The organism is Micromonospora fulviviridis (assembly GCF_014648395.1).
Lineage (GTDB): Bacteria > Actinomycetota > Actinomycetes > Mycobacteriales > Micromonosporaceae > Micromonospora > Micromonospora fulviviridis.
The window spans coordinates 1-55,918 of the sequence record NZ_BMRA01000006.1; the positions used below are offsets into that span (position 1 = coordinate 1).

At 70.1% G+C, this 55,918-nt stretch carries 53 protein-coding genes and 1 pseudogene (1 of these 54 cut by a window edge); 20 read left to right on the plus strand and 34 right to left on the minus strand.

The window, feature by feature from the left end:
* Positions 1-312, minus strand: a pseudogene (locus IEY96_RS16855) (transposase); the annotation flags it as partial.
* A gap of 56 nt (positions 313-368) precedes the next feature.
* Positions 369-707, minus strand: a complete 339-nt coding sequence (locus tag IEY96_RS16860; RefSeq protein ID WP_189195760.1) for a hypothetical protein — start codon at positions 705-707, stop codon at positions 369-371.
* A 573-nt stretch (positions 708-1,280) separates the two neighbouring features.
* Here IEY96_RS16860 and IEY96_RS16865 point away from each other — a divergent pair.
* The 3 genes from IEY96_RS16865 (at position 1,281) to IEY96_RS16875 (ending at position 3,740) form a co-directional block, all read left to right on the plus strand.
* Positions 1,281-2,762 (plus strand): ADP-ribosylglycohydrolase family protein, encoded by a 1,482-nt coding sequence (locus IEY96_RS16865; RefSeq protein ID WP_189195761.1) that lies wholly within the window; start codon positions 1,281-1,283, stop codon positions 2,760-2,762.
* 374 nt (positions 2,763-3,136) lie between these two features.
* A complete protein-coding gene (locus IEY96_RS16870; protein WP_189195762.1) occupies positions 3,137-3,400 on the plus strand; it encodes a hypothetical protein in 264 nt (87 codons plus the stop codon).
* 25 nt (positions 3,401-3,425) lie between these two features.
* Positions 3,426-3,740 (plus strand): hypothetical protein, encoded by a 315-nt coding sequence (locus IEY96_RS16875; RefSeq protein ID WP_189195763.1) that lies wholly within the window; start codon positions 3,426-3,428, stop codon positions 3,738-3,740.
* A gap of 170 nt (positions 3,741-3,910) precedes the next feature.
* Here IEY96_RS16875 and IEY96_RS16880 read toward each other — a convergent pair whose 3' ends face one another.
* Positions 3,911-5,650: a tetratricopeptide repeat protein gene (locus tag IEY96_RS16880; RefSeq protein WP_189195764.1), complete on the minus strand. Its 1,740-nt coding sequence runs from the start codon at positions 5,648-5,650 to the stop codon at positions 3,911-3,913.
* 820 nt (positions 5,651-6,470) lie between these two features.
* Here IEY96_RS16880 and IEY96_RS16885 point away from each other — a divergent pair.
* Positions 6,471-6,614: a hypothetical protein gene (locus IEY96_RS16885; protein WP_189196207.1), complete on the plus strand. Its 144-nt coding sequence runs from the start codon at positions 6,471-6,473 to the stop codon at positions 6,612-6,614.
* Between the two features lie 281 nt (positions 6,615-6,895).
* Here the strand turns inward: IEY96_RS16885 and IEY96_RS16890 are convergent, their stop codons facing one another.
* The 12 genes from IEY96_RS16890 to IEY96_RS16945 all read right to left on the minus strand — a co-directional run bounded on the left by IEY96_RS16890 (position 6,896) and on the right by IEY96_RS16945 (position 21,579).
* Positions 6,896-8,089 (minus strand): tetratricopeptide repeat protein, encoded by a 1,194-nt coding sequence (locus IEY96_RS16890; protein ID WP_189195765.1) that lies wholly within the window; start codon positions 8,087-8,089, stop codon positions 6,896-6,898.
* Positions 8,086-8,307, minus strand: coding sequence for a hypothetical protein (locus IEY96_RS16895; protein ID WP_189195766.1), 222 nt, complete (start codon positions 8,305-8,307; stop codon positions 8,086-8,088). Before IEY96_RS16895 ends, IEY96_RS16890 begins: the two co-directional genes overlap by 4 nt.
* Positions 8,304-10,121 (minus strand): tetratricopeptide repeat protein, encoded by a 1,818-nt coding sequence (locus tag IEY96_RS16900; protein ID WP_189195767.1) that lies wholly within the window; start codon positions 10,119-10,121, stop codon positions 8,304-8,306. The genes IEY96_RS16895 and IEY96_RS16900 overlap by 4 nt, the downstream gene beginning before the upstream one ends.
* Positions 10,094-11,482: a protein kinase family protein gene (locus IEY96_RS16905; protein ID WP_189195768.1), complete on the minus strand. Its 1,389-nt coding sequence runs from the start codon at positions 11,480-11,482 to the stop codon at positions 10,094-10,096. The genes IEY96_RS16900 and IEY96_RS16905 overlap by 28 nt, the downstream gene beginning before the upstream one ends.
* Positions 11,479-13,338, minus strand: a complete 1,860-nt coding sequence (locus tag IEY96_RS16910; protein WP_189195769.1) for an Hsp70 family protein — start codon at positions 13,336-13,338, stop codon at positions 11,479-11,481. The genes IEY96_RS16905 and IEY96_RS16910 overlap by 4 nt, the downstream gene beginning before the upstream one ends.
* The gene (locus IEY96_RS16915; protein WP_189195770.1) at positions 13,335-13,895 is read right to left on the minus strand and encodes a nucleotide exchange factor GrpE; all 561 of its coding nucleotides are present in this window, start codon (positions 13,893-13,895) and stop codon (positions 13,335-13,337) included. Before IEY96_RS16915 ends, IEY96_RS16910 begins: the two co-directional genes overlap by 4 nt.
* On the minus strand, positions 13,888-14,340 hold the full coding sequence (locus IEY96_RS16920; RefSeq protein ID WP_189195771.1) for a hypothetical protein: 453 nt from the start codon (positions 14,338-14,340) through the stop codon (positions 13,888-13,890). The genes IEY96_RS16915 and IEY96_RS16920 overlap by 8 nt, the downstream gene beginning before the upstream one ends.
* Positions 14,340-16,847, minus strand: a complete 2,508-nt coding sequence (locus IEY96_RS16925) for a hypothetical protein (RefSeq protein WP_189195772.1) — start codon at positions 16,845-16,847, stop codon at positions 14,340-14,342. Before IEY96_RS16925 ends, IEY96_RS16920 begins: the two co-directional genes overlap by 1 nt.
* On the minus strand, positions 16,844-18,607 hold the full coding sequence (locus IEY96_RS16930) for a toll/interleukin-1 receptor domain-containing protein (protein WP_189195773.1): 1,764 nt from the start codon (positions 18,605-18,607) through the stop codon (positions 16,844-16,846). Before IEY96_RS16930 ends, IEY96_RS16925 begins: the two co-directional genes overlap by 4 nt.
* Before the next feature lie 1,113 nt (positions 18,608-19,720).
* Complete coding sequence (locus tag IEY96_RS16935) at positions 19,721-20,590, minus strand: PhzF family phenazine biosynthesis protein (RefSeq protein ID WP_189195774.1); 870 nt, start codon at positions 20,588-20,590, stop codon at positions 19,721-19,723.
* Entirely contained in the window at positions 20,590-21,156 is a 567-nt protein-coding gene (locus IEY96_RS16940; RefSeq protein WP_229791629.1) for a carboxymuconolactone decarboxylase family protein, read from the minus strand. Before IEY96_RS16940 ends, IEY96_RS16935 begins: the two co-directional genes overlap by 1 nt.
* Positions 21,157-21,234: 78 nt before the next feature.
* Positions 21,235-21,579: a winged helix-turn-helix transcriptional regulator gene (locus IEY96_RS16945; protein WP_189195775.1), complete on the minus strand. Its 345-nt coding sequence runs from the start codon at positions 21,577-21,579 to the stop codon at positions 21,235-21,237.
* Positions 21,580-21,701: 122 nt separating this feature from the next.
* On the opposite strand from IEY96_RS16945, the gene IEY96_RS16950 reads away from it, so the two are divergent.
* Genes IEY96_RS16950 through IEY96_RS16960 form a run of 3 tightly spaced genes read left to right on the plus strand, consistent with a single transcriptional unit; the run spans position 21,702 to position 23,384 of the window.
* Positions 21,702-21,866, plus strand: a complete 165-nt coding sequence (locus IEY96_RS16950) for a hypothetical protein (RefSeq protein ID WP_189195776.1) — start codon at positions 21,702-21,704, stop codon at positions 21,864-21,866.
* Entirely contained in the window at positions 21,866-23,014 is a 1,149-nt protein-coding gene (locus IEY96_RS16955; RefSeq protein WP_229791705.1) for an HAD-IA family hydrolase, read from the plus strand. Before IEY96_RS16950 ends, IEY96_RS16955 begins: the two co-directional genes overlap by 1 nt.
* 58 nt (positions 23,015-23,072) lie before the next feature.
* Positions 23,073-23,384, plus strand: a complete 312-nt coding sequence (locus tag IEY96_RS16960) for an EthD family reductase (protein ID WP_189195778.1) — start codon at positions 23,073-23,075, stop codon at positions 23,382-23,384.
* Positions 23,385-23,618: 234 nt separating this feature from the next.
* Here IEY96_RS16960 and IEY96_RS16965 read toward each other — a convergent pair whose 3' ends face one another.
* On the minus strand, positions 23,619-23,804 hold the full coding sequence (locus tag IEY96_RS16965; protein ID WP_189195779.1) for a hypothetical protein: 186 nt from the start codon (positions 23,802-23,804) through the stop codon (positions 23,619-23,621).
* A 72-nt stretch (positions 23,805-23,876) separates the two neighbouring features.
* On the minus strand, positions 23,877-24,218 hold the full coding sequence (locus IEY96_RS16970) for a hypothetical protein (RefSeq protein ID WP_189195780.1): 342 nt from the start codon (positions 24,216-24,218) through the stop codon (positions 23,877-23,879).
* Between the two features lie 189 nt (positions 24,219-24,407).
* On the opposite strand from IEY96_RS16970, the gene IEY96_RS16975 reads away from it, so the two are divergent.
* Positions 24,408-24,746 carry a hypothetical protein gene (locus IEY96_RS16975; RefSeq protein ID WP_189195781.1) on the plus strand — a complete coding sequence of 113 codons (339 nt, stop codon included), beginning with the start codon at positions 24,408-24,410 and terminating at the stop codon, positions 24,744-24,746.
* 217 nt (positions 24,747-24,963) lie between these two features.
* The gene (locus IEY96_RS16980; RefSeq protein ID WP_189195782.1) at positions 24,964-25,272 is read left to right on the plus strand and encodes a hypothetical protein; all 309 of its coding nucleotides are present in this window, start codon (positions 24,964-24,966) and stop codon (positions 25,270-25,272) included.
* Between the two features lie 59 nt (positions 25,273-25,331).
* Here IEY96_RS16980 and IEY96_RS16985 read toward each other — a convergent pair whose 3' ends face one another.
* Positions 25,332-25,538 (minus strand): hypothetical protein, encoded by a 207-nt coding sequence (locus tag IEY96_RS16985; protein WP_229791630.1) that lies wholly within the window; start codon positions 25,536-25,538, stop codon positions 25,332-25,334.
* Positions 25,539-25,730: 192 nt separating this feature from the next.
* Positions 25,731-26,369, minus strand: coding sequence for a hypothetical protein (locus IEY96_RS16990; RefSeq protein WP_189195784.1), 639 nt, complete (start codon positions 26,367-26,369; stop codon positions 25,731-25,733).
* A gap of 229 nt (positions 26,370-26,598) precedes the next feature.
* Between IEY96_RS16990 and IEY96_RS16995 the strand changes: the two genes are divergently transcribed.
* Entirely contained in the window at positions 26,599-26,961 is a 363-nt protein-coding gene (locus IEY96_RS16995) for a YciI family protein (protein ID WP_189195785.1), read from the plus strand.
* Between the two features lie 299 nt (positions 26,962-27,260).
* On the opposite strand, the gene IEY96_RS33155 is transcribed toward IEY96_RS16995, so the two are convergent.
* A complete protein-coding gene (locus tag IEY96_RS33155; RefSeq protein ID WP_268247151.1) occupies positions 27,261-29,945 on the minus strand; it encodes a helix-turn-helix transcriptional regulator in 2,685 nt (894 codons plus the stop codon).
* A gap of 97 nt (positions 29,946-30,042) precedes the next feature.
* On the opposite strand from IEY96_RS33155, the gene IEY96_RS17005 reads away from it, so the two are divergent.
* A complete protein-coding gene (locus IEY96_RS17005) occupies positions 30,043-30,456 on the plus strand; it encodes a hypothetical protein (protein WP_189195787.1) in 414 nt (137 codons plus the stop codon).
* A 101-nt stretch (positions 30,457-30,557) separates the two neighbouring features.
* Entirely contained in the window at positions 30,558-31,256 is a 699-nt protein-coding gene (locus IEY96_RS17010) for a hypothetical protein (RefSeq protein ID WP_189195788.1), read from the plus strand.
* A gap of 186 nt (positions 31,257-31,442) precedes the next feature.
* On the opposite strand, the gene IEY96_RS17015 is transcribed toward IEY96_RS17010, so the two are convergent.
* The 3 genes from IEY96_RS17015 to IEY96_RS17025 form a co-directional block, all read right to left on the minus strand.
* Positions 31,443-33,878 (minus strand): low temperature requirement protein A, encoded by a 2,436-nt coding sequence (locus IEY96_RS17015; protein ID WP_189195789.1) that lies wholly within the window; start codon positions 33,876-33,878, stop codon positions 31,443-31,445.
* 136 nt (positions 33,879-34,014) lie between these two features.
* On the minus strand, positions 34,015-34,623 hold the full coding sequence (locus tag IEY96_RS17020) for a DJ-1/PfpI family protein (protein ID WP_189195790.1): 609 nt from the start codon (positions 34,621-34,623) through the stop codon (positions 34,015-34,017).
* A 237-nt stretch (positions 34,624-34,860) separates the two neighbouring features.
* Complete coding sequence (locus IEY96_RS17025; protein WP_189195791.1) at positions 34,861-35,019, minus strand: hypothetical protein; 159 nt, start codon at positions 35,017-35,019, stop codon at positions 34,861-34,863.
* Between the two features lie 106 nt (positions 35,020-35,125).
* Here IEY96_RS17025 and IEY96_RS17030 point away from each other — a divergent pair, with 106 nt between their 5' ends.
* On the plus strand, positions 35,126-35,638 hold the full coding sequence (locus tag IEY96_RS17030; protein ID WP_189195792.1) for a DinB family protein: 513 nt from the start codon (positions 35,126-35,128) through the stop codon (positions 35,636-35,638).
* 16 nt (positions 35,639-35,654) lie between these two features.
* Here the strand turns inward: IEY96_RS17030 and IEY96_RS17035 are convergent.
* A protein-coding gene (locus tag IEY96_RS17035; RefSeq protein ID WP_229791707.1) for an IS5 family transposase occupies positions 35,655-36,519 on the minus strand; the annotation gives its coding sequence in 2 pieces (ribosomal slippage) (positions 35,655-36,180 and positions 36,179-36,519; 867 coding nt in all).
* Positions 36,520-36,892: 373 nt separating this feature from the next.
* Between IEY96_RS17035 and IEY96_RS17040 the strand changes: the two genes are divergently transcribed.
* Both IEY96_RS17040 and IEY96_RS17045 read left to right on the plus strand, forming a co-directional pair.
* Positions 36,893-37,474 carry a hypothetical protein gene (locus IEY96_RS17040; protein WP_189195793.1) on the plus strand — a complete coding sequence of 194 codons (582 nt, stop codon included), beginning with the start codon at positions 36,893-36,895 and terminating at the stop codon, positions 37,472-37,474.
* A 316-nt stretch (positions 37,475-37,790) separates the two neighbouring features.
* On the plus strand, positions 37,791-38,762 hold the full coding sequence (locus IEY96_RS17045; protein WP_268247152.1) for a CapA family protein: 972 nt from the start codon (positions 37,791-37,793) through the stop codon (positions 38,760-38,762).
* Between the two features lie 148 nt (positions 38,763-38,910).
* On the opposite strand, the gene IEY96_RS17050 is transcribed toward IEY96_RS17045, so the two are convergent.
* The 9 genes from IEY96_RS17050 to IEY96_RS17090 all read right to left on the minus strand — a co-directional run bounded on the left by IEY96_RS17050 (position 38,911) and on the right by IEY96_RS17090 (position 49,325).
* Positions 38,911-39,069: a hypothetical protein gene (locus tag IEY96_RS17050; protein ID WP_189195795.1), complete on the minus strand. Its 159-nt coding sequence runs from the start codon at positions 39,067-39,069 to the stop codon at positions 38,911-38,913.
* Positions 39,066-39,374, minus strand: coding sequence for a hypothetical protein (locus IEY96_RS17055; RefSeq protein ID WP_189195796.1), 309 nt, complete (start codon positions 39,372-39,374; stop codon positions 39,066-39,068). Before IEY96_RS17055 ends, IEY96_RS17050 begins: the two co-directional genes overlap by 4 nt.
* Positions 39,358-39,804 (minus strand): MerR family transcriptional regulator, encoded by a 447-nt coding sequence (locus IEY96_RS17060; protein ID WP_189195797.1) that lies wholly within the window; start codon positions 39,802-39,804, stop codon positions 39,358-39,360. The genes IEY96_RS17055 and IEY96_RS17060 overlap by 17 nt, the downstream gene beginning before the upstream one ends.
* Complete coding sequence (locus IEY96_RS17065; protein WP_189195798.1) at positions 39,801-40,157, minus strand: hypothetical protein; 357 nt, start codon at positions 40,155-40,157, stop codon at positions 39,801-39,803. The genes IEY96_RS17060 and IEY96_RS17065 overlap by 4 nt, the downstream gene beginning before the upstream one ends.
* A 267-nt stretch (positions 40,158-40,424) precedes the next feature.
* Entirely contained in the window at positions 40,425-43,010 is a 2,586-nt protein-coding gene (locus IEY96_RS17070) for a non-ribosomal peptide synthetase (RefSeq protein WP_189195799.1), read from the minus strand.
* 91 nt (positions 43,011-43,101) lie between these two features.
* The gene (locus tag IEY96_RS17075; RefSeq protein WP_189195800.1) at positions 43,102-44,136 is read right to left on the minus strand and encodes an ABC transporter ATP-binding protein; all 1,035 of its coding nucleotides are present in this window, start codon (positions 44,134-44,136) and stop codon (positions 43,102-43,104) included.
* A complete protein-coding gene (locus tag IEY96_RS17080) occupies positions 44,133-45,623 on the minus strand; it encodes an ABC transporter permease (protein WP_229791632.1) in 1,491 nt (496 codons plus the stop codon). The genes IEY96_RS17075 and IEY96_RS17080 overlap by 4 nt, the downstream gene beginning before the upstream one ends.
* Before the next feature lie 94 nt (positions 45,624-45,717).
* On the minus strand, positions 45,718-46,743 hold the full coding sequence (locus IEY96_RS17085; RefSeq protein WP_189195802.1) for an iron ABC transporter substrate-binding protein: 1,026 nt from the start codon (positions 46,741-46,743) through the stop codon (positions 45,718-45,720).
* On the minus strand, positions 46,722-49,325 hold the full coding sequence (locus tag IEY96_RS17090) for an AMP-binding protein (protein WP_189195803.1): 2,604 nt from the start codon (positions 49,323-49,325) through the stop codon (positions 46,722-46,724). Before IEY96_RS17090 ends, IEY96_RS17085 begins: the two co-directional genes overlap by 22 nt.
* Before the next feature lie 26 nt (positions 49,326-49,351).
* Here IEY96_RS17090 and IEY96_RS17095 point away from each other — a divergent pair, with 26 nt between their 5' ends.
* Positions 49,352-49,921, plus strand: coding sequence for a 4'-phosphopantetheinyl transferase family protein (locus IEY96_RS17095; protein WP_189195804.1), 570 nt, complete (start codon positions 49,352-49,354; stop codon positions 49,919-49,921).
* Between the two features lie 82 nt (positions 49,922-50,003).
* On the opposite strand, the gene IEY96_RS17100 is transcribed toward IEY96_RS17095, so the two are convergent.
* Positions 50,004-50,300 (minus strand): ester cyclase, encoded by a 297-nt coding sequence (locus tag IEY96_RS17100; protein ID WP_268247159.1) that lies wholly within the window; start codon positions 50,298-50,300, stop codon positions 50,004-50,006.
* A gap of 40 nt (positions 50,301-50,340) precedes the next feature.
* On the opposite strand from IEY96_RS17100, the gene IEY96_RS17105 reads away from it, so the two are divergent.
* From IEY96_RS17105 to IEY96_RS17120, 4 genes are all read left to right on the plus strand, one after another.
* Complete coding sequence (locus IEY96_RS17105) at positions 50,341-50,799, plus strand: GNAT family N-acetyltransferase (protein WP_189195805.1); 459 nt, start codon at positions 50,341-50,343, stop codon at positions 50,797-50,799.
* A gap of 316 nt (positions 50,800-51,115) precedes the next feature.
* Positions 51,116-52,054, plus strand: a complete 939-nt coding sequence (locus tag IEY96_RS17110; protein WP_189195806.1) for an ABC transporter ATP-binding protein — start codon at positions 51,116-51,118, stop codon at positions 52,052-52,054.
* Positions 52,051-53,406: an ABC transporter permease gene (locus IEY96_RS17115; RefSeq protein WP_189195807.1), complete on the plus strand. Its 1,356-nt coding sequence runs from the start codon at positions 52,051-52,053 to the stop codon at positions 53,404-53,406. The genes IEY96_RS17110 and IEY96_RS17115 overlap by 4 nt, the downstream gene beginning before the upstream one ends.
* Before the next feature lie 4 nt (positions 53,407-53,410).
* On the plus strand, positions 53,411-55,918 hold the 5' portion of the coding sequence (locus IEY96_RS17120) for a bifunctional YncE family protein/alkaline phosphatase family protein (RefSeq protein WP_189195808.1). It continues 249 nt past the right edge of the window; 2,508 of the gene's 2,757 nt are visible here — the first part of the coding sequence; it begins with the start codon at positions 53,411-53,413; its stop codon lies off the right edge, out of view.

Consider the following 55,918-nt stretch of genomic DNA (forward strand, 5'->3'; position numbering starts at 1 on the left):
TGGCCGGTCGAGCTCGGCCGCGAAGAAAGCCGACGCCGCCTTCAAAATCTCGTTCGCCCGACGCAGTTCGGCGTTCTCCCGACGCAGCCGCTTCAACTCCGCCGACTCGTCCGTGCTCACCCCAGCCCGTTGGCCGGCGTCGACCTGAGCCTGGCGGACCCACTTGCGCAGCGTTTCGGCGGTGCCGATGCCCAGCTTGTGAGCCACGGCGCCGATCGCGGCGTGCTCCGACTCGTAGTTCGGCCGCACCTCAGCGACCATCCGCACCGCTCGCTCACGCAACTCACGCGGATAAGGGGAAGGGCGTGACATGGCTCGATCCTCCACAAGAGGTCGGGCCGCTACCAAACCCGGGGCGGTTCAGACTGCTACCAGGCCTTTCCGCGGATCGGGGGCACGTCGAGGTCGGGCTCGTCGCCGCGGTGCTCGGCGAGGAGCTGCTGACGGATCGAACGCCAGGCGACGCGCTCCTGCCGGTGGGCGAGTTTACGGTGCGACTGGAAGGTGCAGAGCTGACAGCCGCAAAGGTTCGGGGCCTGAGCCGAGGGCTGCCGGTAGCAGCGAGTGCGGTCCCAGGCGGGCGAGGCGAGGTACTCGTCGATGTCGCAGGGGCCGGAGCCGTGTCGGTGGATGTCGGTAAACCAGTAACGCAAGTGCGGATCCAGCTGCTGCACTCGCTCGGGTCGGTGAACGTCGGTGCGGGCCATGTGACGACCGCCTTCCGGCCGCCCGCGCTCGGTGCGCGGGACTTAACGCCTGGGTGGCATGTGGATCACCTCCAAGGGGTGGGGCGGACGCCTGGTATGCGAGTGGTGGGGGGCGTGCCCGGCTCCCAGCTCAGCTGGGGGAACACCCGTTACAACTTTTTGGGTTGCGCCGTACATGTTAGGCCCAGGCTCCGACAAGATTTGACCACCTAGCTGCAGCCGGCGTCCTCATCTACCAAGCAAGTTGCGAGCTGGCGATAGCCGGGGAGCAGAGGGACACCGGACCTGTACGCCGGTAGCGGTGGGCCGGCTGCGCGGCACGGGCGTGCACGACTCGTGGCTAGTGGGGCATCTCGTTCATTTGCTGCTCCCGCTGACCTTGCCGCAGGCACGGCGGTTCGTTCCCCTGTTCGACCCGAAGGCGGACAGGCGCCCATAGGTCTCCTGGTTCAGCGCGTTGATGGAGGCCCGAGCGGCGTACAGAACGTCGTACCCGGCTGACATAGTGGCCAGCGGCCTCGTGACGGTGGCGACGGCCATGAGGATGTGGGAGTTGCGGGGGTGGGGGAGTTGATGACAGCGACTGTGCCGCTGGATGCGATTCAGAGCGACCGGGCTGCCGGTGTACTCCTCGCTGCGGCGTGCGGTGACGCGCTGGGCGTGCCGTACGAGTTCGGACCGCCGCTTCCGGCGAACGAGCAGACGGAGATGCGCGGTGGGGGACTCGGCCCGTACGCGCCGGGTGAGTACAGCGATGACACCCAGATGGCGGTGTGTATCGCGGAGGTGTCCGCGACCGGGGCGGACCTGCGCCGCAGCGACTCCCTCGACCGCATCGCCGGCAACTTTCTCCGGTGGAAACGGGAGGGCGCCAGCGACATCGGGGCACAGACCCGCACGGTCCTGGACGCGGTCTCGCACGTGAGCGGACCGGGCAGTGCCGCGGCGATGCGAGACGCAGCCGCCGATCTGCACCGGCGGACTGGCCGCAGCGCCGGTAACGGGTCGCTGATGCGCACCGCGCCGGTTGCGCTGGCCTATCTCGGCGATCCGGAGGCGCTCGCGGAAGCCGCCCGCGCAGTCAGTGAACTGACCCATTACGACCCCCTGGCCGCGGACGCGTGTGTGCTGTGGTGCGCCGGGATCCGCCGGGCGGTTCTCGACGGGACCTTCGACGGGGTACGCGAGGGTCTGGACCTGCTGCCCGCGCAACGCCGTGACCGATGGTCGGGCTGGTTGGCCGAGGCGGAGTCCAAGCCGCCGGAGCAGTTCCGACCCAACGGGTTTGTCGTCCCAGCCTTGCAGGCCGCCTGGTCGGCGATCACACACACCGATATCCCGGACCACAACCCGGGCCACGGCAGCTTCCCCTGCCAGCATCTCGAACGCGCCCTGACGGCAGCGGTGCGCGTCGGCGACGACACCGACACCGTCGCGGCGATCGCCGGGGCACTGCTCGGCGCCCGATGGGGCTCGTCCGCGGTGCCACTGGCCTGGCAGCGCGTCGTTCACGGCTGGCCGAGGCGGCGCGCGGCGGACCTGCTCCGCCTGAGCGTGCTGACCGCCCAAGGCGGCCAGGCCGGCCATGGCGGTTGGCCGGGCTGCGCCCGCGCGCCACGGCAAGCAGTTGCACCGTTGATGCAGGCACACCCGCACGACCCCGGGGTGATCCTCGGCAACCTCCACACCGACGCAGCCGCAGCGCGCGCCACCGCGGTGATCTCCCTCTGTCGCGTTGGCTGTGACGATTTCGACGACGTGCCCGTCGCGAACAGGGTCGGGGCGTGGCTAGTCGACCAGCCCGGCGCCAACGCACACCCGCACTTCGTAGTCGATCAGGCCGCCCGCATGCTGCTCGAGCTGCGCAAGGAGGGGCATGTCGTGCTGCTGCACTGCGCCGCAGGCCAGAGCCGCACGCCGGCGGTCGCCGCCCGCTACACAACCTTGACCACCGGCACACCGGCGCGCGCCGCGCTGGCCGAGCTGCGCGGGCTGCTCGAGATGCACGGCTGGACACTCAACCCGGAACTACGGCAGGTCGTCGAACAGCTGTGACGCGCTACGCCGCGGCTGCTGTAGGCCGCACAGGCACAGGCGAGAAGCCGGCTGCAGGCGAGGCGGACCTATGGCCCGGCCCATGGAAGGGAGCGGCCCACACCACCTGCCGGAACAACTTTGGTGCGGCTGAGGGGACCGCCGGCCCACGGAGACCGGGATCCCGGGGGGAGCGGGATGGGAGCAGATGGGTGCACGCAACGACAGCCAGCTGCACCCAACGGCACCGAACAGCAGTGAACGGCACTCGGGATGCAGCCCACATCGGCCGGGCCACCCTTCTGGCCGATGTGGCGCGGCCAGATCAACGGTGGTGTCCGCTCGTCATTCCCGCCACCCAATCCGTACTACCGGCGGCCGCGGTGAACACCGCCATGACCACATCCGTACGGCGTGCGCGCCCGGCCGACGTTCCCGACGTCACCGCGCTGCTGGTCGACGCGCTGTCCCGGGACCCAGTCGCCGAGTGGCTGGTGCCGGACGCCGACAACCGACCGGACGTCCTGCACCGGCTCCTCGCCGTCGACGTCGACCACGCCATCGAGACCGGCCACGTCGACGTGGCGGGGGACTGGTCAGCGGTCGCGGTGTGGCGGCGCCACGACCTGGACGCGCAACAATGGACGCTCGGCGACTAACCTGACCACGTTTGCGGGCCGGGCGGTGGTTCCCCGCTTCGGCGAGCTCAACGCGGCGATGCTCAGCTACCGGTCCGACGCGCCGCACCACTGGCTGTCCTGGCTGGCCGTGCAACCCGGCTACAGCTGGCCCGCCGCCGACGAACTGCTGCGCTACCACCACCACGTGGTCGACCAGACCGGCCACCCGGTGCACGCCGTCGTCACCACCGAAGGCGCCCGAGACCTGCTCTGCCAACACGGCTACCGCCCGGATCTTCCACTGCACCTGCCCAGCGGGCCGAGGCTCTGGCCTCTGACCCGCGCTGGCGGGCCGATCCAGAGCAACAGCTCCAGCTAAAGCTCCTCCGGTGAAGCCCGGCCGCCCTACCTCGGCGGCCGGGACGCCAAGGTTCCGCACGGGTACCATCTGAGTCCGGCCACGTGCGCCCCTGGTCGGACGTCGACCACAGCCTGCCAGTGTCGTGTTTGGTCTCGACTGCTGGCACCATACGCTGTGGAGAAGGTTAGCTAGTCAGGCTGGGCGAGGAACTTCGCATACTCATGCCGCGCCTGCCGTGTGCCTTCGTTGTCTGTGCCGTGCACCCGCTCTCGGTGGGCAAGGGCCTCCTCGAAGAGTCGCTTCGCTTGAGGTCGATTGCCTTTCTGGCGGTGGTATCGCGCGAGGTCCCAGCGTGCGTCCAAGATCTCCAGGTGGTCGGCGCCCAGTGCACGCTCGAGGTCCGGCAGCAAAGCCTGGAGTGCATCGATGGCGCTGTTGAAATCGCCGGTTAGGGCGAAGTACCTGGCCAGGCTGCGGCGGGTTTCGAAGGTGTTCGTGTGGTCCTTGCCAAGGGCCCGTACTTCGTCCGCCAAGATATTCTGCGTCTGGCGTAGGGCTTCAGATGGCTCTCCCATTTTGGCGATGATGCCTGCGATCGCGCCTCGAGTGGCCAGGGTATTCATCGCCTCGGGCCCCAGATATCGCTCCCGGTCGGCGAGGATGCGGCGGAAGCAGGCAAGAGCTCCTGGAAGATCGCCCCGGCGCCCCATGCACGAGGCGATATTGTGCCGAACGACCTGCAGGTACTCGTCGTCGGGCGGCAATGTGCGTTCCGCTTCTTGGAGCAGTGATTCGAAGATTGTTTCTGCTTCGTCAACGCGTCCGGAAAGCATCAGGTTGACGGCGAGCTGATGCTGTAGCCACCGGTTATCCGCAGCGCTGTTGTGAGTGGCTGACTTGTCGAATTCGTCCTTGAGGAGTCGGATCGCCATTGCGTAATCTCCGCGGTCAGCCATCGCGGTCGCGCGTGAGCCCACGTCGTCAACCGTGCCGGATTCGACTGCGGCATAAAACGCCGTTCGCGCCCGCCAATATGCCTCGTATGCAACCTGCCACGCTTGGGAACTATTCGTCCTCGTGAGAAGGATGTTCCACGTTTCCGTTGGGATCGGTTCGTGCTCGGGCCGATCTATGAGGTAATCGAACGCAACGTAGGTGGAACCCGCGTCGCAGAGGCCCGCGGGAATGAGGAGACTGCTCGCTCCATGTACGGGTCGCAGGGCCCATGCCCATGCTTCGTCTACCGACTCCGGTCTAAGTGCGGGTCCGCCGCGTGCGGCTAGGTAGTGATGGTGCAACTCCAGCAGCAGGTCGTGGGGGACTGGGTCGCTCAGTCCGGCTCGACGGCAGTCGACGGCAGCGGCCACAAGCGCCGCCCCGCGGGCGTGCGAACCTGGTGCCCACGCGTTACGCCAGTCACTCAGAAGTTCGGGACCTGCAGCGAGGCTCTCCGCGACGCCGAACGTCTTCGCATGCTTCAGGGCGAGTGCAATTCGTGGATCCTTCTCAGCATAGGACGCCGCATGCGAGAGCTCTTCCTGTGACCACAACCTGTCCAGCCGGATGATGTAGGCACCGCGCAAAATGTCTCGGCTGGCTCTCCAGAAAGCGCGGCCTTGGTCATCGAGAGAGTCTTCCGCTCGCGAAGTGAAGCGTTCGTATTCGGGGGTGCGTAGTGTGGCAATGATGCTGGTGTGCCATCGCGCTGATGTCGTGACGCTCGCTACCATCGCCAAGGTAAGGCCGCTTGGTCCCATGAACCGCTCGAGGTCGTCAAGCCATAGGACGCAGCGACGCGAAAGGGATAGTTGAGCCGCGACTGCGGGAAGCGATTCTCGTCCCGACGGAACGGCAAGCAGATGGTCGGGAAATTCCGCCCGGATCGCTTCGAATGCCGCCCGAGATTTCCCTGCGGTCGACTCACCCACGACAACGATCATGGGTTCTCGGTGTATTGCTTCCCTGAGTGCCTTATCGATGTCTCGCGGGATGTAGGAGGTAACATCAGCGAGGGTCCCTTGGGAATTGTCGGAGCGGGCCTCAGCTGGATGGACGCCAAGCACGATTGGGTTCGTGACGTCGCCAACCCTCGGAAGTCTTCCGGTCCGATCTTGGACAGCAATGCGGTCAGGAAGTTCTCGCCGGAGCGTGCGCTGGCGGTCAATCCATCTGCTTGCGTGACCGGCTGCGACTCCGGAAACGGCTGCGATGCCTCCGCCTGTCAATGCCGCAAGTGGCGCGGACAACCACACTGATGCAAGTGCCGTGCCACCGACACCTGCGGCTCCGCCTACAGCCAAAGCAAGCCAAGCGCCCAGCAGTCGCCATGATTGTCGCACGAAAGAAACCTCTCCTGCGGAGAAAGCGGATCATGACCAGCAGGCCGCTGGCCTAGATCACCTTCCGTCATCACGCTGAAACTGATCGTCTCATGGCAATGCCACCGGCGACACGTTCAGGACTATCCGATTACGTGCATGTCCGGCTCGGAGGTGGAACTGAGTGTGCGCACGTCCGGCGGTGATGCCGGTACGTGACCGTTCGGCTCTCGCATGTTGCCCTGATCCCTCGTCGGCGGCTTCCAAGTATCGGTACGCCGGCGAATACGTCGGTCAGGTGGATCACGCCCGCGCGCGGGGAGCGGGGTACTGGCCAGGACATCGGTAGGGAGCAGACCGGCTCACTCGCGGTTGCGCGGGGAGCAGTTGAGCGGCGACAGGATGGCCATCTGTACCGTTCGTCGGCGGCATGATGCTCACCGATGGCACCGAGGCCAAAGTCGCCCCCAGTTACCAGGTCGGCTCGGCGCTCGGCCTGGCCGCGATGACCGCGGTGGCCTGCGCCGCCCGCGCCGACCAGCTCGGCGACCTGCCCGCCCTCACGGACGGCTAAGCCGCTCTCCTTCATCGGCGCCGGAATCGCCGCCGCCGTGGGCGCGCGGTCACCGCCGAGATCACCCTGCGCGGCCCACAGCGACAGCCAGCCGACGACGCCGAACCCCGTGAGCGTCGGCTGATCCGAACACACACCATTCACCGCCCACGGGGGGGCCGGTGGGTCAGCCCGAGCCTGGCTGACCCACCGGCGTCGACCTGCGGCGAGTGTCCACCTGGTACCGGTATGCCTCGGCCGGCGGCACCGGCCACCGCGCGGGATCGCCGCGTGGACCGGCTCTACCAGCGAATGTTCCTGCGCAGCTCGGTCACCGCGGCGTGCAGCGAGGCGAGTCCTTCCCCCACATCCGCGTCGTCGGGTCCGTACTTCCGGAACAGCCGATGCGCCCGCGCCTCAATGGGCGGGAAGGAGGTCAGCAAGTTGCTGGAGGTGAGCCAGTTCCGATCGCCTATCTCGAACTGTCGGACCAGCGCGTTGAAGTCGGCGATGCACTCGTTGACCTTGATGATCTTGTCCGCCCGCCGGCCGCGGGCGTCGTTGGCCGTTGTGAGCTCGGCGACCGCCGTGCGTAGGGCCGCCGCCTCCTCGACGAGCGAGCGGTCGGCCGCGGCGCTCTGGGCCAGCAGGTCCGCGCGCCGGAGCAGGTGCGCGACCTGGGCGACGGCCTCGCGGATGCCCGGCCACGTCTGGGGGAAGTCGATGTCCGACACGCAGGCCAGGGCGCACACCGCCCTGGCCTCGCTCAGCGAGGCGGCGGTGTGCCGTTCGTCGCGCTTGCGGGCGCGGCCGTACCATACGGCCGCCGCTCGGTAGTCCTCCGCTTCGAGGGCGCGGTTCCCGTTCTCCATCTCCTCCCGGCACAGCCACGCCAGCACCCTCTGCAGAGCGGCCAGAGTGAGGGCCGAGCCGGCGAGCGGGGTGCGGCTGTTCGCCGCGAGGACGCGTTCACGGGCGTACGTGAGGCGCTGGTCGAACGTCTCGTCCCCGGCCAGCGTGCCCGTCAGCCCCTCAAGGATCGTCACGGCCTGCCGGGGATTGCCGTCGCGCAGTTCGCGGCGGGCCTCCTCGATCGGGCGGTCGGTGAGGTGCCGCCGGCAGGCGTCCAGCATCTCGTCGACCGTGCTCACCGCCTCCGCGCCCTGGACCGCCCGCCGCGCACGGGTGAGCTCGGCGATGGCGCCGTCGAGATTTCGGAGCCGCACCAGGCAGCGCGCCTTCCAGAGCCACGCCCGCAGGTAACCCGGATCGAGTTCCAGCGCCTTGTCGGCCAGCCCGATGGCCGCCTGGAACTCGCCGGCGTCGTGCCGCTCCCGGGCCCGGTCGACCAGCCGCCGCACCTTCTCGACCGGGTCGTCCGCCGGCCGCGCCCCGCCGGCGGCCAGGTCGAAGTTTAAGATCGCCGCGTCGTCGCTCCAGGCACGCCGCTCGTCCCGTCCCGCGAGGCCGGGAGCATCGTCGTCGGACCCGGTCATTGCCGGGCCCTTCCACCGCGGAACCTCTCGGCGGCGGCCTCGACCGCCGCGATCTCCTGGGCGTGCCCGATCTCGGCGATCTCCAGGATCATCCGCCGCAGCTCAATCCGGTGCAGGTCCTCGCCGGCATCCTCGTCGATGTCGAGCTCCGGCGCCGGCAGGCGGTCCAGCATCGCCGCCGGCTCGGGCACAGCCGGCCCGGGAATCGCCCCCATCATGCCTCCGTCTCCTTCAGGCGAGCGCCGAGCAACGCCAGCAGCGCGGCTTCGCCCTCCTCAATCGCCCGGGCCCGCTCGGTGAGTGCGGCGGTGTCCTGCGCGAGCTTGCGGGCCAGGTCCGCGGCCTCGGCGGCGTCGCCGCCCAGCGCGCCCTGGACGTTCTCCAGCTTCGCGGTGAGCAGCTCGGCGCGTTCGCTCAGCTCAGTCACGGTCGGTGCCGTCCCGGGTGCGACGCCGTCGGCCGGCGTGTCCCGGTTGGGCGCCCGGCCGAACCGCCTTTGGTGGCGGCGCGCGGTCTCCGGGTCCGGCGAGGCGGCGCCGGGCCCGGCCAGCCGGTGCAGCAGCGCGGTGTATCCCTGATCCCGGACGCGTTCCCGGTCCTCGTGGTCGCGGACGATCCGGAGCACCTCGGGCCGGCGTACGCCCAGGATCTGCGCGGCCCGCAGCTCGGCGACCGCCTGGCGCCGGCCGTGGGGGTCGCCAGCGGCGAGCCGGTACCGCAGCATGCCGACGAGCAGGTACGGGTCGGCGAACTGCCGGTCCAGCCGGACGGCGCAGGCGAACCGGCGCGCGCAGGCCTCGACGAAGGCCCCCGCCTTGGCCGGGTCGACGTCGTTCTCGGTCCACATCCGCATGACCGCCAGCGCCCGCAACAGGTAGATGTCGCGCAGGCTCTGCCGCAGCTCCTGGCGCGCCGGGGGCTGGTCGCCCAGCGCGCTCAGCTCCTCCAGCCGACCCGCCAGGTCGTCGCTCGGCGGCCCGGGCCAGTCCTCCCGCACCGGGCCGCGTGGATACAGCACCCGCAGGCATTCGGTGAGCAGGTCGGCGACCCGCCGGGGCGAGCCGGGCTCGTCCTCCAGCCACGCGACCAGCGCCAGCCCGAGCTTGGCCGACACGAGGAGGTCGCCACTGTCGGCCGCCTTGGCCAGCTCCTCGAACTGCCGGCGGGCGGCCGGCAGATCCCGGTCGAGCAGCGCCCGCGCCCCGATCACCGTGTGCCGGCTGCGCAGGTCCACCGGGATCCGGTCGCTGAAGTCGCCGAGCTGCTCGACACGGTCGAACAGGTCGGCGGCGGCGTCGACCCGGCCGTCGGTGACCGCCTGCGTCGCCTGCTGGAACAGGACGATGCCGTAGAGTCGCCGCGCCTGGCCGATGTCCAGCCGGTTGCGGCGGGCGAGCGCCGCCAGCACCGGCTCGGCGCCGTCGAAGTCGCGGCGCTGCACCCGCAGGTAGGCGAGAAGGTACGCGACCGAGGGGTCGTCCGGTTCCTCCCGGTGCAGGGCGGCCAGCCGGTGCTCCGCCTCGTCCAGCTCGCCGAGCTGATATAGGCCGTACCCGATGAAGAACCGGGCCTTCACCCGCAGGGCCTGCGGCAACTGGGCCTCGACCCTGGTCAGGCCGGTGACCGCCGCCTTGGCGTCGCCGGCGTCGAGCAGGCGGACCAGGTCCTCGTACTCCCGGCGCCGGCTAAACGGCACCCGGAAGGCGCGTTGCGTCAGGTACAGCACGGCGGCCAACACCACCAGGGTCAGCGCCCCGGCGAGCAGGCCCCTGACGCCCGGGCCGGGGGCCGCCGGGGCCACGGCCGGCGAGGGGGTCACCACCGTGCCGGTCCCGGCCAACTGCCGGCCGCCGCCGCGCAGCACGACCTCGTAGCGGCCGGGCGGCAGCGACGCGCCGGCCGGCAGCTGCACGAGGACCGTGGCGGCGGGGGCCGGCGACGGCGGCGCGGCCGCCGCGGCCGGTCCCGCGACGACCGCACCGGCGAGCGCCGCGAGCGCCACGATCAGACCGCGTCGAAATCGTCCAGCCATCGCTGCACGGCTCCCTCCGCGAGATCCCCGGTCGCGACCAGCGTCGGGATGCGGCGCCGGGCCAGCGCCTTCACCGCCTCGGCGTTCGTGTGGTTGCCGGCCTGCCGCCACAACCTGGCGGAGCGGAGCAGGATGGTCAGCCGCGCGGCGTCGCGCTCGCCGGCGGTGTAGAGGGCGTGCAGCGCACCGTCGTAGTCCTTGCGGTGCTCGAGCACCTCCGCTTCACGGATCCACAGCTCGGCGCCCCGCGTCTCGAGCGGCTGCAGGTACCGTAGATCGTCCAGCAGCCGCGAGCCCCAGGTGTCGCGGTCCTCGGGCTGCTGGCTCCACAGTCGCCACAGCACGTCGCAGCGCCGGTGGCGGTCGGCCACGAAGGTCTGGTCCGGGGTCAGCGCGATCGCCTCGTCCAGATGATCCAGCGCGGCGGGGAGATCGCCCGTCTCGGCACTGATCTCGGCTGCCAGCCGGAGCTGCGCGATCCGCTCGCCGGCGTCGCGTCCGGCGCCCCAGCCGAGCACCGTCAACGCCGCCGCCGGGTCGGCCGTCCGCAACTGTTGGGCGAGCCCGGCCAGGTCGGTCGCCGCGCCGATCGCCCGGCGCAGGTTGTCCGCGCCGGCCGGCCGGGCATCCACGGTGTGGTCGCGGTACCGCCGGATGGTGGCGAACAGCGTCCCGATGGGCGGGCAGTCGTGCAGGAACGGCTCGATGTCCGACGCCGCCGGGCCCGTCCGGAGCAGCGCGCCCCGCGCCTGTGCTTCGAGGAGGTCCTCGCCAGCGGCGACACCGCACCCGATCGCCAGCGCGGCGAGGGTTCCCAGGGCGTACATGTCCTCGATGCGGCCGTCCGAGGGCAGGCCGCGGATCACTTCGGGTGCGATCACCGCGAGCGACTGCCAGTCGATGCCGGACAGGTCGTACGCGGACGACAGCCGGACCGGAGGGCAGGGCGCCAGCCACACCGTGGTCTTCGCCCCCTGACCGGTCAGCAGCACGTCGGACGGGCTGAGGCTGACCGACGCGAGCCGGCTGCCGTGCCAGACGTCCAGCGCGTCGCAGACCGCCGCGACGAGCGTCAACCGTTCTATCCACAGTGGCCGTGCCGCGAGCTCGGAGCCGAGCGTCCGGTAGTCGCCCGGCGCGTCGTACTTGATGCGGTAGGCCTCTGGGGCCGCGCCGTCGGCGACCACCGCCAGCGTCCGGGGATGGTTCCGGGCACGCAGCTCGGCCAGCCGGGTACGGAAGCCCTCGTCGCACAGCCGCGGGTCGATGTCACGCACGAGATGGCCGCCGTCGCGCCGCAGCACACCCCGGCCGGTACGCCCCAGAACCTCGCCCGGCGGGGCCGGGTCGTCGGCGGTCATGGCCGCTTCACCCTCGTGTAGACGTCGAACAGGGTGTCGCCCAGATCCTCGGTGTCGTCCGAGTCGGCGCTCACGGCCGCGACGAACGCCAGATACGCCGCCCGCAGCTCGGCCTGTGGCTCGGGATCGAGCTGGGGGATGTCCTTGTACGACCGGCGGGCGACCATCCGGTAGTCGGCCGGTGTGCCGTCCGGCGGGGGCGGGAGGACCTCCTCGGCCGGCTCGGGCTGCCGCTGCGGCGGCTTGGGCATCCCGGCCATCGCGTCGTGCAGCCTGGCCGAGCTCGCGTCGAGCTTCGCGGCGTCGATGTGCGCGCTGCAGCGCAGGTCGGCCTCCCACACGTTCCCGTTGTTCACGCAATGCACCTTCACCCGCAGCAGGCCGTTGGCGTCCAGCCCGAAGGTCACCGCCAGATCCCAGTAGCCGCGTTCCTTCGGCTCGGGGAACGTGATGGGCACCTTCCCGACGAACTCGTTGTCGATCGCCGTCGGCTGCTCGCCCTGAAAGACCTGGATGGCCAGTTCGGTGTACGGGCCCGCGTTGGTGTAGTGCTCGGTGGCCTCGGCGGGGATCCGGCTGTCCTTGTGCAGGATGACCGAGAAGCGGTCGTGGAGCGTACGGACGCCGAGCGAGTGGCTGGTGACGTCCTGCAGCACGACGGCGTCCTCGGCCGGCGCGGCCTCCCCGGCCCGGTCGATGCGAATCTCGTCGCCCTCGTACGAGCCGGACGCGGCGAACTCCCGGGCCAGCATGCCGGCCCCTCGGGCGACGACCTCGTCCGGGTCGATGTCGATGCGTACGCCGCGCAGCGGCAGGCCGAGCCGTTCGGCGAGCATCGGCCGGACGCACGCGATCCTGGTGGAACCGCCGACGAGCAGCACCTCCTCGATGTCGTCGAGTTCGATGCCGTTGCTCTGGTGGGCCGACTCGAGCGCGTCGTCGAGACAGGTCATCGACCTGTCCAGCAGGTCCTTGATCAGCGATTCGAAGGTGGCCCGGCTCAGCGGGATGTTGGCGCTCACGTCGGCCGTGAGGTACGGCAGGTCGAGCACGGTGGTGTTGGCACTGGAGAGCTCGCGCTTGCGGACCTCGGCCTCGCGCTTGATCCGGCGGCGCGCCTTCTGGTCGCCGCTGAGGTCCACGCCGTGCTCCTGGCGGATCTGGTCCAGCGCGTACGTGACGATCCGGTCGTCGAAGTCGCCGCCGCCCAGGTGCGGGTCGCCGCCGGTGCCGACCACGCTCACGTTGCCGCGCCGCACCTGGATGATCGACACGTCGAAGGTGCCGCCGCCGAGGTCGTAGACCACGTACGTCCTGGTCCGGTCGTCGTCGGCCTTGTCGGCGCCGAAGCACACGGCGGCTGAGGTCGGTTCGTTGACGAGCTTGCGGACGTTGAGCCGGGCCATCCGGGCGGCCTCCTCGGTGGCCCGGCGCTGCGGTTCGCGGAAGTACGCCGGAACGGTGATCACGGCGTCGTGCACCGGCTCGCCGATGTGGTCCTCGGCCTGGCGCTTGAGTTCCATCAGGATGAACGCGGAGATCTCCTGCGGCAGGTGGTCCCGGCCGCGGAACCGGACCCGCGTGGGAACGCCCGGATCGTCGGGGCCGGTGGGCTGCCGTTCGAACGTACCCATCGAGCGTTTGATCTCGATGATCGTGTCCTCGGGCTTGAGCACCATGCTGTTCTGCGCGGGCCCGCCCACGATCACCTGTCCGTCGCGGTCGAGCCCCACCACGGACGGGACCGTGCGGTAGCCGGCCCGGTTCGGTATGACCACGGTGTCCTTGCCGTCCCAGACGGTCACGGCGGAGTACGTGGTGCCGAGGTCGATCCCGATCACCCTGTGAAAGCTCATGACACTCCTCCTCGCGTCGCCGGCTGATCGGCCTGGATCTCCACCTGCGCCGGCCGCAGCGGGCGCTCGCGCAGCTGGTAGCCCTGCTCCACCACCCGGACCACGGTGTGCGGACGGGCGAACGGGAACGGTGAGTCGTGCGGGTCGATGACGCCGACGCAGCGGTGCCGCTCCGGGTCGAAGGCGTCCTCGCCGACGGTGATCGCCACCACCTCCGCGCCCATCCGGGTCAGCACGCCGCGCAGCGTCGCGGTGAGGCCGCGGACGTGTCCGGCGATCCGCTGCGGGTCGCCGAAGTCCGCCTCGGCGAGCATCGTCTCCATCGCGTCGAGCGGGCCGATCAACTCGGTGCACAGGTCGCGCAGCGCCTGGTAGGCGATGACCGTTTCGAGGTCCTGCCGCAGCGCGTCCATGGCATGGCCGACCGCGGTCGCGGCGTCCCGGATCGTCCGGTCGAGGTGCCGCACCTCTGCCAGGAACGTGGTGTTGTCGTCGAGGATTTCCTCCAGCTGCCGCCCGATCGCGTCCAGCCGCCGTCCGATCTGGTCTTCAGTCATGGTGGCCGGCCTCTCCTCGGTCGTCGAGCAACGGGTGCCGGGTCAGGTCGGCGGCGAAGTCGACGCGGTCCAGGTCGGACGCGGCGACGAGCGGCACGCCGGCCGCGTCGAGGTGGTCGGCGACGGCCGACCGCAGCGCCGCCACCAGGTCCGCGCCATCCGCGAACATCGGCGCCGCGGCGGCACGGACCGCGAAGAACCTGAGGTGCTGGTTCTCCCGGTCGTACCTCTCCCGCCGGGCCGGCCGGGCCAGTTCCTCACCGGCCGCGTTGATGGCCTTCTGGCGTTCGATCAACTCGTCGCGGTTCGTGGGCTGGCGCCGCTGCTGTTCGCGCAGCTGCTCGATGAGCAGGTCGCGTGCCTCCCGGATCTCGGCGGGACGCGCGTCCGGGGCGACACCCAGGACCGAGTAGAGCGAATCGGTGTTGATCTCGACCATGAACATCAGGCCGCTCCTTCCGTCGCCTCGGTCACCCGGCGTAATCGTGCGATCTCTTCTTCCAGGCGACCGACGTCGCGGCCGAGACCGCGGGCGCGGGCCAGCGCCACGGCGTGGTCGAGGTGGGCGATCGCCGCGCGCACGCCGCCGCTCGACCGGTCCTCGCTTATCCGGGTCGCCGCTCGCCGCCAGAGGTCGCGCACGTGGCGTTGTACGGCGGCGTCCCCGCCGTGCAGCCCGCGGACCGCGCCGCGCAGGGCCCGGGTCTGAACGTCGGTGTCCACGGCGCCCAGCCGGTCGGACAACACCGCCACGGCCCGGTCCGGGTCGCCCCGGGCGTCCAGCCCGCGCGCAACGGTGATCACCGGCGCGACACTGCGCGGGTAGCGCGCCATCGCGTCATGGCCGATGGCGACGAGGTCCGCGCCCTCGGTGGCGCCGATGTCCGCCCAGGCGACGTCGTCGATCACCCGCGTCAGCAGCTCCCGGATCCGGGCGCGCAGCGGGTGTGCCTCGTCGCCGCCGTCCAGCACGGCCTCCGCGGCGGTCGCGTACGCGTCGGCCGTCCGCCCGGTCCACATCAGCAGCCGGGCGTGCGCCACCCGCAGGCCCGGCCGGTCCGGCACGGCACGTACGACCGCCTCGACATCGGCCAGCAGACGCTGGGGGTCGGGCAGGCCGGCCGGGGTGCTGCCCTCCCAGCCCGCCGCGAACTCGGCCGCGGACTGCTCGAGGATCTCGGCCAGCCGGACGTCACCGGTCAGGATCTCCTGTTCCACGCACAGGTCGTGCAGGCGGTCGAGGGGCAGCGCGAACTCGTGGCGGACCACCGCGCAGAGCAGCCGCCGGTGCCGCGCCGACTTCTCGCCGCGCAGGGCGAGGGAAATCTTGTGCAGCACCAGGACCCGCCGTTTCGCCTCGTCCAGCAGGCGGTCGGCCGCCGGTTGCTCACGTTCGAAGTGCGCGTCCCCGCTGGCCGCCTCCGCGCAGGCCCGGGTCACCCGCTGCCGGGCCAGCTCGCAGAAGGTCCGGGCGCCGGCCCACTCCTGCGCCCCGACGGTGTCGGTCAGGTGGCGCAGCATCAGGTCGCGTGCCGCGGCGAGAGCCTCCGGGCCGGCGCCGGGCTCGACGCCCAGCACGTGCCAGGGTGAGCGGAACCGCAACCGGACGTTGAGGTAGTACAGGTCCCAGTGCCGCAGCCACACCTCGGCCCCGTCACCCGCGGCGATCCAGCTGGTGATCTCCTCGACGGAGGGATCGTCGCCGCCGGACTGTCGCAGGCTCTGCTCGGCGAGCGAGCGGTGCAGGGCGACGCGGTCGTCCACCAGGTGTCCAGGGTCGCCGTGCCCGGCCGCGTGCAGGTAGAGCAGTTCCGCGGCCCGTTCCCAGGCCGGGCCGTACGCCGCCGAACGGGTCCGGGTCGCCAGCAGCGCGAGGTCGACGGCGACCGCCACGCTGAACGGGTCCACCGGGATCGTCGCGCGCCACAGCAGACCGGCTTCGTCGAAGCGCTCGGCCGTCCAGGCGCGGCGCGCGTACGCGTCGAGGATCGCGATCCGCAGCGCGGCGAAGCACGGCAGCGCCCGCAGCTCATCCGGGTACTCGTCAAGCATGCGGATCGCCGCGACGGCGTCCAGCCGGTCCGGGCCGAACCAGGTGAAGTGCAGCGCGCACACCGCCTCGGCGGGCACGATCCGGCCGCCGACCAGGCGGACCACCTCGGCGGTGAACGCGTCCCGGTCACAGTCGCCCAGGTCGAGGACGGCGAGGAGCATCCTGACCGCCGGGTGGGAGCCCGGCAACCGGTCGCCGGCCTCCGCGAGCGCCTCCCGGACGTCCGACGGCGCCGTCCCGCACGCGAGCATCAGGACCGCCGCGGTGGCGATCTCCGACGGTCCCTCGTCACCGCCGGGCGCGGCGCGCAGGTACTTCCGCGCCCACGCCGCGTTCGGCGGTTTCCGGGACACCTGCTCGGCCAGCAGCGCACGCCAGATCTCGACCGGCAGGTCCGCGGTCAGGTCCACGGCGCCCGCCTGCCTCCGCCGCCGGGCAGGTCTCGCGGCGCCGTCCGGCGCCTGCGCGCCGGCGGCGAGCGCGTCGAACTCGCCGATCGCGGCGTCGATCGCCGACGCATCGCCGCCGGCGACCGCCGCGAGGAGCGCTGCGGCGACTTCGCGTTCGGGCCGGCCGAGGTCCAGCAGCGCGTACGCCATGAGCAGTGGCGCCCGGGCGGTGCCGGGCGCCAGCGCGTACGCCCGGCGGTAAGCGGCCAGCGCAGCCCAGCGGCGGGACTCCCGGTGCAGGGCCCGGCCCAGATGCAGGTGCGCCTTGGCGGAGAACGGATCGTGCCCGATCGACCGCCGCAGCCGCGCGATCGCCTCCTCGGGCGGTGTGCCCGGGATCAGCGCCAGCCGGAACTCCGCCTCGGACAGCGCCAGCCGGACCTGTGGTACCCGGGGGCGCTGCTCCAGGCTGGCCACACGATCCAGCAGCCCGGCGCGATCCCGCATCATGCGCGGTCCTCGTACAGCTCGACCTGTCGCTCGCGGCACACCGCGACGCGCCGCCCGTCGCCGGAGATCGCCGCCGCCGTCGCCTCGGGCCAGAACATCACCTGGGTCCGGTCCCGCCAGTACGCGCAGCCGTCCACTCGGCGGGTCACCAGCCGGAGCCCGGTGGCGTCCGCGGACAGCAGCCGGTCGCCGGCTGGCAGGGTCAGATAGGGCAGGTGGCGGTCCACCTCGTCGACCTGGAGCAGGCGGGTGGCCGCGGGGCGGTCGGGCGGACCGGAGCGGATCAGCAGCAGGCAGTGCTCGTGGCCGCTGTTCGGCCACAGGGCGAAGGCGCCGGGCAGCGGCACCGGCTCGCTGCGTGCCCCGTCCACCCGCAGGCCGGCGACCGCCTCGTCGGTGAGCAGGACCAGGCGCCGGCCCGCGTACGCGATGTCGGCGAGCGTGCCGGCCGCCGGCTGCGGACGGCCGTGCAGGTCGCCGCCGGCCAGGTAGAAGTCGATCCGCCCGGACAGCTCCGCGACGGCGAACCGGTCGCCCCGCTCGGGCACGGCGATGCGGTGCACACCACCCTGCACGGGCACGAGTTCCCGGCGTTCCCCGTCGTCGCCGATCCGCCACAGCTCACGCTTCCAGCTGCCGGCGATCAGGGCGTCCTGGACGTAGCGCAGGTCACCGACCGTACCGTCGAGGCGGAACGAGGCCGCCGGTTCGGGCCCGCCGGCGAAGGACCGGACGGCGCCGCCCCAGCCACCGATCGCCAGCCGGCCGTCCGCCGCGGTCGTCACCCGGCGAATGTCGATACGCTCGTGGTCCTGCCACGGCATCCGATCACCGCGCATGCTGCGGAGCCGGCCGGCCCGGTCCCAGGCCACGATCCCGTCCTCGGCCAACGGCCACGCCGCCCGGGCGTCCACCCGCGACACCGCCACCCGGCTCAGATCGGATGACGAGGGCTCCGGTCCGGGCGCCGGGCGCGCGCCGAACTTCCACCCGCCCAGGCGGCTCAGCGCCGCCACGGCCGGCGCCACCTTCTCGGGCGTCGCCGTACCCGTCCCCTCGACCTCCTCACGCAGCGCGTCCCGCACGAAGATCTGCAGCGTCGCGAGGTCGCCGGCAGCGGCCTCGGGCAGCTTGGCCGAGCGCAGCAGCGCCTCGGCCAGCGCGTCGAGGGTCCCGGTCGCGTCGGAATCACCGAAGGTGTCCCGGTAGATCAGCGAGACGAGGCCCTTCGCGGCGCGGCGGACAAGCAGCAGCGCGAGCCCGGGATCGTCGAGGCGGGCGAGGGCCTCGTCGTGCCAGCGCCGGATCTCTCCGGCGCCGGGCAGCGCGGGCGGATCGGTCAGCGCACGCTCCAGGGCACCCTTGAGCTGCCGGTACGCACCGAACGGGTCGCGGCTCAGATCGAAGTACGGCAACTGCCTGAGGTACGCGGGCAGTTCGGCATCCGCGCGTTCCAACCAGACCGGCACGATCCGGCCCCCCAGCCCGGCCGGGTCGGCGGCGAAGGCGTTCTGGGCCTCGAAGCCGGCCCACGGCCCCCGCATGTACGCCGGGGTCAGGCACAGCAGCACGTGAGCCGAGGCGTCGAGCGCCTCGGCGAGCTGGAGCGGCAGCGGCCGCAACTCAATGACGTCATTGCGGTCGAAGTACACCTGGAAGTTGTCGGCCTCGAGCTGCCGGACGAAGCTCTCCACCCGCTCACGATCCACGCTGGCATAGCTGACGAAAATGTCGTAACGCCTGGCGGATCCGTGCGGCATGAATGAACCCCCTGATCAGAGGCCCCGATGTCGAGCGTGATTCGGACTTTACACTTTGGGTGACCTGACGAGAACGGTCAGAAATCGGACTGACATGACTCGATGACAGTCTTCGGCTAGGACGCCGATGTCACCCCGGTGTGAGCGTGCCCGACCGGTCGGGCGGGTCCGGAGCCAGTACGAGCGGGCGGCGATCGCCAGCGAGACTTCCGTACCCGACGAACGCCGGTCCCAGAGCAGAAGACCCCGAGCCGGGCTGCGCGACGGCGCGATGCCGGGCTACTTCGACGACCGCGACGTGCTCGGCCTCGTTCCGGTAGCCGTGGCGCCGACCATGCCCCGGCGAGGTTTGACACGGGTCGAGGGGACGTCCGCCTAGTCGCCGTCGACGGGAAGGCCAGAGTCTTCCGATGGCGGCACCGCGGCAAGCGGTTCGCCTACGCAGTCGCGGTTGTGGCAGTCATGTTTTCCTCGGCGCGGTGCTGCCCTCCGATGACGGCGTGACGGCGGCTATCGCACGCCTCTCCGTCGCCGCGCTGCTGGGCGGGGTAGCCGTCGGCATATACGTCGCCTGCCGGCACCCGGCCACCGGCCCTGCGATCCCGCTTCGCCGACGGTTCCGGATCGCGCGCCCCTCGCCGCGGCGTCTCGTCGGGGCGGCGGTGACGGTGCTGTTGGCAGCTGTCTTCTCCGGCGTGCCGGTGGCCGGGCTCATCGCCCTCGTCGCCCTGGGATACGTAGTGCGTTCGACGAGCGGGGAGAATTCGGACTCTTTGCCCAGTCGCTGTTCGCGTTCTGGCTCGTCATCGTCGCCGCGCTGGGTGTCATGTTCGACCGGTTCGCGCGACGGCTCCGGATGCGAAACGCCTGGGAGGCGATCGAGGCAGACTCCCGGCCCCACATTCTCTACCTTCTGCGCACGGGTCCCGCACAGTCCGCCCGGAGTCCAACGCGCACAGCCTCTAGCGGACCGACGGCGATGAGCGGAGGCAAGTACGGTGCCCAACCGCCAGCGGTCTCCAAGGCGCCATTACCAGCGATGCGGCGTCGATGGCGCCACACATCCGCTTCTGCCGATGACCGTGCATCCGATCATCGCCAGGGAAGGTGGCTCTACGGCTTTGGTGCGCTGAGATCGATGGGCGGGCCGAGGTCGACCATTCCGCCGATTCTGGCGACGATGCTGGATCCAGTGCATGTCGCGCTGGCGAAAATCGATGACGGTCTCCGGAGCGTGCCACCTTGGTGGATCTCGATTTCGCCATTGCCGGATGTGTCGAGTAGGTGGGCGGCAAGGCAGCCGACACTGTTGGCGTTCGCGATGTCCTCGTTGACGCCGATCGCGGGGGCGAACATCCGGGCCGCGGCCGTTCGTGCGGTCGGCGACAGTGCGTAGGTGAAGCATCCGAGGTACCCGAGTCGGCGACACTCGGTTGCCAGCCGATCGAAGTCGGGCTGCATGGACAGCAGCGTCAGGTGATCCCGGACGGGGACGAGAAGTCGTGGCGTGCCGGGCGAGGCGACCCGTATGTCGGCGGCGATGTCCGCTGGTTGCAGGTCGAGGGCCGCGATTATGCCGCCGGCAGTGGCGTCGGCGTAGTCCGCCAGGGCGATGACGCCTTGGTCGAACCAGACTTCGATGCCGTTTTGGCGGCGGATGGTGGTCGTGGCGAAGGTGCGGCGTGTGGTGCGCAGGCTGCCGTGGTGCTCGGTGGCGCCGCTGCGGTGCAGCAGGACGGCTTGCGCGGCGATGATGCCGTGGCCGCAGTTCGTGAGTTCCCCGGCGCTGGTGAAGAAGCGCACCATGGGCGCGTCGGCTGTGCTGGTGTCGATGAATGCGGTGTGGGAGGTGCCGGTCCTACGGGTGATGGCGTGACGGTCGTCGTCGGTGAGCGTGGCGTCGTCGATCACGACCGCGGTGGGGCTGCCGCCTCGCCCGTGGCGGGTGCAGGCGTTCACCACTGCCAGCGGTGGGCTGGCCATCAGGTGGGTGTGACGTCGGCGAAGCGGGGAGCACCTGCCTCGGGGTCGACGCGAGCGGCGCGGGCGGCGAAGCAGATCGCGTGGTACCACCCGCACAGCAGGAGCACGTCGAGCAGTTGCCGCTCGTCGAAAGACTCCTGCGCGGATCGCCACAGTGCGTCGTCGACGTCGGACGAGTCGTGCAGGGCGTCCACCATCCGGATGAGCGTGGCTTCGCGGCCGGCCGTCCAGCAGGGATCGTCTGGGGAACCGCAGGTGAGCGAAGTGAGTTCGGCCGGCGTGAGTTCGGCACGGTCAGCGAAGACCATCACGTGGACGCCCCACTCGTATTCGCAGCCGCAGCGCGCACAGGTGCGCAGGATGACGACCTCCCGCTCGCGGAGTGTCAGGGTCAGGTCGCGGCCGAGTTCGTATCTGCCCCAGTTGCTCATCGCGATGGTCATCGGCAAGTTCCTGGCGAACGTCCGGAACAGGCCGATAGGAGGCACGCCGGCAGGCATCATCGTGGCGAGTTGTGCCTCCACGTCCGGCGTGAACGGCGGTTCGAGCGCCAGGATGCGAGCCATGGCCTCCTCCAGTGATTCGGATTCAGAAGCACCGTAGCGATTCGGTTCACGAAGCGCCAGAGGTGGCGCTTCACGGCTTCAGTGTTCGCCGTCCTCGCCCAGGGCCGAGGCCCACGCGTCGGACCAGCGGGCGAGCGGGCGCAATGCCTGGTAGACGCCGTGGCCCAGGTCGGTGAGCGTGTAGGCCGTGTCCGGCTGCTGGGTGACGAGGTGGGCGTCAAGGAGTTCGGTCAGCCGTTGCCGCAGGACGCTGGAGGACATGTTGTCGCAGCGCTGCTGCAATGCGCGGAACCCGACCGGCCCGTGCTGCAGCTCCCAGACGATGCGCAGGTTCCAGCGGCGGCCGAAGAGGTCGAGGGCGGCCATGAGGGGTCGCCCGGTGCTCGATCCGCGTACCGGCCGGCCTGGCCTGGGTGCCGTCATCGCCTATGCCACCCCTCTTGATGCTTCGGTCTTCGATACAGTAGCGTCCGGTGAGTTGATTCGATTTCCGAAGCGGCAGGGGTGGCTTTGTGAGGCGTCTACACGCTGCGCTGTGCGACCGGATGGGCATTGATCTGCCGATCGTGCAGGCGCCTGCGGGTTCGGCTGCGGGACCGGCCGCGTCCGAGGCAACCTCGCCCACGCGCCTCCCCGCCGCCCGGCTTATCCACGACATGGCCGAGCGGGCCGCAACCATGGGCGGCCTGCTGCACAGGCTGGCGGTGTGATGACCCTTCCGTCCCTGCCGGAAGAGGACCACCACTGTGAATCGTGTGGTCTGCGATACGGCGACCTGACCACGTCTGCGGCCCTCGGGCTGATCCGCAGCTATCCCACGCGGTACCGGCGCCGGCTGCAGCACCTGCCCGTTGACGTCCTGCGCCGACGGCCCACGTCCGGGGCGTGGTCGGCGCTGGAGTTCGCCTGCCATGTCCGCGACGTCTACGACCTCTACGACACCCGAGTTCGCCGCACGCTGACCGAGCACGAGCCCACGCTCGAACCGATGCGCAACGACGAGCGTGCCGAGCAGCGCGCCTACAACCAGCAATCGCTGGCCGCCGTTCTGCTGGATCTCGAACGTAACGTTGACCGGTTCGCCGCCCTCACGAGCGAGATCAGCGAACCGCAGTGGAGCCGCTCAGCCGTCCGGCTCCCTCGAGAACGCCGCACCGTCCTGTGGATGGTTCGGCAGGCCGCGCACGAAGGGCTACATCACCTCCACGACATCGGCGCGGGCGCAACCGACAAGGCAGTGTTGTTCGACGTCGACGGCGTGCTCGTCGATTCGTACCCCGCGTACCGCCGGATCTGGAGCCGATGGGCAGACCACCGCAACCTCGATTCAGACATGGTCTGGTCGCACACCCACGGCCGCCGGCCCGTCGACACCATTCAGGTAGTAGCACCGCACCTCGATGCCGCCGCCGAATACCGGCTCATCAGGGAATTCATGGCCCGCGAAGGCGACAGCTTTCCCGTGTACCCCGACGCCGCCGCGGTGTTGCGCCTGTTGAAGGACCGGCGGTGGGGCGTCGTCACCTCAGGCCGAACGCCCACGGTCCTGCACCGCTTGCGCGCAGGCGGGCTACCCGATCCTCCGGTCCTGGTCGACAGCAGCCAGGTCCGACGTGGCAAACCCGATCCGGAGGGCTACCGACGCGCGGCACAACTCCTCAACGTGCCGGCGCCCGACTGCCTGGTGATCGAGGACGCTCCCGCCGGCGTAGAAGCAGCTCGAACTGCAGGCATGACGGTGATCGCAGTACGCACCACCCACCCCGACGACGAACTCGCCGGCGCACACCACCGCGCCGACACCCTCAGCGACGCCATCCCGCTCATCACCGACTGGCTGGACAGGACGCACCCATAACCAAAGGAACCGAACGAGTGTCGACTCTAGGCATTGGATCATGTAAACGGAGGTTGTCATGCACAAGCTGGTCGTCCTGTATCCCAAACCCGCCGATCCCGACCACTTCCGCGACTACTACGTGACCAACCACCTCCCGCTGGTCACCCGCCTGCCCGGCCTGCTCGCGTGGCGCTACAGCTTCGACGTGGCAGCGACGCAGGGTCAGACGCCGTACTTCGCGGTCTTCGAAGCCGAGTTCGCTGACGCTGCGGCAATGACCGCGGCGAGGGCGTCTCCGCAGGGCCGGCAGGTGGCCGCCGATGTCGCCAAGTACGCCACCGGTGGTGCGGTCGTCATCCACTATCCGGTGCAATACGGCACCGGCTGAGCCTGAACCCCGGCGGATGGCCCTCGAGCCGCGCCCGGCCCCTACAGCGAAGGAAGGCGAGCGCCGACAACCGGAGCGACGTGATGGTCCGGGAAGTAGCAGTATGCCCGCAGATGGGCATCGCCGTCGCAGGCCCAGCCGGCGCACGGGTACTCCTGGGCGGCGACGGTGACCGCACGCAGTTCCTCGGTGTTGCGCGGCTGACGGTAGAGGAGCTCCTGCTCGTAGTCGATGTCATCGCCGTACAACACATGGCGCGGCGCGTGCAGCCGACCAACCCCAGCAGTCGTCCGTCATGGCGCCGTAGAACGGGCCGGGCACGTTGCGCCAGCTGTGCTCCTCCCACTTGCCCTGGAACGTCACATCGACACCGGGCCACAAGCTGCGCATGGTAAGCCGCTTGATCAGCTGCGCGGACATGCCGCTGACCGTGCGTTACGCAGCGTGACAGCCGGTCGGTCAAGACGACGCGCGATCTTGCCGCTGAGCGAGCTACGAGTCCGACTGAGTCGGCCGAGTGACGAGCGAAGGCGAGTCGTCCGCAAGCCGGACACGCCTTCGCCACCGGTAGTGGCGCCGGGCAGCGACTGTGACGGCCACGGCAACGAGCAACACGGTGGTGCCCTTCCAGGCACGCTCGAACCACGATCTGTCGTTGCCGAACGCCGCATCACCGGCCGTCATCAGCCATAGCCCCACCCACGCCCACTGCCAGCCGCGTGGCCGGGAGAATCTGTCGGGCGAGTTGGAGAATGCGGCGGACACCGCAGTTGCGGCGCCGACGACGACGATCAGCGGTACTCCGATATGCCAGGTGGCCTCCCACAGCGACACGAACCGATCATGGCACCCCGTCAGCTTGAATCACCAGAGCCGTTCCTCGCCTAACTCCTTGCGGCGGAGGTGGCACCCGTGGCCCGAGAAGACCAACGCCCGCACATGCCGCTGACCGCGCGTCGGCCCCGCCCGGCGCAGTGCGCTGTCGTGCCGAGAAGGGTGCGTCTACAGTCCGAGGCCTGGTCGATGATCGGAGTGCTGTTCCGTATGACAGACCGAATGGCGGCAGTCACCGAACTCTGGGAGGAGCACATGCAGGCTGCCTTCCCTGGCCGGCTGAGAGGTGCTGACGTGGCTGGCGTCGAGATGGTGATGCTTGACGCGGGTGTGGCTGGCTGCGTCAGTATCTGGCTGCGCAAGGGCGAATACATCGACGACCAGCGGTGGGACTATCTTGCGACGTGCGAGCAGCAACTCATCCGGGTCATCCCGGAGTTGGACGGCCACGAGGCCGCCTACTACCAGAGACTGCTGGACATGACGATATTGGTCCTCGGCTCGCCGGGCGACCGACCGTCCGGCTGATCGGTGTTCACGCATCTGCCGCGGACAGGTCATCGCAGTGCGGAGACCGAGCGGGCGCGAGGAGGCGGAGCGGGCCCAGCGGGGCGCCGAGTTGTTGACCAACAGACGTCCGTCGGTCACCATGCTGCGCATGCCCCATCAGTCAGCTGACCCGAGCACCTGCGCAGTCCGGATGCCCGCTCGGCAATGGCGGAGGGTCAACCGCGTCCTCGACAACGTGGTCAACGTCGAGGCCGAGAATGGTGACCCGCACGGTCTGGTAGAGGCCGGAGTCCAGATTCTTCGAGAAGGCTGGCGCCAGACCTCTGGTTGGACTCCTGAAACAACAGGCTCCACCGATTGGCCTCACGACGATCAAGAAGTGACAGTGTCGCTGAATGGCGCGCAATGGACATACGTGATTTCCTGCCTGGACCGGTGGGGCAACGTCGAACGCAGCTTGGGTAAGAACACGGCTACCGAATTGCTCCTGATTCGGGACCTCGTGATCAGCCAAGCGGAGGCTTGTCTGCCAGGACAGCTCTGAACTTGGCGTTTCCGACCGTGCATCACGGATGCACTCATCTGCCGCAGTCAGAGCGTCGACTACGGATTACTTGCGCAAACCTCTCCATCGGGCTCCATCGACCGCAGCACCTCCACGGGCGTGCGGCCGGTTGCCATAGCCAGAGCAGTGATTGCCGTCGCGGCGAGGGCGGTGAGGTTCAGCGCAAGGGCCAAGCCGTCCTCGCGGACCGCAGCGTCCGTAATGTTGTAGACGTCGGCGTCCTCGTTCGCGAGGTACGCTGCCACGCTGCTGACCGCAGCTCGACGCGCTTCGTCGCCGGTACCTCGCCGATCGCGTGCCACGGATCGAGTATCCGCCAACGGGCTGAGCACGCGTGAGATGCCCGCTTCTGCCGCGACGCGCGCGTTCGACCATGCTCTCGGCCGTCCGACTCTGCCGAGTTGAGTGCGTTGACCGACGTCGAGATCGCGGCAGGTTCAGCCAAGCTGGAACCGCTGTAATCCGGTGCGGCCGAGAAGGGTGCCGGTCGCTTCGGCCATCGCCTGAGCGGCCGGACCGATGCGGTAGCCAGTCAGCCGTCTGCCATTCTGATCTTTGACCTGAGCCGGACGAGTGGTGGCTATCAGCACCGACCGAACCGCCCGTGTTTGCCGCAGGAGGACCTGGTGTGTGTCGGCACCGACTTCGTCCTCGAACCAGCGCACGGCCAGCCTGCCGGCATCAAAGTATGCACCGCCTTCCGGGTGCTGGTACCCAGCGTCGTGATCGCAGTACGTACCGCCGGGGTCATGTCGGCGCGCCGAGCGCAGGAGTTGAACAATGGCAGCGACCGGTGGCCCGTCCGGCAGTGGGACGCCGTCGGCAAGCGTGACGGTTGATGGCAGGCTTGCGCCGATCGGCAGGTGCAGGAACGCCTGAACTCCCCGGCCGCCGCAGGCCATCGCGTTTGCCAGCGAGCCGTGCAGGTGGACTTGGTGAAGTCCCAGCGGTCCCGGCTGCGAGCACCGCCACGCGGCGCCAGGGAACGTGTCGCGCAACGCCAGGTCGAACCCGTCTTCGTCCTCGGGCAGCAACCAGGTTCCGACATTCATGGTCCTGGAGCCTGCGTACGCCATCACCAGACGGTATGTCATGCCGATCGCCCATAATCCGGTGCACCCTCAGGCCGTTGGCCGTTGGCCGTTGGCATTGGCCGCTCGACGGGGCCGTCCGCAACTGCCGATGTGAGTGCGACGGTTGACCGGTTGACAGAAATCAAGCTGGAGAGTGTCGGATCTGCCGGATGCCGTTCGTAGCGTATGCAGAGACGGACGTCGGGTCCGGGGACGATCAGAGGGAGCGGACATGCCTGAGTACCTCATCTACTTCAATCAGCAGTGGGTGGGTGACCACACCGAGGAGTGGTTCCGCGGGCGCGGTCCACTCGCCAGGGCGGTTGTTGATGAGATCAAGGCCGCCGGGGCATTCGTCTTCGCCGGGGGCCTGGAGGAAGAGGATGGCCCAGTCTTCAACGCGGACGCCACAAGCGGTGCGCTGGTCTTCACCGACGGGCCCTATGTCGAGAGCAAGGAGTTCCTGGGTGGCCTGACCATCGTGGACGTGCCGGATGAGGCGACCGCCCGGATGTGGGCCGGCAAAATCGCGGAGGCATGCGGCTGGCCGCAGGAGGTTCGCCGGTTTAAGCCGCGGCGCGTCTTGCAGGGATGAGATCGTCACTCGTCGGCTGAGGCTTGAGCCGAGGCGTGGCCGGCACCGGGGCGACGTCGCTGCTGCGGTATCGGCAAGGATACGACCAGGCACGGGGGCGGCCAGAAAAGTGCCGCCCCCGGAGCCGGCCGACGAAAGCGCTTCGCCGTACTCATCTGCCGCAGACCGCGCGCTTCCGACTTACGCCACGGATACGAGACCAAATCGCCGAGCTCCGCGACGAGACGTCGCATGTCTTCGCCTGCGTCGAGGGCCACCACCACGGCCCGGACGCCGCCAGCTCCCGCGGGCGGCCGTCGTCACTCAGCGGCCGCGACCCCGGCCAGCGTCGCCAGCTGAGCCCGCGACGTGATGCCCAGCTTGGGGAACGCCTTGTAGAGGTGGTAGCCCACGGTCCGTGGGCTGAGGAAGAGTTGGGCGGCGATGTCGCGGTTGGAGGCACCGGCGGCCGCCAGCCGCACGACCTCGCGTTCCTGCGCGGTGAGCACGCTGAGCGGGTCGCCAGCCCGGCGCGGCGCGGCCGGGACGTCCCCGGTCGCGCGCAGCTCGGTGCGGGCCCGCCGGGCCCACGACTCCGCGCCCAGCCGGTCGAAGACCTCCAGCGCGGCGCGGAGCTGCGTGCGGGCATCCGCCCGCCTCCGGGCCCGTCGCAGCCACTCGCCGTAGGCGAGCCGCGTCCTCGCCTGCTCGTACGGCTGATCGCCGCCGTCGTGGGCGCGGACGGCGGCAACGAAGTGCGCCTCGTCCTGGTCCACCAGGGCCCGGCAGCGCAGGGCGACCGCGTCCGAGGCCGGTTGACGGACATGCCGCGCCCAGGTTACGTAGCGCTCCAGCGGCTCGCTGGCCCGCTCCGGCCGGCCACTACGGACCGCCGCCTCGACGAGATCGGCGGCGGCCAGCGCCCCGAACCCGGTCGGCGGGATCCGTTCCAACTGCTCCAGAGCGGCGTCCGCGTTCCCCTGGCCGAGTTCGAGCCGGCCGAGCGCCCAGCGTCCGAGGGTCGCCGCGAGGACCAGCTTGCGGTCGTCGGCCCGCCGGACGCCGTCCTCGGCCCTTGCGCGGCACCCCGCCACGTCCTCCTGATGAGCGAGCACCCAGGCGAGGCAGCAGGTGAGGTGGATGACCCGGTGCTCGTGACCCAGGTCGGTCGCCAGCCGCAGCCCCGCGTCGAGGGTCGCCCTCGCCTCCCCGTAACGGCCCTGTAGCCCCTGCGCGAACCCCTGGTCCTGGAGGGCGAACGCCAGCCAGCCGATCATCCCGCTCCTGCGGCAGTCCGCCACGACCCGCCCGGTGAGTTCCTCGCAGAGGGCCGCGCGGCCCGTCACGAGGGCGGCGCCGGCGGTGAAGGTCAGCCCCGGAACGCCCAGCCCGGCGAGCCCGGACGGGTCCAGCGCGCCGCCGGTGAGCGGCAACCCACCCGCGAGGTCACCGGCCAGCAGCCGGGCCAGCCCGACCGCCTGGCCGACCAGAGGCGAACCGGTCGCCGGCAGCTCGTGGAGCGCCGTCGCCGCCCGTCCGGCCAGCGGCGCGTCGCCGGCGAACCAGGCGCAACGGACCGCCTCCACCAGCAGCCAGGTCGCCTGCTCGGGGTCGCGTGCCGCCACCCGGAGCGCGGCGTCGAGGATGATCCGGCCGGCGGCCAGCGGGGTGCCCAGCTCGACCTCGCGGTGGGCGCGGACCTGGGTCAACGCCACGATCATTGCCGGTTCGTCCACATCGGGCGTGGCGCTTGCGGCGAGCGCGGCGGCCCGGTCGGTCAGACCGGCGTCGCTCGCCGCCAGCGCCGCGGCGGCCAGCCGGGCGGATCGGCGTACCGGATCGACGGTGAGCTCGGCGGCCCGCTGGTAGGCGGCCGCCACCGCGGCGTGGCCGCCTCGGGTACGGGCCCGGCCCGCCGCCTCCTCCAGCTGCCGCGCGACGCCCTCATCGGGACCGAGCGCGGCGGCGGCCAAGTGCCAGATTCGCCGGTCGGGGGCGTCGGGCGAGGTCGAGCTGCCCAGCGCGTCGGCGAGCGCCCGGTGTACGGCGAGGCGTCGGCTCACGGATGCGCTCTGGTACGCGGCCGCCCGGATGAGGGGGTGACGGAAACCGACGGCCGTCCCGTTGATCCCGATCAGCCGGCTCCGCTCGGCGGCTTCCAGACCGTCGAGCGGAGCGCCGGCGGCGACCAGCGTCGCGAGTTCGCCGGAGCCTTCCGCCGCCGCGACCAGGAGCGCGGTGCGCGCGGCCTCGGGCAGCGCGGCCATCTGCGCGAGGAATGCCTCCTGGATCCGCTCCGCCACCGGCATCGCCCCCACCGGCGACAACCGCCCAGTCCGCTGTTCGGGAGTCAGCGCGGCCGGCAGCTCGATGAGCGCCAGCGGGTTGCCGGCCGACTCTTGGACGAGGCGCTCCCGAACCTGCGGCGGAAGATCGGCGGGGAGCAGGGCGGCGGCCGCCGTGTCGTCGAGCCCGGCGAGACGGTGTTCGGGAAGGCCGGTGACCGGGAGGTCCGGACGGGCGGCGAAGATCATGGCGACGCCCTCGGCCCCGAGCCGGCGCGCCGCGAACACCAGGGCGTCGACGGACGCCTCGTCGCACCATTGCACGTCGTCCACGAGGCAGAGCAGCCCGCCGTCCCCGGCCAGCTCGGACAGGAGGCTGAGGGTGGCCAGGCCCACCAGGAACCGGCTCTCCGGTGGCGCGTCGCGCAGCCCCAAGGCGGCGCCGAGCGCCCTCACCTGCGCGTCGGGCAGCGCGTGGATCCGGTCGAGCCCGGTCCGCAGGAGCAGGTGCAGTGCGGCGAACGGCAACGCCGCCTCGGACTCGATGCCGACACCGCGCACCACCCGCATGCCGGTCGCCCGCAGCGCGGCGTACTCCAGCAGCACCGACTTGCCGATCCCCGCCGGACCCCGGAGAACCAGGGCGCCGCTGCGACCTTCCCGGGCACCGTCCACCAGCCGGTCGATCTCCGCCTGTTCCTCGACCCGCCCGTGCAGCACGACTGGCAACCTACCGTCACGATGACGGATTCGGCATGGCCGCCAGCTCCGTAGCTTCGTGATCAGACGCACGTCAGCACCACGAAGGGACTTCGAGATGGCCACCATCGCCAGCACCGTCCGGACCGCCGACGACGCCAAGCTGCTCCGCTTCGCCCTCAAGCAGGACGCGATCGGCTCAGGCGCCAACGGCGTCGTCTACCTCGCCGCCGCGGCGATCTTCGGCCGGCTGTTCGGCCTTCCCGCCGGTCTTCTCTACCCCGTAGGCGCCTTCCTGGTCGCCTTCGCGGCCGCCCTGCTCTTCCTCGCGTCGAGGCCGACGGTGAGCCGACCCGCCGTGGGAGTCGTGATCGCCGTCAACATCGCCTGGGTCGCCGCGAGCGTCGAGCTGCTCGTCGCCGGCTGGTTCCCGTTGACCACCCTCGGCGTCGCGCTCGTGATCGCACAGGCGGTGGTGGTCGCCGGATTCGCCGCCCTCCAGATCACCGGCCTGCGCCGGACCGCTCTCTGATCCGTGCGGATCCCCGGGTGCCCCTTCCGGACCGGAGCGGACACCCGGGGATCCAGCTCGCCGGCCGATCCGGTCAGCGCACCGTTCAGTGACCTGATGAGGTGCGCGGCGGGGACTGGGCCGCCAACGTCCGTCCAGAGCGGTGGGCTGAGTTCAACCGCCTGCTGCACCTGGCCGGACAGGTGAACGACCTTGCAACGCGGCTCGCACCCGAGGACCCCACGCCATGGGCGAGCCGGCTGGACCTCATGATCGACCAGAGCGCGCCACGGGATGACGTCGAGGAGACGTGGCGTGAACTTACCCGGCGGGACCCCTGGCATCGGGAGGGGCACACACTCAAGCTGACCTACCACTGCAGGAAATGGAGCGGCTCGCACGAGGCCATGTTCGGCTTCGCCCGGTCGGTCGCCGCCGCAGCGCCTGCGGGCTCGCCGCTGCAGGTGCTGCCGGTGCGGGCCGCCGCCGAGTGGGCGCTGTGGGAGCAGGAACGGGAAGCCCCAGGCAGCACGGCCGACCACATCGGCCAGCGGTGGCGGCAGGATCCGGTCATGCAGTCCGATCTCGACAACGCGCTGTCCCGGTGGTTCCACCAGCCGGCCACCCGCCACGCCGACTGGCTCAACGACGTGAACTTCCTGGCGTACGGGCTGGCGCGCACTGGCCGCGACGCCGACGCCGCGCCGGTCTTCGCGTCGATCGGCCGGTACGTGACCAGCGTTCCGTGGTCCTGGTGGGGCGGCGCGCGCGGCGATGCAGCCTTCATCCGAGCCTGCCGCCGCGCCCGCCGCGCTGCCTGACCACCCACTGAACTCGACGCCCGTGCCCGTCGCGTGCCCGATGTAGCGGTCAACAAGGGCCACCCGTGGCACGTAAACGAGCCTCAACCTGAGCGGCCCAGACTCCTCGCCCAACTGGCGGGGCTGCCCAAGCCGTCAAGCAACGCACTTCCCAAGCTGACCGTGCGACTTGCCACCGATCATCCTTCAGCGAGCTGGTTGGGCCAGGGGAGCTCGACGTTTCATCTCGATCGCGATGAACCCGACGCAGACTGCGGCCAGCACGGCGAGCGCGCTGAGCGCGGGTAGGTGGACGGTGGCGGGTGCCAGCGCCGTGATCACCAGGGTTTGGGTGATCCGTTGCGGGTGGACACGGCGAGTTAGCCGCCAGCGGATTGCGTGGTCCGCGAGCAGGTAGATGATCACGCCGCCGAAGAGGGCGAGGTGCGGGAGCAGGTAGAGCGGGACGCCGAGTTCGAAGAGGCCGCGGCTGCCCAGCACGGCCATCGTCTTGCCGAGCCCGAGAGAGACGAACACGATGCCGGCGATCATCGGCAGGTGCAGCAGCGCGTAGGCGTCCTGAGCGAGCGCCGAACGCTGCTCTCTGGGGCTTGCGGCCAGAGCCCGCTTTCCATGGATGGCTGTCGTGCTGAAGTAGATCCACCAGAGTGCAGCGAGCAGGGCCGTGCCGACTGCCGCGGCGACGAGGATGCGTGCGGAGATGGGCGTGTAGACCACGGCGGTGCCCATCGAGATGACCGCTTGACCGAGCGCGATGATGATGATGAGGCTGTATCGGTCGGCCCAATGTTCGGCGGACCAGGTCCACGAGTGGCGGGCTCCGGCGAGCCGGTTGCCGACCAGGTCCACGGCGATGGCGGCGATCCAGACCTCGGCGCGCGCGGGAGTCAGCAGCCGAATATCGCCGATAGGCTGGGGCATCAACGCGGCGGCGAACAGGATGGCGAGCGCCAGCAGGGTCGGCACGGCGCTGCGTATCACGGCGGCCCGCTGCGTCGGGTCTCGCCCGACGGTGAGCCAGAACGCGGCAAGGAACAGCAGCCGGATCAGCGCGTAGCAGGTCACGAAGACCACCGGCCCGGGCAGACCAGCACCGTCTGCGTTGAACGCTTCCGGGCTGGCCAGGGTGATCAACGCGGTGAGCGCGACGACGAGCAGCACCACCAGGCGCACCACCGGGTGCTCCGAGCGGACTGCGATGCCGAGCCAGGTGTAGGCGCACCAGGCCACCCAGAGAACGCTGAGCACCAGCAGCCCGCGCACCACGCCGCGCCAGGTCGGGTCGTCGGCCATCAGGGCGGCGACCTGCAGGAACGCGTACACGTAGACCAGGTCGAAGAAGAGCTCCTTCGGCGTCACGCCGGCCTGCTTCATGAGGGGTTGTATTTCCGCGTGCAGCCGGCGGTGGCGGCGCCGGAAGACCGTGGCGTCGGCCAACGCCATGGCAGCCACCGCCGCCGTCAACAGCGCCAGTTGGGCCAGCACCGGCACCTGAGGAGCGACCGCCGCCAGGGATCCGACCAGGAGGATTCCGAGGATGGGTGACCGACCGAGCAGCCGCAGCGTGCGCACCTCGAACAGGATCAGACCGACCAGGTAGAGGATCACGCCGCCGTAGAGCACCAGCAGCCGCATCTCGACCGACGTTTCCGACGGCACGCGCAACTCGGACAGGGTGTGGTGGATGCCGAGAGCGACAAAGATGAGCCCGGCGATCATCGGCAGGTGCAGGAAGCTGTATGCGTCGCGCCCAAGGAGAGCTCGTCGGGCCTCCGATACCCGTTCCAGCGCCAACTCCGCGGCGAACCGGGCCACGTCGAAGTAGGTCCACCACAGCAGCCCAGCAAGCACGACACCGAGCAGCACGCCGGCCAGCACCTCCAGGGTGAGTGGATGCGCCACGGCGACACCCTGACCCAGCCCGACCGAGACGATGGCCTCGCCAACACCGATCAGGATGATCAAGCTGTGCCGTTCCGCCCAGTACCGGATGGATCTGATCTGCCAGGTCCCGGCACCCAGCAGGAAAGTACCGCCGAACCCGGCGACGATCGCGCAAGCGACCAGGGCGAACCGGATCCATTCGCGGGCCACCACATCCCCGACGAACGCCTGCTCACTGTGCTCAAACGGCGGCACGAGTGCGGAGGCCAGCAACGCCAGCTCACCGGCCACGATCAACGGCGCGCCTTTCCGCAGCCGCTGGCGGGTACCCGGTTGCGCCACGCCGGCGGCGGTGGCGAACACGAGGGCGCCACTGCGCGCGAGGATGTAGCACAGCGCGAACACGACCGGCCCGGAGAGCCCACCGGGACGGTCGATGAAGGCCTCCCGGGCCGTCAAACCCATCACGAACAGCGTCGCGCTGAGCCCGAACATGAACACCGGCATGATGCCCCGGTCCAGCCGGACGATGTTGCCGAGCCATGCGTACGGCGCCCAACATCCCCACAACAGCACAAGCAGCAGCAGACCACGAGGCAAGCCGGCCGGATTGAGCTGCTCGGCGGTCACACCCGTGACGTTCAGAAACGCGAACACGAAAATCAGGTCCAGGAACAACTCCAGCCGAGTAACGCTGCCCTCTCCCTGAGCCAGCTGAAGGCGACCGAATTTCCGCACGGACCTCACTCTGCCAACCGGCCGACTCCGCGACAGTTGATCGCCTCAACGGGGCGGAAGTTGGGGCGGTGGCCCACGCACGCGTGCAGTACCTGCTCAGCTCCGGCAGCGCGTCATGAAGGGGTGATCGCGGGCGTCAGCGCAAGGCAATCTCGCCTGCGTGGACGGCGCGCATGGCGCGCTCGACAGTCTCCTGATTTTCGCCGACCGGAGCCACGTAGTCGATGACGTGGCGCGCGGCGTCCTCCCCGAGCATTCGGGTGATCACCCACGCGGCGAGATACTGGGACGCCAGGCAACCTCCCGCCGTAGCTATGTTCCCCTCGGCGTGGAACGGCGCGTCCAGCACGGTGACGTCACAGGCTTCGACAAAAGGTCGACTCTTCATGTCCGTGCACGCCGGCATGCCATCCAACAGCCCGAGCCGGGCGAGCACCAGCGCGCCCGAGCACTGCGCACCGATCAGCTGTCGCGAAGGGTCGAGCAGCAGCCTGGAGATCAGCCGGTCGTCGGCGACCACGTCGCGCGCCTTCACTCCGCTACCGATCAGCACGACGTCGGCTTGGGTCACGAACTCGATCGGGCGCTGCCCGGTCACTTCGACCCCGTTCATCGACGTGACCACAGGCGTCGGCGTCGTAATGAAGGCTTCCAAGCCGTCCTTACGGCACCGGTTGATCAGCGCGGAAGCGATGAAGCTGTCGAGCTCGTTGAAGCCGTCGAAGGTGACCACGGCTACCTGCATCACGACTCCTTCAAGGCTGGCATCAGGCCCACACTCTCCCTGGCGCACCGTTCCAGGGCGAGAGCCAATCAGCGGCTGGTGGCATGCCTACCGGCACCGCCCCTTTCGAGCTCCGGGCCTGATTACCGTACGAACTGTCCCGGGCCGTCAGCGGATTCCGGCGGGCACTGCCGGTAGTCAGCCAGTTGACAGCAACGAGGTCGGTTCATCGGCGAGGGGGTGGCTGCCAGGCCTGAGCTAGGGTGTCGACCGTTGATCAAGGCTTGAGTTGGCGCATAGGCATCTGCGGCTTCTCGCCTTGTTGACCTTGGCGATGGCCTCGCGCAGCTCTTTCTCGGTCATCTTGGCGTTGCCCTTGATGCCCATAGCGTGGGCTTCCTGACGCAGGTCTTCCACCGACCTACACCCGCCCGCACGGGTCCGTCACCTGTTCGCCGCCTAGGGCATGTCCTGCCGATCTTGATGGGGCGAGACGGATCCTCGGAGGTATTAAGGTGTCGATGTGACGACTGCCCGGCCGCTCGACAGCGAGGAACTCGCGAGCACAGCTCCGGAGCGCGAGGTTCTGGAAGCCTTTGTCGACGCGTACCGCGATGAAATCATCGGTAAGCTCCGGGGGCTGTCCGAGGATGACGCCCGCCGGAGCCTGGTGCCCTCGCTCACTACGCTCATCGGTCTCGTCAAACACGCCGCCGCTGTTGAGCGGAACTGGTTCCAGCACTGTCTGGACCAGCAGCCTCGTGAACAGATCACTGGCAACTCGTTCGGTGACCACGCCAGTTGGCAGGTCGACTCGAACGAGACCATCGGAGATGTCATTGCGGAGTACGCCACGGTCTGTGATCGATCGAGGCAGATCGCGGGCGGCTTCGCCCTCGACGACACTGTGCCTCATCCCCGCCTGGGCAGGGTGTCACTGCGCTACATCTACGTGCACATGATTCGTGAGTTGGCACGGCACTGCGGCCATGCAGACATCCTCCGGGAGCAGATCGACGGCATGGCCGGCGACTAAGGTGCATTTCTGGTGATCATCGAAGCCAGATGATGGCGGCTATGAGGACGAGGCTGGCGCGGTAGAGGGATGCGCGTTTGGCGTAGCGGGTAGCCAGGTCACGCCACTGTTTGAGTCGGTTGAAGCAGCGTTCCACGAAGTTGCGCTTGCGGTAGACCTGCTTGTCGAATGCCGGTGGCCTGCCGCCGGCGCTGCCCTTGGCGGCCCGGCGGTCGACCTGGTCCGAGCGTTCCGGGATGAGTTGTCGGATCCCTCGCTGCCGCAACGCACGTCTGGTGGAGTCGTGGGCGTAGCCCTTGTCCGCGATCAGTACGTCGGGGCGTTTGCGGGGCCGTCCGGGGCCGGGTTGGTTGATGCGGATCGCGTCCAGTAGCGCCAATGGTTGAGGGTTGTCGCCGGCCTGGCCTGGGGTGAGCAGGATCGACAACGGTCGCCCACGTCCGTCGACGGCGAGGTGGATCTTCGTGCTCAGTCCGCCTCGGGAGCGGCCGATGGCCTCGCTATCTTGCGCACCAGGCGTCGCTGGACTTGTCGGGGAGCCCCTTATTGCGGGCGCCAGCGGCATGCTGGTGCGCCCGCACGGTCGATGAGTCGATGCTGATCGTCCACTGCACCGGTGTGCCATCGTCGTGGACCTGCGCCGCCGCGAGGATCCGATCCCAAGTGCCGTCGGCGGTCCAGCGGCGCAGGCGTTCGTGGCAGGTCTTCCACGGCCCGAAGCGTTCCGGGAGGTCACGCCACGGCGCACCCGTGCGCAGCTTCCACAGAATCCCGTTGATGACCTGGCGGTGATCCCGCCACCGCCCCCGCGCACCGCCCGGCTCGGGAAGTAGCGGCGCGATCACCGCCCACGCCTCATCGGTCAGTTCACCACGACGCACCACCGGCACATCGTCAACGATCAACCACTACAAGATCGGCAGGACACGCCCTAGACGATCTTTGCGGCTCAGGCTACAGATTTTCGTGGTTGTGTCGGGTCTCAGGACGTCCGTGACAGATCGGTCTCGGGACGTGCGTGATACATCCAGCTAGAAAATCTTGTTTCGCTGTTGCCGGCTTCGCCTGGTCGTCCATCCCCACGACGGCTGGCGCCTCTTCAGGACCGGATGCTGGATTCTGGCAGTCCGCAGCCGTCATTCGTGGTTACCTGGCATCGGGTCGCGCCCCACTTCACGAGGTATTAACGAGAAGTACCCATCTGGGGGGATTTCGTTGACCAAAACACTATTTACCCGCTTTGCGGGTGCCACCGTGCTGGCAGCCATGATCGGCCTTGGGTCCGCCGCACCAGCATGGGGCAGCGGGGGCGGTACGACGATCAACATCGATCCGGCGGACACCGGCACGACGGCGGCCGCGTTCGGCACTCACAGGTGTGACCCGAACCTCGGTGGTGGCCCGTTCCAGGCCGAGGACGTCTGGGTCTTCGCCCTGCCGGCCGCGCAGCAGGGCAACTTCACCTCATTGACCATCGAGTTCGCCACGGAGGGTGGCCCCGTCACGGAGAACATCACGACCACGCCCGCCGGTGACCGCGCGATCGTCGGTAACCGGGCGTGGATCAGGACGCCAGCCGGGCTGTCCTCGACCGGCGAGCTGGTGAATCCGTTCGCTCTCACCAACGCCACCGCGGTGATCACGGGTACCGACGGGACATTCGACCTGGCGCAGACCTGCCCGGCGAGCGGCGTGACAGCCAGCCCCAGCCTGCCGGTGACCGGCGCTGCGGTCTCTGGCCCGACGCTCGGCAAGCTCACTGCCGTGGGCGGCGGTCTCATCATGGTCGGCCTCGTGCTGCTTCGCGCGCAACGGCGTCGTCGCTTCGTCGCCTGACCTGGGCCGGTCCATCCGTACACGGGGATGCTGCCCCGGCAGGACCGGGTCAGCCGACGCCCAGGACCGGATCTGCTGCTGGCCGGCACCCGACATGTCGGGTGCCGGCCAGCAGCTGTCGTCCAGGTTTCGCCTACCTTGCCATCTCGGCCCCGACCTCACGCAGGTCGGGCCGAGGGCAATCCTGGACAAGTTGGCCCGGGGTCCGGCGAGTTTCCGTACGCTGCGCTGAGTGAAATGGGCACGTTCCTTCGTCGCGCTGGCAGCGACTCTCACTGTGACCGCGTGCGATGGTGCCCGGACTCCACCGGCCGAGGTGCACACCCGTTCGACGCCGCCGGCGTCCCCGTCCCAGCCTGCCAAGATCACGTTGGCGTTCGCGGGCGACGTGCACTTCGCCGACCGTACGCGTGATCTGTTGGGCGACCCGGCGACCGCGTTCGGACCGATCTCGTCGACCCTTTCGGCCGCGGACCTGGCGATGGTCAACCTGGAAACGGCGGTCACCACGCGGGGCGCTCCTGAGCCGAAGGAGTTCCATTTCCGGGCGCCGGCAAGCGCGTATGACGCGGTGAAGGCCGCCGGAATCGACGTCGTATCGATCGCGAACAACCACGCGCTGGACTACGGGCGGACGGGGCTGACCGACACCGTGGACGCGGCAAGGGCCGCCGGGGTGCCGGCCGTCGGCGCAGGCGCTGACGCTGCGGCGGCGTACCGGCCGTGGATCACCAAGATACGCGGCACCAGAACCGCCGTACTCGGGTTCAGCCAGGTCGCCGAGCTGTGGTCGCAGTGGAGGGCCACAGAAACCCGGGCCGGCATCGCGATGACCAGGGACCTGCCCCGCGCCGTCGCCGCGGTCCGGGCCGCGCGACAGCAGGCCGACGTGGTCGTCGTCTACGTCCACTGGGGTACGGAGGGCGACGCGTGTCCGCCCGACGAGGCTCGTGCGTTCGCCGGCGAGATGGCTCGGGCGGGCGCCACGATGGTGGTCGGCACCCATGCCCACCTCCTGCTCGGCGACGGCTGGCTCGGCAGGACCTTCGTCCAGTACGGGCTCGGCAACTTCGTGTGGTGGCGCGACGACGCGTACAGCAACGACACGGGGGTGCTGCGGGTAACCCTCGACGGATCGGCGATCTCGAAGACGGAACTGGTGCCCGCGACGATCTCCCGACGCACCGGCCGACCCGAACCCGCCGGCGGGGAGGACGCGGCCCGGATCCGCCGGGAGTACGCGGACCTGCACTCCTGCACCGGACTCGCCGCGAGCCCCGCCCCATAGTCGGACCAAGTACCCTCGGGCACCGTAGAGCACAGGAGAGTGAAGTCAGCCGACGCTGTCCGAACCTCGCCCCGGCCCGGCGGGAACTGCGCGCCGCGCTGGCCGACCTGGGTCTGCCTCACGCGGTGGTTACCGAGGTCGTGGGGGACTACCCGTCGCCGTCGATCCTGGTCGACGGCGTGGATGTGATGGGCGGCACCAGCGACGGATCGGCTTCCTGTCGCCTTGATCTCCCCACTGGCGAGTCCCCGCCGATCTCGGCGAGCGCGGCGAGGATGAACAGCAGGATTGAGCGGGCAACGGTCATGCGTCGGACCGAAGCGTGACCACCTGGCGGTCGTGGTTGTCGGGCTGGCCGCAGGAGCAGTTGCCGCCAGCGCAGCCGGTGGTGTGGCGGCGCTTGCTGGCCCACCACCAGGACAGGCCGGCGAGTACGGCCAAGGCCACAGCGACGCCGGGCATGAAGCGGTTGGCTGCGGCCCAGCCAACGCCACCGAGGATCCCAGCGGCCAGCAACGGCGGCAGGATGCAGCAGGCGGCGCAGGCCGCCCCAGCAAGTCCGGTCATGCCGGAGGGCAGCAGGCGGCGCAGCCGGTTAGCAGGTGTCGGCATGGTCGTGCCTTTCGGCGACCTCGGCAAAGGGAAGCGGGCAGCAGGAGCTGCCAGCGCAGGCGACCAGGTCGTCACAACCGGCGGAGATGGCGGCGCGGAGGGTGTCGCGGATGACGGTCAGGTCGGCCAGCTTCTGGTCCACCTCGACGAGCTTCTCCTTGGCCCGTGCCTGAAGACCGTTGTCGGGCCGGCTGTGCTGGTGTCGGCCGGCGTCGAGAAGGTCGGCGACCTCGTTGAGGGTGAAGCCGAGGCGTTGCGCGGTCTTGATGATCCGCAGCAGGGTGACGGTGTCGGACGGGTAGAGCCGGTGCCCGCCCGGTGACCGCCGCGGTGCGGCGAGCAGGCCCCGGCGCTCGTAGTAGCGCAGCGTCTGCAGGTTGACCCCGGCCGCGTCGGCGAGCTGGCCGCTGCGCAGCCCCGATTCGCTCATGTCCGCTCCCAGGCGGAGGTCGCCCGCTGGGCGAGGGCATCGAGCACGTCGACGTGTCCCGCCGGTACCCGGACGTCCAGCGTCAGCGCGTCCGAGCCGGCTCGCGCGATTTCGAAGGCGAAGAATGAGCAGCAGGACGATTCCCGGGCCGTCAGTTCCCGCGCGGTCTCCTCCACCTGCTCCGTGCCGGCGAGCCGCAACCGCAGATGCTGTGCCGATACTCGGTCGGCGCCCCGGACGGCGGCGCGGAGGAACTGGTCGAACTCGGCGAGCCGCAGCGGCCGTTCGCCCGTCGGCAGGGTGCACGCATCCGGCACCCAGGAGTCATTCGTCGTGACGTGTTCGTCGTACATGCATCGACGGTAAGCCTGTACCCAGGTATCAGATGCAAGCCCCGTTCAGAGAACGATCGAGGCCATCGATCTGGGACATGGCAAACCAGTGATGACGCCGCCGACCCGATCAGCCCGCGCGCCGTTTGTCGAGGCAGAAGCCTGTGCGCAGTGGGCGGGAGCGAGAGAGCGGCGGTCGGTCAGGTGGTCAGGCCGGGGTGGTGGTCGAGTTGAGGGACGAGGTTGACCAGGCTCCCCGCGCACGGCAGGACAGTCCTCGGCTTGTTGCTATCGCGTCACGTGCTCGTGGCTGCCGCCAAGGCGGCTTGTGGGGTGCTCCTGACCCGTCTGGACTCTGGACTTTGCCGCTGTTACGAACGGCGGCAGCCGCCGGGCCGCCTGCCGGGCGAGTACCGCGCACGCGATCCCAAACGCGAGGGATGCGGCCAGCGCCGCCGACCGCGACCAGGGGCCGACGACCGGCATCACCTGCCAGTGGGTGAGGTAGATCCAGAGCGAGCTGGCGGCCAGTACGGCGGCCGCCCGATTGATGGCCGGCCGGCTCGGCAGCCGCGGCACCCAGACCAGCAGGGCGAAGCCGGCGACGATGAACGCCTCGCGGAACGGTTCGCCGAACAGGCCCGGCACCGTGAGCGCCGCTGCGGCGGTGACGGCCACCCGCTGGGCGGTCCGGGCGGCGCGGGCCGCGGCCCAGCCGAGTGCGAAGAGCCAGCACACCACCAGGGCCGACGGGACGTAGCCGAACGTGGCGAGGCCGGGCAGGTCGTACCGGGTGACCAGGCCGAGGGCAGCGAGTGCCAGCGGCAGGCCGAACGGGTACCGCCGTTCGATCCGGTCCACGGCCGGCACGGCGATCAGCGCGGTCGTCGCCAGCACGATGTGGACCAGCGCCTCGATGAACCAGAACTGCCACTCCGTGGCGCCGTCGTGCGGGCCGAGGACGCTGTTGAGGAGGAGCACGTTGGTCAGCGTGTAGTCGCCGGTGACCGCCCCGGCCAGGGCGATGAAGGCCACCGACGGCAGCGCGATCCGGCCGACCGCATGTACGCCGGCGCGTACCCGCTCCCGCCGGGCCGCGGTGGTGAGCTGGAACCGGGCGTAGTTGAACCCCGCTACGGCCAGCAGCAGGTGCGCCCCGCCCTTGACGGTGAAGACGGGAATGTGCGAACCGACGATGACCACGATCGCCAGTGCCCGCAGGGCCACGCTGGTCTCCAGCACGCGGCGCCGGGTCGGGCGGGCCGCCGCGGATCCGGCCAGCTCCCCGATCGGGGTGGTGTGCCAGTCCGCGGGCAGGTCGCCGAGGAGCTGTTCGAGGCGGACCGACATCTCGACGTACGACAGGGAATCGCCGCCCAGGTCGACGAAGCTCTGGTCGGCGCTGACCTCGGGCTGGTCGAGCAGGTCGGCATAGAGCCGGCAGAGCTGCTCGGTCCCGACGCCGGGCGCGTCCACGGCGGAGACCGGTGGGGGAGCGGTGGCGAGGGCGCGGACCGCCGCCAGGTCCGGCTTGCCGTTGCCGAGCCGGGGCAGCTCGGCCAGCAGGTGCACCCGGACCACCCGGGCGGGCAGTCCCGCCGCGGCGGCGGCCAGGCGCCGTACCCGCTCGGGCCGGTGACCGTCGGCCGCGGCCACCACCAGCTCGCGATCCGTCCCGACGCAGTACGCCTCGACGCCCGCCACCCGGAGTCGATCCTCCACCCGTCGCGGATCGACCCGCAGGCCGAAGATCTTCACGAACTCCGCGGTCCGCCCGACGATCTCGTAGAGCCCGTCCGACCCGCGCCGGGCCACATCTCCGGTGGGCAGTTCCTCGATTGTGCGCCCGAGCGCCAGGTCGCTCGACCGTTCTGCGTAGCCCAGCATCACGTTCGGCCCGGCGTAGATCAGCTCGCCAATGTCCGACTCGGGTCGGTCCGGCAGCGCGCGCAGCCGGAACGACCCACCCGGGATGGGCACACCGATCGCCTCCGGCCGGCGCTCGGCCAGCTCCGGCGGCAGGTACGCCATCCGGGCGGTGGCCTCGGTCTGGCCGTACATGACGAAGAACCGCCAGCCGTGGAGGAGGCCGAGGGCGGCGTACCGGGCCACCCGCTCCGGGGCGAGCCGGCCCCCGGCCTGGGTGACGTGACGCAGGTGGGGCAGGCGCATCCGGTCGAAGCCGACCCGGTCCAGCAGGTCGAAGGTGTACGGCACGCCGGCCAGGCTGGTGCCGCGCTCGGCCCGGAACAGCTCCCAGAAGCAGCGGTCGGTGACCGAGAGCCCGGTGAGGATGAGCGCCGCCCCGCGCAGCAGATGGCTGTTCACCACCGACAGGCCGTAGCAGTACTGCAGCGGCAGCGTGGTGGCCGCTCGGTCGGTGTCGCGGATGTCCAGGTACTCGGCGATCGCCTCCGCGTTGGCCTGGAGGTTCGCCGACGACAGCCGGACCAGCTTCGGGGAGCCGGTCGACCCGGAGGTGCTCAGCAGTAGCGCCAGGTCGGGGTGCAGCTCGTGCCCGGTGCCCGGGCGCCGCTCGTCGACCACCAGCTCCCCGTCGACGCGGTGGATCAGCACGTCCGGGTCGTACGCCCGGGCAATCTCGGTGACTGCGGCGTGGTCCCCTGGCACCAGCAGCAGGGGATGCCCGCCGGTCAGCGCCGCCAGGTACGCGACCAGCTCGTCGACCCGGTTCGCGCCGGCGAGCAGCACCAGCCGGCGGGTCGTGCCGAGCCGGGCGGCCAACTCGCTGACCCGCGCGGCGAGCTCGGCGTAGGTCAGCCGGCCGTCGGCGGTGATCACGGCCGGCCGGTCGCCGTGCCCCCTCAGGGCGCGGACGAACGGCGCCGGCCCGGTGTCGGGGAGGACGCGCATGGGCGACAGATTAGGGCAGCCTCACCTAAGAGAGAAGCAGGGGTGGCCTGCATCATCTTCTGGCTGCCGTGCGACGCTCCTCATCCACGAATCAGCGTTGGGGGAATGAGCGGACGGGTGCGGGTACGCCGATTCCCACCTTGTCGCCCGGGTGAGGTACGCGATCGCCGGGGACGCGCGCCACCAGGCGGCTGGTCTGGCCGACCAGTTCCAGGCGGACCATCGCGTCGGCGCCTTGGTAGGTCACCGACGAGACCGAGGCGGTGGTGTCGGACGGCTCGCCCAGGACGAGTTGCTCGGGTCGGACCATCACGAGTACGTCGCCGGTGGCCGGCTCGGCCAGGTCGAGCCGGCCCAGACAGCAGGAGACGGTCCGGCCGACGGCCTGCCCGCTGAGGAGCATCGCGTCGCCCAGGAACCGGCCGACCGCGGGCGTGGCCGGTGCGCCGTACACGCCGGCCGGGCTGTCGACCTGGGCGAACCGGCCGTCGAACATGACGGCCACCTGGTCGGCGAACGACAGCGCCTCGGCCTGGTCGTGCGTCACGAGCACGGTGGTGGCGCCCCGCGCGGCGAGAGCGGCACGTGTGGCCTCGCGGGTTGCGGCGCGCAGCGCGGTGTCGAGCGATGAGAACGGCTCGTCGAGCAGGACCACGGACGGTTCGCGGGCCAGGGCCCGGGCGAGTGCGACCCGCTGCTGTTGCCCGCCGGACAGCTCATCCGGCCGGCGGCGGGCCAAGCTCGGTGACAGGCCGACGAGCTCAAGCAACGGCTCGACCTGGGCCGCCCGGCGCCGTTCGGCCCGCGGCAGCCCGAAGGTGATATTGCCGGCCACGTCGAGGTGCGGGAACAGTGCGCCGTCCTGTCGGACGTAACCGATGCCGCGCCGCTCCGGAGCCACCAACGCCGGTCCGTCGGTGAGCACCTCGCCGCGTACCTCGATTCGCCCGCGGTCGGGCCGGATGAACCCGGCGATCGCCCGCAGCAGCGTGGTCTTGCCGCTGCCGGAGGGACCGAGCACCGCGGTAACGCTGCCCGCACGCACCTGCAGATCGACCTGGTCCAGTACCGGCGGGCCGCCATATCCGACGGTGAGCCCAGTGATGGAGATGCCGGCGCCGCTCATCGCTGGTCCAGGATCTGCCGGCGCAGCAGGATGGTGAGCGGGGCGGACAGGGCGATCATCGCCGCAGCGTACGGGGCGCTCGCCACGTAATCCAACTCGTCGCTGGCCGACCAGAACGCGGTGGCCAGCGTCTCGGTGCCGGTCGGGGCGAGGAGCAGGGTCGCGGTGAGTTCGGTCGACGTCGCGAGGAAGACCAGAACGAATCCGGTCAGCGCCGACGGCAACACCAGCGGAAGGACCACCCGGATGAGGGTACGGAGACCGGACAGCCCCAGCGAACGCGATGCTTCGAGGAGTTCGGGCGGAGCCGCGGCCAGGCCGGACCGCCAGGCGACCATGGCGCGGGGCATGAAGAGCACCGTGTAGGCCAGCACTGCGAGTGCGGCGGTCTGGTAGACCGGACGGGCCCACTGCACCGCCAGCGTCACCAGCGCCAGCCCGATCACCACCCCGGGAAGCGCGCTCGCAAGGTAGGTCACCCGCTCCAGCGCGGTCGCCAGTCGAGACGGGTGCCGATGCAGCAGCCACGCAGCGGGCAGTGCGGCGACCGACGCCGCCAGGCCCGCCAGCACCGCAAGGCCGACGGTCGAACCCGTCGCCGCGAGCAGCGGGCCGACGACCACCGCGCCGGACGTCATCGCCCGCACCAGCCAACGCAGAACCAACACCAGCGGAACCAGCAGCGCCAGGCCGACCAGCGCGGCGAGTGCAGCGGACGCGGGGATGGTCCACGCGCCCAGGCGGTACGCGACCGGACGCTGCCGGGCGCCGGAGCCCATCCGGGCGATCCGCGCGCGGCCGCGCAGCGGCACCTCGAGGGCCAGCAGGCCGATGCAGAGCACCACCAGGACTGCGGCCAGCAGACTGCCGGCGGCGTTGCTGAACCCGACCGCGAACTGCTGGAGGATCGCCGTGGTGAAGGTGGGAAACCGCATCATCTGCAGGACGCCGAACTCGGCCAGCAGGTGCAGGGCTACCAGCAACGCGCCGCCGGTGATGGCCGGCCGCAACTGCGGCATCGCCACCCGCAGTACCGCTCCCAGACCGGATGAGCCGAGCGACCGTGCGGCGTCCAGGTGCCCCTGGTCGAGCGCCCGCAGCAAAGCCGCGGCCGGCAGGAAGACGAACGGATAGTAGGCCAGGGCGGTGATGAACACCGCGCCGGCGAGCCCCTGGACCTCCGGCAGCACCGACGTCCAGGCGTAGCTGCTGACGAACGCCGGAATCGCGAGCGGTGCCAGGAGCAACGTGCGCCACGTGCCGGCGCCCGGCAGTGTCGTTCGTTCCACCAGCCAGGCCGCCCCACAGCCCAGCAGCACGGTGATCGGAACGGTGAGCAGGACCAGGAGCATGGTGTTGCCGAGCAGTTCGGCCGTCCTCGGCCGCAGCAGCAGCCTCGACGCCTCGTCGCCACTGGCAGAAGCCTGACCGATCACGACCAGGACGGGCAGGACCATCACGGCCGCGACCAGCACCGCGGCTGCCACGACGAGCCACGGCATCCGGGTGGACCGGCGGGCGCGTACCACTGGCCGGGGCGTTACCGGTTCGTCGTATGCGGCGGCGGGCGACTCGCGAAGGTCAGATGATGCCGACATCTGTCATCAACTCAGTCACCTTGTCGGAGTTCAGCGTGAAGGGGTCCACCGGCGGCGCCTGCAGGCTGTTCAACGGCGGCAGCGCGGGCGCCGAGGCGACACCGCTGCCCACGGCGTACTCCATCGACTGGGAGTCGACCAACACCTGCTGCCCGGCCTTGCTGGTGATGAACGTCAGGAACTTGTGGGCCTCGGTCGGCTTCTTCGTCCGGGCCAGTACAGCACCTCCGGACAGCGACACGAACGCGCCGGGATCCTGGTTGCGGAAGTAGTGCAGGGCCGTGTTCCCGCTGCCTTCCTTGGTGCCAGCCTGGTCTCGGTACCAGTAGTAGTGGTAGATCACGCCGCACTCGATCTCACCGGCGTTGACCGACTTCATCGTGGCGATGTTGTTCTGCAGCACTCGGGCGTTGGACTTCAGGCCGTCCAGCCAGTCAGTGGTCTTCTGCTCGCCCTGACCGGCGAGCATGCCCGCGACGATGGCCTGGAAGTCGGCACCACCCGGAGCGCACCCCCAGCGGTCCTTCCACTGCGGCGCGGCGAGATCCATCAGCGACTTCGGCAGGACGGACTTGTCGAGCTTGGCGGTGTTGTAGACCAGCACGGTGGACCGGGCGGCGATTGAGGTCCACGACTTCGACGACGGGGTCAGGTGGGCCGGCACCTGCCGGCGGGTCGCCTCGTTCAGCGGGGCGAGCAACTTGTTCCGCTCGACCAGCGTCATCGCCGGACTGTTCTCGGTGAGGAACACGTCGGCGGGCGACGCGGAGCCCTCGGCCACGATCTGGTGACCCATTGAGGCGTCGGAGCCCTTGCGGACCTGCACCTTGATACCGGTCGCCGAGGTGAACGCCTCGGCCCACGCTTTGGTGAGGTTCTCGTGCTGCGCGGAGTAGACCTGCAGCGAATCGGGGTCGGCCTTGTACCCGTCCTCGGATTTCGACCCGCACCCCACCAGGCCCGCTGCCCCGAGGGCCCCCAGGCCGGTCAGGAACGTGCGTCGACGCATGTCATGTCCTCTCTCACGAGTTGCTTCGCTGTCACGTGACGACGGATGGCTGCGACCGCGGGCAGAGGCGACAGCCGCCGGCGCAGGACGTAGTTGCCGACCGCACAGAACCCCAGGCCGGCGGCGATCGCGGCCACGAACTTGATGATCGGAGAGCCGAAGAACGCGAACACCTGGAACTGCACGAGGTAGATGTGCAGCGAGGCGGCGCCCAGTGCGCCAAGCGGACGGACGAGCAGCCGCGGCACCGGTAGCGCGGGCACGAGCGCCAGCGCGGTGAGCCCGGCCATGATTGTCAGGTTGCGTGCGGGGTCCCCGGCGAAGAAGCCGAAGGCGGCGCCTGCGGCGACCGCCACCGTGACCAGCCGGCGCCTCCGGCTGTCGGCCGCCGCCATCGCGACCCCCGCCGCGAACAGCCATGCCACCGTGCCTGGCAGACCACGCAGCGGACCGTCGTACAACGCGAGCACCAGATAGCGCGGCACCAGCAGCACGGCCAGGGCGATCATCGCGGTGCGCCAGGCGTCGGCGGCGTATGCGGCCCGCAGCCACGGAACAGCCAGCAATGCGCCTGCGGCGACTATGATCACCAAATAGGCCTCGACGAACCAAAAGTCGTTGATGTCCTGCGGCCGGGCGAGCCAGTGCACCAGCGCGACGTTTGACCAGTGGACCGTTCCGAACCCGAACAGCATCAGCGCCGCGACGGTCACCGCCGGGAGGACGACCCCGACCGCGATCCGGGCGGTTCGCCGTACGCGCTCCGCCGTCGACGGCGAGGCGAGTACGTACCTGGCGAAAAGGAAACCCGCGACCGCGAGCAGGATGTGCGCTCCGCCGGGCAGCCGGTACAACCCGACATGACTGCCACAGATCGTCACCACAGCTACGCCGCGTAGGACGACGGTCATCTCCACCCGCCGCGCCAGCGGACGCCGCCACCGGGAACGCGGCAGCTCGTCGGCGAGCGCGATCAGGTCGCGCACCGGGCGGTGGTGCCAGTCGGACGGCAGGTCGCCGAGCAGACGCGTCAGGCCGACGGACGCCACGACGTGGCTGAAGGAGTCCCCGCCGAGCTCGACGAACGACCGATCGGGGTCGACGCCACCGCGGCCGACAAGCGGCTCCAGTACGGCGACCACCGCCGCGGCGGTCTCTGCCTTCCGGCCGGGGGTCTCCGTGACGTGCAGCTCGGCGCTGCGCCGGCGGTTGATTTTGCCGTTGGGCAGCAGCGGGAGGTCGTCGACCGCGCGGGCCGAGATTACCGACCGGCTGAGACCGGAGACCTGGGCGGCCTGGTCGCGAACCTGCTCGGGGGATTGCTCGCAGCGCCGGTAGGTGACCTGAAGCTGGTCGTCGCGGCCGGTGACGCAGGACTGCAGGCCCTGGCCGCGCAGGGAGCGCTCGACCTGACCGAGGTCGATCCGGATTCCCATGATCTTTACGAAGTCGGACCGCCGTCCGACAATCCGGACCAGTCCGTCCGCGTCGATCCGCGCCAGGTCGCCGGTCCGAAGCTCGGTGTGCATCCGACCCAGGGCCAGGTCGTCGGGCTGCTCGGCGTACCCGAGCATGACGCCTGGACCCGTGAACACGAGCTCGCCGACCGGGCCGTCGGGTGAACCCACCGCGTCGTCGATTCCGGTCGGGTCGAGCCGGAACGCCGACCCGGCGATCGGCCATCCCACCGCGTCGGGGTATCGCTCCGATAGCTCGGGTGGCAGCACGGCCATCCGTGCGGTGGCCTCGGTCTGGCCGTACATCACGGCCATGCCCCAGCCGGCCGCGCGGCCGCGAGCGGCGAGCTCTCGCACCCGCGCCGGCGGCAACGCGCCGCCGGCCTGGGCGACCAGCCGGAGCGAAGGCAGGTGATCGAGCACACCCTGGACGTCGAGCAGATCCACCACGTGCGGAGTGGCGGCGACTACGGTCACCTGGTCGCGGCGTAGATCATCGGCGAAGCCGGGGTCGGTCACCGAACCGGGCCGCAGCACTGTGGTGGCACCGGCTCGGAGTTGGGCATGCAGCACCGACAGCCCGAAGCAGTAATGCAGCGGTAGCGAGGTGACCGCACGGTCGGTGGGCGTGATCGACAGCGCGGCCGCGATCGCCTCGGCGTTGCTGAGCATGTTGCGGTGGCTGAGCCGAACCAACTTGGGTGACCCGGTGCTGCCCGACGTGCTGAGCAGCAGCGCCAGATCCGGATGCAGGAGGTGCCGCGGTTCATCGGTGTCACTGCCCGGCGTTGCGGTGGCGAAGGTGCCATTCGGTTGGAGCCACAGGTCGGGCTGGTAGACGGCCGTGATCGACCGGTGCTCGGGCGGGGTGATCAGTGCCACGTGCCCGGCGGACATCACCGCCAGATAGGCGAGCACCAGCTCGCGATGTGGGGCCAGGGGCACGTGCACGAGCCGCCGACCAGCCTGCGCTGACGGCAGGCTGGCCGCGAGCACGGCCACCCGATCGGCCAGCTCCCCGTAACTGAGATGGCCGGCCGAGTCGATCAGGGCAGGGTGATGCGTGTCGGCCGTGTCAGAAACTGGGACGGCGGCGCGCACCCGCCGGGGATCCAGCAGAGACACGGTAGGTGAGGCTAACCTAATCAATCGTGGCTGTCCAACCGTCGACGACGAGCAAGATCACCGTGTTCACGGCCGGTCTGACGGCGGCGCACGTCGGGTTACTGGAGCTGCTCGATGACCGCGAGCGGCAGCGCGTCGATCGCGCCGTGCCTGAGGCGGATCGTGCTCGGTTCCTGCTCGGAGCGGCACTGCTGCGCACCGTCGCCGGCGCGATGCTCGACCTCCCGGCCGAGGCGGTGGCGGTGGACCGCACGTGCTCGCAGTGCGGCCGCTGGCACGGCCGGCCAAGGCTGCCCGGGACCGCATTGGAGATGTCCGTGTCGCACAGCGGCGCGATAGTGACCGTTGCCGTCCTGCCCGGCGGTGGGCGGGTCGGGGTGGACGTCGAGCGGACCGGTGACCGGCCGGTGCGGGAGGTAGTGGCCTGGACAATCGCAGAGGCCCAGTTCAAAGCCGGTGGCGGACCCGGTCTGACAATCCACCGGCTGCCGCCCCCGGTGGTGCCTCGGCACGTGCTGACCTTGGCCACCAACCGGGCCGCGGCCACCGTCGAGGTGGTCGACGCGACGACCCTGCTGCCGCCATCTACATCGTGACTTTCCGACCATGGAGGGGCGCGCGGAACCGTAAGCGAGGCCTCCGCCGCCAGCGTGCGAGTACTCGCCCTTGCGCGGTGCCTCAGGAATCGCCCCTGAGTTGGGCCAGCAGACCGGCTCGGTCGATCTGCATCCAGTACTCCATGATCAGCCCGTCCTCGACGTGATAGACGACCGAGTTGATCTGACGGACGGTCCAACCGGTCGGTGCGATGCCATCCACCGGCTGGAGGTGGCGCCCCACCTGGGCCAGCCGGACATAGGCCCGCGCACCGTCAACCAGGAACTCCTCGATCGTGAGGTCGAACGTGCCCCAGGTGGCGGTCATCTCCTGGACGTGCTCGGCGTAGCCGTCGGGGGTCCGTTCAACGGTGGCCAGGTCTTCGGACTACAGCTGGTGGGCGCGTAGTTTGGCGATCATGGCGAGCTGGGAGATTCGGCCGGCTTCGGCGGCCGATGTCGAGGCGGTGGCCGGGTTGCGGTCCGTGGTGCTGCGGGCGGATCTGGAGCGGCTCGGGCGGTACGACGAGCAGCGGGTGCGGCAGCGGCTGCGGGACGGGTTCGCGCCGGCGCACACCTGGGTGATCGAGGTGGGCGGCGTGTTCGCCGGCTGCGTGTCGCTGCGGCCGGCCGAGGACGCCCACTGGCTGGAGCACTTCTACCTGACACCGCACCTACAGGGCGGCGGCATCGGTGCGGCGGTGCTGCGCGGGCTGCTGGAGCAGTGCGACCACGATGGCGCCCGGGTCCGGCTGAACGTGCTGCGGGGCAGTCCGGCCCGGCGGCTGTACGAGCGGCACGGATTCACGGTCGAGACCGCGGACCCGGTGGACGTGTTCATGGTGCGCGAACCGGCCTCGACCCTGCGCCACGAATGATCATTCGGCGGGTTCGCGGAGCCACCGGACCAGGTATGCCGGGTAAAAGCAGGCGGAAGCTCGCCGCGTGCTGTCACACCCTGGCGCGGTCGGCAGGTCATGGCCCAGGGCTCACGCCGATCCCACCGCCGATTCCGCACCGCTGGGCCAGATCCGTCCGCATGCCGCCCCACTGAGGTCCTAATAGGACGTTTCCATGGATCCCCGTCCGCCCTTTGGGCCCGGTCCTCTTTCGTTCCACGAACGTTCAGACAGCTGACCCTGCCTGCGTTGAATGCCGTCCCTAGGTTGCCTAAGGCGACGAAAGAAGGGGCTCATGGACGCACCACTGGCAATCCGGGCTCGTGGCATCACCAAGTGTTTCGGCGACGTCGTCGCGCTCGACGACGTCGACCTGGACGTGGCGCAGGGGCAGATCCACGGCTTGGTCGGGCCGAACGGCGCTGGCAAGACGACACTGCTGGGTCTCCTGCTGGGCCTGGCCGTCGCCGACAGCGGCCGTCTGGAGATTCTGCGTACGCCGATCACGCGGGCCCTCGCCGCGCCCGACGGTGTCGCCGGCTTCGTGGACGGTCCCGGTCTCTATCCGTCGCTGACCGCCAGGCAGAACCTCGCCGCCCTGGTTGCTCTCCGCGACCAAGACGCGCGGACGGCGGGAATCAACGATGTGCTCGACCAGGTCGGGCTCACCGATGTCGCGGACGACCGCGCGAGCGGCTTCTCCCTCGGCATGCGTCAGCGGCTCGGACTCGCCGCCGCCCTGCTCACCAAGCCCCGGCTGCTCGTGCTCGACGAACCCTCCAACGGCCTCGACCCGGCCGGCAAGAGACATGTGCACGCAGTCCTCACCCGACTCGCAGCGGACGGCACCAGCGTCGTGTTCTCGAGTCATCGCATGGACGACCTGGAGGCGCTGTGTTCCGAGGTCACGATCCTCGCCGCCGGGCGGGTCGTCTTCACCGGGCCGCTGACCAAGCTGGCGGCCGAGAACCGTGAACTGTACTACCGGCTACGAACCTCCGACCCGCAGGCCGCCCGCCGGCTGGCTGCCGATACGGCCGGGATCCACATCGACGACGACGCCAGGGCACGGGACGCCGAGGTGCTCGTCATACGGGCGCTGGTGCCCGCCCTCGACGACCTGGTGATGCGGCTCGTGCACGCGGGCATCGCGGTGCGCGAGCTCGCAGCCGTGGTGTCGCCGCTGGAGGCCGCGTTCCTCGCCCTCACCGAGCAGCAGGAGGCCCTCCGATGACCGCGACCCTCGCCGCCGACCGCGCTGTCGGCGCCCGCCGCGTCTCGGTCACGCGCGGCTACCGCTTCGAGCTGGTCAAGCTGGTCTCGCAGTGGCGCATCCGGCTGCTGGTCCTCGCCTGCTGGATCGCCCCGGCGCTGTTCGTCGCCGCGGTGAGTCAACAGAGCTCGCTGCCCGTCGACACGCTCTTCGGTCGCTGGATGCACGCCACCGGGTGGGCTGGACCCCTGGTGACGCTCGGCTTCGCGGGCACCTGGGCCCTCCCACTGCTGACCTCGGTGGTCGTCGGCGACGTGTTCGCCTCCGAGGACCGCCTCGGCACCTGGCGCCACCTGCTCGTGGCGGTCCGGTCACCTCGCCGGATCTTCGCCGCGAAGGCACTGTCCAGCCTCACTGTCATTCTGCTGCTCGTGGTCGGGCTGGCCTGCTCCAGCGCGGCCGGCGGGCTCGTGGCGGTCGGCAACCACCCACTGGTCGGCCTCGACGGCCACCTGCTCACGCCGGGTGATGCCGCCGGGAAGGTCCTGCTCGCCTGGGTCTGCGTACTCGCACCGACCCTGGCCCTCGCCGCTGTCGGACTGCTCGGCTCCGTCGCCCTGGGACGGTCCCCGATGGGACTCCTGCTGCCCGCGCTCGTCGCGCTGGCCATGCAGCTCGCTCAGATGCTGCCGCTGCCGATGGCCGTGCGCGTCGCGCTGCCCGGCTACGCCTTCATCGCCTGGAACGGTCTGTTCACCAGCCCCGCCCAACTCGGCCCGCTCCTGATCGGCGTCGTGGTCAGCCTGGTGTGGGCGGTGACCGCGACGGCGCTGGCGTACCTACTGTTCCTGCGACGCGACTTCACCAACCTGACCGTTGACGGCTCGGGGCGCCGCGTGGTCACCGTCGGAGCCCTGCCGCTGGCCGGGGTGCTCGCCGCGACGGTCGGGGTCGTCGCCGTGGCGACCCCGACCACGGGCTCGGGGATCGAGCAGGACAAGGTGCAGCGCTCCGTCGCCACGGCATTCGCCCACCTCTACCGCATGCAGACCACGCAGCTCCACCGCCCCGACGTCACCGAGGCGCAGCTGAAGGCCACGGCGACGTGCAACAAGGGCGGCGGCAAGCTCGCCGCTGAAGGACCGGGCAACGACTGGCGCTGCGTCGTCTCCTGGCATCTCCCCGACGTCGAGGCCGCGGGATCGGCCATCTACCAGCTCGACGTCACCCCTGACGGGCGGTTCGTGGCCGACGGCGACGGACCGAAGGAAGTGAACGGCTACTTCCTGGTGCGGACCCAGACCGGGGACGCACCGAACCCGCTCTGGCAGTTCGACGGCAACGTCGAACTGCTCCACACCACGAAGGGATGACTCCATGCAGGTAACACGCCGCCGTCGGCGTGTCGAGAAGGGCGAACCGGGCCTTCTCCGTCGACGCATCGGCCGCCGGCTACCCCTCGTCACGGCAGGCACCACCGCTGTCGTCGTCGCCGCCGGCACCGGCATCAGTTTCGCCCAGACGCACCAGTTCGGCACCGACCAGGTCGGCCAGGTGACCGACAAGGGCCTGGTCGTGTCCGACGACCAGTACATCAACCCGATCGGCGAGCGCCTCGTCGTCAACAACGGTAAGATCATGTCGTCGTCGGTCAGCCCGGACGGCACCCACCTGGCGGCCTCGGTCACCGACGGCGGGATGGCGCTGGCCGTTGTGGACTTGAAGAGCTGGAAGGTGCAGCAGCTCGTCGGCAACAACGCCGCGGCGAACCTGCGCATCAGCGGCAACGACGTGGGCCAGGAAGGCCCCACGTACTCGCCCGACGGCTCCCGGCTGTGGTTGGGCCAGGCCGACGGCTACCGCACGTTCACCGTGAACCCGGACGGCACCCTCGCCAACCCGACGTTCATCCGGATCCCCCAGGACGGGCCCAAGCGTGCGCTGGCGAGCGAGGCCGTGTTCTCGCCCGACGGCGCCACCGTGTACTCCGCCGTCAACGGACAGAACCGGGTGGTCGCCATCGACGCGGCGACCGGTGCCATCCAGCGGAGCTGGGCCGTGGGCAACGCCCCGCGTGACATGATCATGGTGGGCGGCAAGCTCTACGTCACCAACGAGGGCGGGCGTCCCGCGAAGCCCGGCGAGCCCACGATCAACTCCTACAACACGCAGGTGCCGGCCGACCAGGTGACCGCCTCCACCACCACCGGCACCGTCAGCGTCATCGACCCGGCGGACCCGGCGGCTGCCGTCGCCAGCATCGACGTCGGTCTGCACCCGACCGCCCTGTACGCCGGGAACGGGGCGCTGTTCGTCACCAACACCAACAGCGACGACGTGTCGGTCATCGACACCGCGAGCAACAAGGTCGTGCAGACCATCGCCACCCAGCCGTGGCCGGAGGCGACGGTGGGCTACCAGCCCAACGCCGTCACGCTCACCGACGACGGCCACCTGCTGGTGACGCTCGGCCGCGCCAACGCCGTCGCCGTCTACCGGTACAAGACCCCGCTGGAGCCGGTCAGCTACGTCGGCCTGCTCCCGACCGATTACTTCCCCGCGGAGATCACCACCGTCGGCACCGACGTGCTGGTCTCCAACACCCGTGGCATCGACGCCCGCCGCCCGAACAATCCCGCAGGCCACGGCACGCACGACACGACGTCGAGCCTGCAGCGGTTCACGCTGCCCAGTGACAAGGTCATCAAGTCCGAGACCGGCAAGGTCTTCAGCCAGAACGGCTGGACCGGCGGCTCGGTCAGGCTGGCCGAGGGCAGCAAGGCGAAGCCCGTGCCGGTCCCGCAGCGGCTCGGCGATCCCTCGACGATCAAGCACGTCTTCCTGATCGTCAAGGAGAACCGGACCTACGACCAGGTGTTCGGTGACGACCCGCGGGGCAACGGCGACCCGTCGCTCGCGCAGTTCGGCGAGAACGTGACGCCCAACCAGCACGCGATGGCTCAGCAGTTCGGGCTGTACGACAACACCTACGACATCGGCACGAACTCGGCCGAGGGGCACAACTGGCTGATGCAGGCCGACAACCCGGAGTACACCGAATCCACGGCGGGTGAGTACATCCGCAGCTACGACACCGAGGACGACGCCCTCGGCCACCAGCGCACCGGCTTCATCTGGACCGGCGCGCAGGCGGCCGGCAAGACCGTCCGCAACTTCGGCGAATTCCACCAGTTCCTCAGCAAGCCGACCGGCGCCAGCTGGCAGAACCTGTACTGCGACACCAAGAACATGGCCGCGACCGGGCAGGACACCGCCTACCGCATGGTCTCGTCCTCGCCGATCCCGTCGCTCAACAGCGTGTCGGTGCCCAGCTTCCCGAAGTACGACACCAGCGTCCCGGACATCTACCGGTACGAAATCTGGAAGCGTGACTTCGAGAAGAACGGGCCGGCGAACCTCAACATGTTCTGGCTCTCCAGCGACCACACCGGCGGCCCGCCGAACGCGCCCGCTCAGGTCGCGGACAACGACCTCGCCGTCGGCAAGATCGTCGACAAGATCTCGCACAGCCCCTACTGGAAGGACTCCGCGATCTTCGTGGTCGAGGACGACTCCCAGGCCGGCCTCGACCACGTCGACGGCCACCGCGCCCCCATCCAGATCATCAGCCCCTGGGCCCAGCGCGGCGTCGTCGACAGCCACTACTACACCCAGATCACGATGATCCGGACCATCGAGCAGATCCTCGGGATCCACCCCATGAACCAGAAGGACAGCGCAGCCAGCCCCATGCGCCAGGCGTTCACCAAGAAGCCGAACTTCACGCCGTTCACCGCGCTGCCCAACCGGACCTCGCTGACCGCCGGCCTCGCCACCCCGCCCGCCTGCGGCGTGGACACCCCCGCGCCGCAGAACCCCCTCGCG

What these genes read in the sequence shown, in the direction of transcription:
- IEY96_RS16860 (WP_189195760.1), bottom strand. Translation starts at nt 707, where the DNA reads ATGGCCCGCACCGACGTTCACCGACCCGAGCGAGTGCAGCAGCTGGAT.
- IEY96_RS16865 (WP_189195761.1), top strand. Translation starts at nt 1,281, where the DNA reads ATGACAGCGACTGTGCCGCTGGATGCGATTCAGAGCGACCGGGCTGCC.
- IEY96_RS16870 (WP_189195762.1), top strand. Translation starts at nt 3,137, where the DNA reads ATGACCACATCCGTACGGCGTGCGCGCCCGGCCGACGTTCCCGACGTC.
- IEY96_RS16885 (WP_189196207.1), top strand. Translation starts at nt 6,471, where the DNA reads ATGATGCTCACCGATGGCACCGAGGCCAAAGTCGCCCCCAGTTACCAG.
- IEY96_RS16890 (WP_189195765.1), bottom strand. Translation starts at nt 8,089, where the DNA reads ATGACCGGGTCCGACGACGATGCTCCCGGCCTCGCGGGACGGGACGAG.
- IEY96_RS16895 (WP_189195766.1), bottom strand. Translation starts at nt 8,307, where the DNA reads ATGATGGGGGCGATTCCCGGGCCGGCTGTGCCCGAGCCGGCGGCGATG.
- IEY96_RS16900 (WP_189195767.1), bottom strand. Translation starts at nt 10,121, where the DNA reads ATGGCTGGACGATTTCGACGCGGTCTGATCGTGGCGCTCGCGGCGCTC.
- IEY96_RS16905 (WP_189195768.1), bottom strand. Translation starts at nt 11,482, where the DNA reads ATGACCGCCGACGACCCGGCCCCGCCGGGCGAGGTTCTGGGGCGTACC.
- IEY96_RS16910 (WP_189195769.1), bottom strand. Translation starts at nt 13,338, where the DNA reads ATGAGCTTTCACAGGGTGATCGGGATCGACCTCGGCACCACGTACTCC.
- IEY96_RS16915 (WP_189195770.1), bottom strand. Translation starts at nt 13,895, where the DNA reads ATGACTGAAGACCAGATCGGACGGCGGCTGGACGCGATCGGGCGGCAG.
- IEY96_RS16920 (WP_189195771.1), bottom strand. Translation starts at nt 14,340, where the DNA reads ATGTTCATGGTCGAGATCAACACCGATTCGCTCTACTCGGTCCTGGGT.
- IEY96_RS16925 (WP_189195772.1), bottom strand. Translation starts at nt 16,847, where the DNA reads ATGATGCGGGATCGCGCCGGGCTGCTGGATCGTGTGGCCAGCCTGGAG.
- IEY96_RS16930 (WP_189195773.1), bottom strand. Translation starts at nt 18,607, where the DNA reads ATGCCGCACGGATCCGCCAGGCGTTACGACATTTTCGTCAGCTATGCC.
- IEY96_RS16935 (WP_189195774.1), bottom strand. Translation starts at nt 20,590, where the DNA reads ATGGCCAGCCCACCGCTGGCAGTGGTGAACGCCTGCACCCGCCACGGG.
- IEY96_RS16940 (WP_229791629.1), bottom strand. Translation starts at nt 21,156, where the DNA reads ATGGCTCGCATCCTGGCGCTCGAACCGCCGTTCACGCCGGACGTGGAG.
- IEY96_RS16945 (WP_189195775.1), bottom strand. Translation starts at nt 21,579, where the DNA reads ATGACGGCACCCAGGCCAGGCCGGCCGGTACGCGGATCGAGCACCGGG.
- IEY96_RS16950 (WP_189195776.1), top strand. Translation starts at nt 21,702, where the DNA reads ATGGGCATTGATCTGCCGATCGTGCAGGCGCCTGCGGGTTCGGCTGCG.
- IEY96_RS16955 (WP_229791705.1), top strand. Translation starts at nt 21,866, where the DNA reads ATGACCCTTCCGTCCCTGCCGGAAGAGGACCACCACTGTGAATCGTGT.
- IEY96_RS16960 (WP_189195778.1), top strand. Translation starts at nt 23,073, where the DNA reads ATGCACAAGCTGGTCGTCCTGTATCCCAAACCCGCCGATCCCGACCAC.
- IEY96_RS16965 (WP_189195779.1), bottom strand. Translation starts at nt 23,804, where the DNA reads ATGTCCGCGCAGCTGATCAAGCGGCTTACCATGCGCAGCTTGTGGCCC.
- IEY96_RS16975 (WP_189195781.1), top strand. Translation starts at nt 24,408, where the DNA reads ATGATCGGAGTGCTGTTCCGTATGACAGACCGAATGGCGGCAGTCACC.
- IEY96_RS16990 (WP_189195784.1), bottom strand. Translation starts at nt 26,369, where the DNA reads ATGGCGTACGCAGGCTCCAGGACCATGAATGTCGGAACCTGGTTGCTG.
- IEY96_RS16995 (WP_189195785.1), top strand. Translation starts at nt 26,599, where the DNA reads ATGCCTGAGTACCTCATCTACTTCAATCAGCAGTGGGTGGGTGACCAC.
- IEY96_RS17005 (WP_189195787.1), top strand. Translation starts at nt 30,043, where the DNA reads ATGGCCACCATCGCCAGCACCGTCCGGACCGCCGACGACGCCAAGCTG.
- IEY96_RS17020 (WP_189195790.1), bottom strand. Translation starts at nt 34,623, where the DNA reads ATGCAGGTAGCCGTGGTCACCTTCGACGGCTTCAACGAGCTCGACAGC.
- IEY96_RS17050 (WP_189195795.1), bottom strand. Translation starts at nt 39,069, where the DNA reads ATGACCGTTGCCCGCTCAATCCTGCTGTTCATCCTCGCCGCGCTCGCC.
- IEY96_RS17055 (WP_189195796.1), bottom strand. Translation starts at nt 39,374, where the DNA reads ATGCCGACACCTGCTAACCGGCTGCGCCGCCTGCTGCCCTCCGGCATG.
- IEY96_RS17060 (WP_189195797.1), bottom strand. Translation starts at nt 39,804, where the DNA reads ATGAGCGAATCGGGGCTGCGCAGCGGCCAGCTCGCCGACGCGGCCGGG.
- IEY96_RS17065 (WP_189195798.1), bottom strand. Translation starts at nt 40,157, where the DNA reads ATGTACGACGAACACGTCACGACGAATGACTCCTGGGTGCCGGATGCG.
- IEY96_RS17070 (WP_189195799.1), bottom strand. Translation starts at nt 43,010, where the DNA reads ATGCGCGTCCTCCCCGACACCGGGCCGGCGCCGTTCGTCCGCGCCCTG.
- IEY96_RS17075 (WP_189195800.1), bottom strand. Translation starts at nt 44,136, where the DNA reads ATGAGCGGCGCCGGCATCTCCATCACTGGGCTCACCGTCGGATATGGC.
- IEY96_RS17085 (WP_189195802.1), bottom strand. Translation starts at nt 46,743, where the DNA reads ATGCGTCGACGCACGTTCCTGACCGGCCTGGGGGCCCTCGGGGCAGCG.
- IEY96_RS17105 (WP_189195805.1), top strand. Translation starts at nt 50,341, where the DNA reads ATGGCGAGCTGGGAGATTCGGCCGGCTTCGGCGGCCGATGTCGAGGCG.
- IEY96_RS17110 (WP_189195806.1), top strand. Translation starts at nt 51,116, where the DNA reads ATGGACGCACCACTGGCAATCCGGGCTCGTGGCATCACCAAGTGTTTC.
- IEY96_RS17115 (WP_189195807.1), top strand. Translation starts at nt 52,051, where the DNA reads ATGACCGCGACCCTCGCCGCCGACCGCGCTGTCGGCGCCCGCCGCGTC.